This is a genomic window from Amycolatopsis sp. NPDC057786 (genome assembly GCF_042797905.1).
Lineage (GTDB): Bacteria > Actinomycetota > Actinomycetes > Mycobacteriales > Pseudonocardiaceae > Amycolatopsis.
This window is the reverse complement of record NZ_JBHVKW010000015.1, coordinates 1-57,671: the sequence shown is the minus strand read 5'-3', so window position 1 is coordinate 57,671 and position 57,671 is coordinate 1. Positions and strand designations below refer to the sequence as shown.

The window sequence follows — 57,671 nt, the reverse complement described above, 5'->3', positions numbered from 1 at the left end:
CGCGCGGTCGGTGAGCTGCGCGCCGGAAACGCCGTCCGGGAAGCCAAGGTAGTTCTCGATGCGGGAGCTGGTGCCCGCCTGCCCGCCGGTCGCCTTGCGCTCGACGATGACGGTGCGCAGCCCTTCCGACGCGCCGTACACGGCCGCCCCGAGGCCGGCGGGCCCGCCGCCGATCACGATCAGGTCGTAGAACTCCTGCGCCGGGCGCGTGGACAGGCCGACGGCATCGGCGAGCTCCGGCCCCGACGGCTGGCGCAGCACCGTGCCGTCCGGGGTGACCAGCACCGGGATGTCCTGCGGCGCCGCGTCCGCCGCCTCGAGGATCCGGCGGCCCTCGTCGTCGTCCACGGAGTACCAGCGGTACGGCACGGCGTTGCGCGCCAGGAAGTCGCGCAGGTGGAACGACGGCGAGGAGTACCGGTGGCCGATGAGCTTGATCTCGTCGACCGGCCGCTCCCCCACCGCGCGCCAGGTCTCCACCAGCGCGTCGACGACCGGGTAGAGCTTCTCCTCCGGCGGGTCCCACGGCTTGAGGAGGTAGTGGTCGACGTCGACGACGTTGATCGCCTGGATCGCGGCGTCGGTGTCGGCGTAGGCGGTCAGCAGCGCGCGACGGGCGTTCGGGAACAGGTCCATCGCCTTCTCGAGGAAGACGATGCCGTCCATCTGGGGCATCCGGTAGTCGGCGAGGATCGCGGCCACGGCGTCGCCGCGCAGCTTGATCTCGCGCAGCGCTTCGAGGGCGTCGGCACCGGAATCGGCCCGGATGATCCGGTAATCCTTTCCGTACCGTCTGCGCAGGTCGCGGGCGACCGAACGGGACACGGCGGGATCGTCGTCGACGGTCAACAGGATCGGCTGGCTCACCGGATCAGCCTATTACGTTGGGACCGTGCTGACCGAAGCCGAAGAAGTGATCCACGCCCGTGCCGCCATCGCGTGTGAGGCGGCAGCCGCGGCGGGTCTGCCGGGCCGTTTCGAGGCTTGGCGTGAAGACGGCCTGCTGGTGGTCCTGGCCACCGCGCCGGAGTTGCGGTTCCTGCGCACGATCACCGGCGTCACCGCGGCGAACCTGCCGCGAGCCGTCCGGCTGGCCGGGGCATCGTGCTGGAACGGCGACCCGCCGACGCTGGTGCTGCCGCCGGGCCTGCTCCCCGGCGCCGGTCTCGTGCCCGCCGGTGCCCGTCCGATCGCGACTCTTCCGGTCACTGAACTCGCCTCGCCGGACGCGGACGTCGACGACTCACCCGACCTCGGCGGTTTTCTCCGCGTCCTGCTCGACGGATACGAAAGCGACGACGTCGTGACGGCCTTCATGGCCGCCGAACACGCCGACCCGCGCATCAGGCGGTCGTTGCTGGTCGAGGACGGGGTGCCGATCTCCGCCGCGGCCCTGAGCGCGCACGGTCACGGCGTCGTCCTCGGCGGCTCCGCCACTCCTCGGGAGCATCGCGGCAAAGGCGCTCAGGCGCGGCTGCTCCTCCACAGCTTGACCGCGGCCGCCCGCGAAGGCCGTCAGTTCGCCGTCGCCACCGCGGTGGAAGGTTCGCCGAGCCTGTCGAACCTGCGCCGCGCCGGAGCGCGGGTCCATGTCCGGCAGGCTTTCAGGCCCGGGTGAGCTTCCGCAGGCGGAAGGCCAGCACCAGCAGCATCACGCCGTACAGCAGGGCGTAGATCCCGACCAGCAACGCGATCCCGTACGCGCCGGCGATCGGGTTGAACACGATCACGATGCCCGCGATCAGCGAGAGCGCGCCCGCCGCGATGAGGAACGCCTCCCCCTCGATCTGCTTGCGCAGCCGGATCGCGGCGACGATCTCGACGATGCCGGTGAAGATCGCCCAGAAACCGACCAGGAGGGCCAGCACGAGCACCGTGATCCCCGGCCAGATCAGGACCAGGACACCGGCGATGATCCCGAACGCGCCGAGCACTCCGTAGGCGGCGCGGTGAGCGGCGTCGCCCGGCCGGAAGGCCTGCATGATGCCGCCGATGCCGTCGAAGATGGCGTAGATGCCGTAGAGGATCGCGAGGGCCAGGACGGTCGTTCCCGGCCAGATCAACGCGAGAACGCCGAAGAGGATGGCGAAAACCCCGCGCACGGCGGCGAGCGGCCAGGCCAGGCGGGGTTCGACGACGGTGAGACCGGCGAGAGGCATGCCCCGAGTATCGGAGCGCCGGTGAGCTTGCGCGCGGCACGCCACCCGTAGGGGTGAAGGACTTGGTCCGCGGCTATCGGGGCTGCTCTGGCCCGCATCGGGGAGGCCAGTGGAGACGCAGCGTAGCTCGGCGTCATGATGACCGAGAGCGTGACGGCGGCCATACGCAGAGTCAGCGCGCCGCTATGCGCAAGGGGCAAAGATGCAGGTCAGTGCGGTTTGCGGCCGCCAGAAGCACATAGGGTGACCCCCGCGTGAACGGCCTGCGCGGGCGGTGTAATGTATGGACACACGAGATGCGGAGTACAAAGCCGCTCCGGGGCTATGGCGCAGCTGGTAGCGCACCTCACTGGCAGTGAGGGGGTCAGGGGTTCGAGTCCCCTTAGCTCCACAGTACGAAAACCCTCCCGAATCAGCGGAACTTTCCGCAGGTCAGGGAGGGTTTTCTCGTTCGACGGCGGATCTTCGGTGATCATCTGAAGATCCGCTGCGGATCGATTCAGGAACCCCCTGCTGGAGGATTTCTGGAGGATCGATCTTGCTGCTCCGCCTACTTGATAATCAGCAACAGGCGCCAGGGCGAGGGCACATGGGACTCGCGGTGAAGAGAGGCAGGAACCCTCTCAGCTGCCGCAGGTTCTCACCCCTGCTTTCCCACCACTCCGGCGCGGTGGGGGTCAACGAGCGTTCCCGTAGATCCGGCCGGCTGTGGCGCGTTCGGTCGACCAACAGCTGTGCGTGCTTTGCGCCAACGTCTCTCGAGGCAGCGGAGCAAGCGTCGTTCGACTTCAGGGGCGACGTGGCTGTAGGTCTCGACGATGCGGTTGTCGAGACGGTGCCCGAGCCGTCGGGCTTGGGCGATCTCGGGGATACCGTCGGCGATCATCCACGTCTTGTGGCTGTGCCGGAGTCCGTGGAACGTCAGCCCCGGCCGGACCGGCTCGATCGGCACAGCGGCGTCGGGACGTTGCAGGTTTCCGTCAACCGCGGGGCGGAAGACCCGCCGATCGAAGTCACTGCGGCGCAACCAGCAGCGACGCGGACTCGCGAACACGAACTCGCCATCATGACCGTCCAGGTGATCCCGCAACAGATCGATCAGGAACGGCGGCAGCGTGATGGTGCGCGCCGACGCGGGAGTCTTCGGCGGCCCGAGCCAGAGCCGATGGTTGCCTTCATGCAAGCAGCCGGTGTCCGGATCGATGCCGATGCACCCGTCGTCGAGGTGCGTATTGACGCGGCGCAGCCCCGTCAGTTCGCCCCAGCGCGCCCCGGTCCAGCCCGCGGTCACCACCAACAGCCCGTAACAGCGGCCGCCGAGCAACTCCGCGTTGTCGGAGATCCGGACAACTTGCTCGGGCGTGGCCCAGACCCGTTCCGCGGGAACAGGCGACCGCTCACGGCGCCGACCACGCCGCGCCCTCCTGCGCACAGGATTGACGGCGATGAGGCGCTCATCGACAGCGTCGTCAAGCATCATCGAGAACACCGTGACAACGCCGGCCACCGTCGACCGGGCGTAACGGCGCCGCAACTCCTTGACCCACAACGTCACCGCCAGGGCGGTGATATCGCCGACCGCGGTACTCCCCCACCGAGGTTCGATCTGGTTACGGATCCGGCTGCGATAGTTCTCCTCAGTACGAACCTCAACGTCGAGAGTTTCGGTCCACAAGGCCACCCAGGCGGACACGCTGGTCTTCGCCGCCTGCGGGTCCAACCAGATACCACGCCGTTGATCGGCCTCAATCTGATTGGCATAGTCATCGGCCAACCTCTTGGTGCCGAAACCAGAACGCGACCCGATCCTGCCGTCAGCCGTGGGATACCGGACACGCCACGAGCGCGGGCCGATCTTCTCTGTCCAAGCCATACTGACCTCCCGGACGCCAGCGTCGAAAGTGGACAGACCCGGTATGCGCCACCGCTTGACAGTCCGCAACTTGATCTCGGACCTACCAGCAAACCCGCGGCCGACTTGATACGCGGAGAAGGTGTCCGCCCGCTAGTTGATCGGGCTTCGGCGTTCCAGGAGCTTGGGCCAACTTGACTAGTTGGTGCGCCGACCGAGAAGGCCCACGGGTGAACCCGCACGTGAGCTATCGCGCACCCCGTATCGGCGGCTCGGCGACGGTCTGCCGAGTCCCCAGGCAGCCACCATCCACCGTTCTCCAAGCAGCAAGAGGTTCGCGGGCTTCAGATACCGGTGCAACCAGCCCACTTCATGCGCAGCTTCCAGCGCGGCGCAGACGGCCAGAATCAGCAAACCGAGACCGGCGTCGTCCGTCAGCAGCGAACGAACTGATTCGGCGTGCTCCTGTGCCAGAGCCATGACGAACCAGTCGTGCGCGAGCCCGTGGTCAAGCACCGGCATGATGTGCTCGTTCTCGGGTTGCAGCCGACCGAACTCGATCTCGCGCTGCATCCTGGCCACCGCTTCGACCATCCACGACGTCCACCTTTTGAAGGCGACTTCGACCCCAATCGTCTCGTGCACAGCGGGTAACACCACTGCTCGGGCACCTCGGCCGAGCGGCTTGGGTCCCAACCGATAAGCCCGCACGTCGTGCCGTCGAGAGTCTCCCAAGAGAGCATTCAAGCCCACGTCGCTGCCCGATGTCAGTGCACACCGCTAGCATTGGTACTCACCGTGCACATCCCGTCTCTGGGCTGGTGGCTGGTGACATTCGGGAGGGCCAGGTGGCGGGCCGGGGAGGGCGCTATGGAGCGTGAAGCTGTTACGCGTAAGCACAGGATCGATCCGAAACTACGAGCAGCTGGCTGGACGGTCATGCCTTACCAGCTAGCCTTCGCCTCCAGCCCGCCGCCCACTGGGGCAGTCGAGGAGTGGCCGACTGCGGCAGGCCCGGCTGACTATGCGCTGACAGACGACACGGCCATCCGCGCCGTCGTCGAGGCCAAGAAGGTCACAATAGGGCCACAGGGCGTGCTGACACAGGCCGAGCGCTACTCCCATGGCGTGGTGGACGGACCGCGGATTCGCGGTGAGTTCGGCGTGCCCTTCCTGTATTCGACGAACGGCGAGCAGATACATTTCCACGACGTACGCCGAGAGGAGAATCTCTCGCGGCTGGTGTCGGGCTTCCATACGCCGACGGCTCTGACGGAGATGCTCAGCCGCGACTTCGATGCTGAGCTCGCCGCCCTCGGGCGGGTTCCGGTTAACCAGCGACCGCGTCCTTACCAGGTAGAGGCTAATCAGGCCGTTGAGCAGGCAATTGCCGAAGACAAGCGCAAGATGCTCGTCACGATGGCGACGGGCACCGGCAAGACACTGACCATCATCAACCAGGCTTACCGCCTAATGAAGGCTGGCGTCGCGCGACGTGTCCTGTTCCTGGTCGACCGCCGAGCACTGGCGGCGCAGACCGTTCGGGAGTTCGCTTCGTTCGAGGCTGAGCCTGGCCTGAAGTTCGACAAGATCTACCCGGTGTACTCCCAGACCTTCCGGCGGGAGGACTTCGGCGATGATGGCGCGTTCGACGCCAACGTCATGCCGGCCTCGCTGCTGACCAGTCCTCGGCTTGGTGACGCCTTCGTGTATGTCACCACGATCCAGCGTATGTCGATGAACCTCTTCGGCGGCGAGCGCGCTCTCAAGATCGACGACGAGGAGATTGACGCCGAGGTTGAGCAGCTCGACATCCCCATCCATGCCTTCGACCTGATCATCGCTGACGAGTGCCACCGTGGTTACTCGGCCAAAGAGCGCGCTGTCTGGCGAGACACCCTCGACCACTTCGACGCCATCAAGGTCGGGCTCACGGCTACACCGGCGGCCCACACGATGGCGTACTTCGAGAACCTGGTGTTCCGCTACGAGTACGAGCGGGCAGTCCGCGAGGGTTACCTTGTCGATTACGACGTGGTCAAGATCAGCTCGGACGTCCGGATCAATGGCGTGTTCCTCCGTGAGGGCGAGCAGATCGACGAGATCGATCCCGAGACCGGTACGCGGCAGCTCGACCTGCTCGAAGATGAGCGGGCTTTCGACGCCACCGAGGTCGAGCGCAAGGTGACCGCGCCCGACTCGAACCGGAAGATCCTCGCTGAGCTGAAGCAGTACACGGAGCAGTTCGAGGCCGAGCACGGACGGTTCCCCAAGACGCTGATCTTCGCCGCCAACGATCTGCCGCACGTGTCGCATGCCGACCAGCTCGTTGGCATGGCGCGGGAGATCTTCGGCCGCGGTGAAGACTTCGTCACCAAGATCACCGGGAGAGTCGACCGCCCGCTCCAGCGCATACGTGAGTTCCGCAACCGGCCTAAGCCGCGGATTGCGCTGACCGTCGACCTGCTCACGACAGGTGTCGATATCCCTGACCTCGAGTTTCTGGTCTTCCTCCGACCGGTGAAGTCCCGAATTCTGTTCGAGCAGATGCTCGGCCGCGGTACCCGGCGTGGTGGCGACCAGGCAGCTGACAAGGACAGGTTCGTCGTCTTCGACTGCTTCGACGGCAGTCTGATGGCCTACTTCCGAAGTGCCACAGGCATCACGGCTGAGCCGGCCGAGAGCGACAACAAGACGACCGCGCAGATCATCGAGGAGATTTGGCAGAACAAGGACCGCGACTACAACGTGCGGCGCCTGGTCAAGCGGCTCCAGCGCATCGCCAAGTCGATGAGCGGCGAGGCGTACCAGCTCTTCTCAGCCTTCATCCCGGATGGCGACCTCAGCGACTGGGCAGCGAAGCTGCCAACCCTCCTCCGTACGGCCTTCATGGGCACGATGAAAATCCTGCGCAATCCGGGCTTCCAGGACCTGCTCGAGAACTACCCGCGTGGTAGCCGGTCGTTCGTCGTCGCCAGCAGCACCGTGGACGAGGTGAGCTCGGAGTGGTTGATCCGCGGTGCGACGGGCCGGGAGTACCAGCCGGATGACTACTTGGTCGCTTTTGGCGAGTTCGTCCGCAGCGAAGCGAGCACGCTGGACGCCATCTCCGTCCTGCTTACACGGCCGAAGGGGTGGAACCCGCGGGCTCTGACCGAGCTGAGGGAGGCGCTGAGCCGGGCACCCGAGCACTTCACCGAGACCAACCTGGAGAAGGCGTTTCGCGCCAAGTACGGCAAGGCGCTGGTCGATATCATCTCCATGGTCAAGCGTGCCGCTCTCGACACGGCGCCGCTGCTCACCGCACAGGAGCGGGTTAAGGCGGCCGTTGCGAAGGTGATCGCCGAGCGTGCACTCACCGATGAGCAGCGGCAGTGGATGGGGTACATCGAGCAGCACCTGATCGAGAACTTGTCGATCGAGCAAGAGGACTTCGATCTCATCCCGGTACTGTCGTCCCGGGGTGGGTGGCGACGCGCTAACCGTATCTTCGGTAACCATCTACCAGACATGATTAAGCAGCTGAACGAGGAGCTAGTCGCCGCATGACCGACGTCGTAGGAAAACTCTGGGGCTATGCCCACTCTCTGCGCCACGATGGCGTCGACTACGGCGACTACATCGAGCAGCTCACCTACCTCTTGTTCCTCAAGATGGCCGATGAGCAGGGCGTCGCACTACCCCACGAGACGGACTGGCCGTACCTGCGTAAGCAGTCAGGCACTGATCTCGTCGACGCCTACCAGGACGCCCTACGGACGCTCGGGAAGCAGCCGGGCATGCTCGGTGACATCTTTGCGGGTGCGCAGAACCGGCTGACGAAGCCGGCGACGCTGAGCCGACTGATCAAAGCGATCGACGAGACCGAGTGGACCAGCGTCGACGTCGACGTCAAGGCAGCGGCGTTCGAGGGACTTCTCGAAAAGTCAGCCTCCGAGGGCAAGAAGGGAGCGGGTCAGTACTTCACACCGCGACCTCTGATCCGCACAATGGTGCGGCTCATGCAGCCCGACCCGCGTGCACACCAGCAGTTCAGCATCTGCGACCCAGCCTGCGGCACGGGTGGTTTCCTCGTAGCAGCTTACGAATGGCTCAAGGACCGGACGGGTGGTGCGTTCGACCGCGGCACTGCCAGGCGGATCCGGACCTCGACGTATTACGGGCAGGAGCTTGTCGAGCGGCCCCGACGCCTCGCGCTCATGAACATGTACCTGCACCAGGTAGAGCCGCACATCAAGCTGGGTGACTCGATCTACGAGGCTCCAGACAGTCGGCGCTACGACGTCGTCCTAACCAATCCTCCCTTCGGCAACCGTGGCGCCAACGAAGTGCCGCTCCGGGAGGACTTCACGATCGAGACGGCCAACAAACAGCTCAACTTCCTCCAGCATGTTCTCACCATCCTGAAGCCTGGAGGCCGCGCGGCCGTCGTCGTGCCCGACAATGTGCTGTTTGCGGACAAGGCCGGTGAAATCTTCGAGATCCTCATGCAGGATGCCGACGTCCACACTGTCCTACGCTGCCCGCGAGGAACGTTTAATCCGTACACCCCTGGCACCAAGACTAACGTCATCTTCTTCACCAAGAGCCGTCCCACGAGCAAGGTGTGGGTGTATGACGCCCGAGCCAACGTACCCACTATCACCAAGAAGTCGCGCCCTCTCACTGACGCGCACTTCGCCGATTTTGAGCGGTGCTACGGCCTAGACCCCAACGGGCGAGCGCCGCGGGACGCAGCCGATTCGCCGGACGACCGTTGGCACGTCTTCGACATAGAGGATGTTAAAGCTCGCGACTACAAGATCGATGGCTTCAAGTGGCTGCGCGACGACGAACTCGACGACGCTGAGGATCTTGGAGATCCAGTGGAGTTACTGGCCGAGGCGGCGAGCGAACTGCAACTAGCCGTCGCTCGGCTCGCGGAGCTGCAGAAGCTGCTGGGCGGTGAGGTGGACGCATGATGAGCCAGGATCAACAGCCGCTGCCGGCTGACTGGGAGCTGACGAAGGTCGGTGCAGTCGTTGTCGATATCCAACCCGGCTTCGCCTCGGGTAAGCACAACAGCGATGGCGAGGGACTGCCCCATCTCCGGCCCATGAACGTATCGACGGCGGGCAAGATCGACCGCACGGTCACAAAGTTCGTCGAACCTAACCTCGCCGACCGCTCGGATAGACGCCTCCGACCAGGGGATGTCCTGTTCAACAATACAAACAGCATCGATCTTGTCGGGAAGACCGCTTACTTTGTCGATGACGATTCACCCGCATTCTCCAACCACATGACCCGCCTAAGGGTTGATCACGACAAGGTGGCGCCCGAATACCTAGCCCGATACCTTCATGCGTGCTGGTCCGCCGGGCAATTTGCTCAGCTCGCTAACAACCACGTGTCGCAGGCGAGTGTTGGGCGCAAGACGCTCAGCGGTCTGCAGCTACCATTGCCACCCCTTGAGCAGCAACGCCAGATCGTGGCGCTTTTTGATCAAGTCGATCAAGGTCAGGGTGAGGTCGCGGGCTACCTTGTCCGAGCTCAAGGACTCCTGGCAGGTTTTCGGCAAGCCGTACTGGCTGCGGCTTGTTCCGGACAGCTGACAGTGGAGTGGCGTAGGGGCAATCACCCAGAGTCATCCGCATCCGCCCTGCTGCGGAAGCGCGCTGCGGATCGAAGTCGTCTGGGACGAAAGTATAAGGAACCTGTCCTACAGTCTCCCGATGCGCTCCCGCCGATCCCGGATGAGTGGTGCTGGGCGGCACTCCCGGAGCTGGGTGAACTGGGACGCGGAAAATCGAAGCATCGACCGAGAAACCATCCTAGCCTGTTCGGCGGGGAATATCCGTTTATCCAGACCGGAGATGTGGCGCGTTCTGGTGGCCTGATCATTTCACATTCGCAGACCTACAATGACGTGGGCCTGGCGCAAAGTCGGCTTTGGCCGGCGCAAACCGTCTGCATAACGATCGCTGCCAACATCGCTGATACGGCACTGTTGACATATCCGGCCTGTTTTCCTGACAGCGTCGTCGGGCTGATCGCCGATGAAGCTATAGCCTTGCCGGAATACGTCGAGCTCTTCATGCGTACGGCAAGACGTGACCTGGCAGCGTTTGCTCCGGCCACCGCACAGGCGAACATCAATCTGGCCATTCTCTCTAAAGTGGCAGTCGCGCTGCCGCCGCTAGAGGAGCAGCGTGAGATCATTCGCCGCGCGAATGAGATGTTTAGAGGAGGCGAGGAAGTCTTGGCTAAGGTAAGTGCAGCTTCATCGCTTCTCGAACGTACGAGTAAAGCTGCTCTCGCTAAGGCCTTCCGGGGCGAGCTCGTGGAGACGGCGGAATTGGCCGAGCAATAAACTGGAGGAAGTTCGCTCTATCACCAACGGGCCCTCCGCTTGGAGTCCAACGCCATCATCTCGCACGCCCATGTGCATCTCGCGTCCGCACCCCGCGCTCTCGTAAACGATTCAGAACGGTCGTCGGATCCACGTCCATCCGCTGATCGATCCGGGCCAGCGACCAGCCAGCCGCGTACAGCCGTACGACTTCGTCGATCTACTCGGGGGTTAGTCCGCGGCGGCGCATCGTCACGCCCTGGCGCTTCAGGATGGCGCTGTCCGTTCGCCGGTTGATGCCGAACCGATCACCCAGATCGTAGACCGTCGCTCCAGCTTGGGAACCCTCGGCGAGCTGCTTCGTCTGCTCGGCGTCGAGCTGGCGAGCTCCGCCAGGCTTCGGCCGATCTGCTAGAGGCCCGGCTGGCTCGTCCAGACGCAAAAGCTTCCTGATCAGGGACTCCAGGGCACTGACCTGGGCCGCTGTGTTGTAGCAGCGTCCCCCAGGGGCCACAGCACGAGAATCCTCCCGAACCAGCGGAACTTCCGCAGTTCAGGGATGGTTTTCTCGTCTGACTGATGATCTTCGGCGATACACCTGAAGATCAGCGCGGTGGGGGTCAACCAACGTTCGCACAGATCCAGCCGGCCGCGTCGCATTCGCTTGACCAACAGCCGTGCGCGCTTTCCGCCTGCGGCGATCAAGACAGCGGAGTAAGCGTCGTTCAACCTCAGGGGCAACGTGGCTATAGGTCTCCCCGATGCGGTTGCCGAGACGATGCCCGCGCCGACGAGCTTGGGCGATCTCGGGGATACCGTCGGCGATCATCCACGTCTTGTGGCTGTGCCGTAGTCCGTGGAACGTCAGGCCCGGCGGGACCGGTTCGACAGAAGGCCTCGAGATCTACCGGAGCTTGGCCAGGAAACCCTGGTTGTACCTGGGTTTCGGGTCGCGCAGCAGCTTGGAACACCCTAACCGCTACGAGAACCTGTTCTGCAAGAACGTCCTCATCGACTGAGGTCACCCCAGCCGGTGAATCCAACGTTCGTGCCCGGCAGGAGCGCGATCAGCGGGCGACCCACACGGCGTCGGTGCCGTGTGGGTCGCCTGGCAAAAGCGCACTCGGTCATCGTGGGCAATCCGGTGAAACTCCTTCGACTGTGATAGGCAGGGCCTGTCCACCGGCACTCACAGGTCAGCTGTCCCGGCCGTTGACAGTACTCGGATGACAGGAAGTGCTATGTTGATCCTGGCTTAGTCTGCATTCCATGAACGACAAGTACGCGCGGACATACCGGCACGGCGACATGGTCTTCGTCAAATTACGGAGTTCTCGCCAGTGGATCCCGGGCCGCGTGATCGCCGGAGAGCCCGATCGGGCTCGAGTTGCCGTGAGCGTGCCGACCTCTGAAGCCGTCAACTGGGGCACCCGGTGGCTTCCGGTCAACACTCCGGTCTTCCGCGAAGTCAACCATGACAGCATCTACTTCGTCGCCGCCGAGCCGGCTTGGGATCCCACACGGTCGAGCCGTTCTTGACGCCGGACGAGTACCGCTTTCTCGGCGGCGATCCCAAGCGCCCTCATTCGGGCACGCGCCGTTCGAGTCAGGTGGGCGCTTATATGCCTGCCACTCACTACGTTCGCGAAGACCCTGTATGGGTCTGGGAAGACGGCTGGCACCGCGCGGTCGTGACCAGCGTGACGCGGTCGTGGGTCTCCGTAAAAATGATGACCTATCGAGACCGCAAAGGTAACCGCGGCAAGAGTTTCCGGCCGCCCTTCGTCTGGCCCGCCCTCAATGACTTCCCGGCGCCCGTGACGCATGTCTTCGCGGACCCGACCTTCAGTCTGGTCGAGACGAGGCCGGGGTTCTACGCCGCGATTCCCGGCCCGGCAACCTGAAGACCCAGCCGCGATCTGGCATGGGAGTCAGCTGCCGACCTCGCGGTTGGGCCGCTCGTTGAACGGCAGCCGCCTTCGTCGCGATCGACGTTTGTCCGCTCCTCGAGACGATCGGACGAGAGGAAGACCGAGCGATGGCGATAGTCACAATCGCCAAGCATGCGGACTCCAAGCTGAGACGAAGATTGCTTACGGAAGCTATCGAAATCGGCCACTAGACTAGGCCACCACCGGTGGCGGCGGTTGGATAATACGGAGGTCGCCTGGAACGTCGCACGCGTGCTCATCGGCCTGAACGGACACCTACCACCACCAGGCCCGCTCTCACACCAATTTTCCTGGAGCAGTTCTGGAGCACGACGTCGGTTACAACAGCGTTCAACAACGATGAACCGCGTTGCACGGAGCACAACTGCTCCAGCCGACCAGCAGGTTCCCTATAACCGCAGGTCAGCACCTTGATCGAACCTGACTGGCAGTGAGGGGGTCAGGGGTTCGAGTCCCCTTAGCTCCACAGGTTTCATGATCGCCCGACCGGCTCATCCCTGCAGGTCGGGCGATATTTTTAGGTGTACCGAAAATTCGTCCTATATGGACCGTTGTTAAGTTACCGTTCAGCAACTGGGGCAGAACTGGGGCACCCGCTGACCCCATTTGAAATACGGCCACCAAACCTGCCCAAGCGCGGCCACCATTCGGGTGAAACCGCCAAAATTCTTCTCGACAAGCCAGCTCCCGGCCACCCATCACCCCGGATGCGGCGCTCGCAGTACGCCAGCGCGCGGGACCGCATCGGCAGCTGGATTCACCACACCGACTGCGCACGTACCACCCGCCGCACAAACGTATGACACCTGTGCCGGACGTACCGCGCCCGACTGGCGGGGTACACCCGCGCCCGCAATCGCGCCACGGAACGCCGCTTGCGAAGTCGGCCACCCAGAATCCGCCACATCACGGCCCACAGGAATGACCCCGACCAATACCACCGCAAAGAGTTGCAGGTTCGCCTCCTGCCGAGGGCACACAAAACATGGGCAACACCGGCAGTCGGGCGATTGGCACTCGAAAACACCTACCAGGTGTAAGTAGCAACCGCTGGCCTACCTGAACGTGGTGCGCCGGATCGGTCTGCGGTGGGTGTCACCATCGAACACGCCGCCAGTGCGGCGCAATTGTGGCGCGTTTTCGTCCGGCACGCGGTCGGTACTGGCTCGGTGTAACACCCTGGCCTGAAAGTACGACTCTGTGTAACACCGATCATGGTGATCACACGTTCGGGCTGCGGCTCGGTGCAAGGAGTCGCACAGGTGAGGCTAATTTCGGTCGAGGCTCGGAACTTCCGTTCGCTGAGGAAGGTATGCGTGCCGGTCCGTGAGTTCCTGACCATCGTCATCGGGGAGAACAACGGCGGCAAATCGAACCTCCTCGATGCGATCAGGCTGGTCACCGATCCGCTCGACGGTAGGCGAGACCGCTACTGGGATGCCGACGATGTGGCGCGGATGCCGGGTGTCGACGAGGTCTCCTTGGCGGCCACTTATGAGGTGACCGCATTCGAGCAGCGGGGCACGTACAGCCAAGGACTGCTCGAGGACATGAAGTCTGTCCGTTACAAGGTCTCGTATAGCCCGCCGGTCGGCACGGAGATACGAGGCAAGGTTCATTGGGTCGCGGGTCATGGCCGCTCCACCGACCGAGATCCGGAGCCGGAGGCGCGTGGTCGTCTGAGGCACATCTACCTTCCGCCGCTGCGGGACGCGCAACGAGAGCTGAACTCAGGTTCGGGAAGTCGGCTGCGGGTGATCCTCAACTACCTCCTGGCGGAACTCGAGGTGGAAGAGCCCGAATTCGTCGGCGAGATGCGGGAGACACTGGAAGCGGTGAGAACCAGCCCCCGCGCCGGAAGGGTTCTTAAGGGAGTGGAGACCGCTGTCCGGACGCCGCTCGCGGACGTTTCGGCTGGTGCCAGCCCGCAGGACGCGGACGTGTCCTTCGCGGACCCGACGCTGCTTTCGATCGCCCGTTCGCTCCGGATTCGCATGGCCGACCAAGGCCTGGCACCGCGCGATATCGTCGGTTCGGGTTTGGGGTACGCGAACCTGCTGTACATCGCGACAGTCGTCGCGGAGTTGCGTGCCGCTCGGGATCATGATCTGACGGTGTTCTTGGTCGAAGAGCCGGAAGCTCACTTGCATCCACAGTTGCAGACGCTCTTGGTCGAATACCTGCGCGATGCCGCGGAAGCCTCGGCCATCGACCCCGTGTCGCCGGACCATGCCGGGCGTATCCAGGTCATCGTCACCACGCATTCGCCACTCATCACCTCGTCCGTCGCGGTCGAGGACCTCGTGGTGATAAAACGTAAGCGCCTGGGTGCAAGCGCTGTACAGGAATGCCTTGATACTCCGCAGGCTCCGACGTCGGACACCGGTGCGCCGCGCGCAGAACTTCTGAGTCTGTTCGAAACCAAGGCGATCCCGTTGGCCAAACTCGACCTGGACGGCGGGCACGCGAAGCTGAAGCGCTACCTCGATGCCACGCGCAGCGCGATGCTGTTCGGCCCACGCGTCGTACTCGTCGAAGGCATCGCCGAGTCGCTACTCCTCCCAGTGTTCGCCAGGCAAGTACTACGCCGCCCGCCGGCGACACCGATCTTCCCGACCGCCCGCAATACCGAAGCGGTTGAGGAAGACCAGGTAGCTCACGACCGCGCAAGCTGGGCGCGTTTCGTCGGGACCACGGTGGTCGCGATCGATGGCGTCGACTTCGAACCGTACGTGCGGGTGCTGCTGACGGAGTTCGACGAGGGACGTATCGCCGAGCGGGTCGCGGTGATCACCGACGAGGACCCGGCCGTTCTCGCGGACCGCCGGACACTTCTCGGCAACCTGGCGTCCGAACTCGGTGCCTCCGACAGACTGAAGGTCTTCATGGCGAAACCGACGCTCGAACCGGAGCTGCTCGCCGCTTCACCGAGCAACAGGGACGTGATCGAGAAAGCATTCAACCGTCAGCGTCCCCAGGCCGGCCCGAAGTTCTGGGCCGAGATCAAGAAGCTGACGGACGAAGCTCAAATCTGTGCGACCTTCCTCGACGAGTTCCAGAAGAAGAAACTCCGCAAAGGTGACTTCGCCCAGGCCGTCGCCGAGCTGAGCACTCAGCAGGCAGGGTTCACCGTGCCCTCCTACCTGAAGGAGGCGATCGTCTGGATCTCCGAGGCGCGGCAGTGACATCTCTGGAACAGCGACGTGCCGCGGCGCGCGAACAGCAGCGGCGGGCGACCTCGCTGCCCGCGCCTCTTTTCGTACAAGCCTGTCCCGGGGCAGGTAAAACTCGGGTGATCGTGGACAGGCACCTCGCCGCGGCCGGTGGCGGTCGCCGCGGCCAGGCCGTGGTGTCCTTCACCAACGTCGCGTGTGACGAAGTCACCCGGCGGTGCCGGGAGGCTGGACGGCCCCATCTCGCCGACTTCCCGAATTTCGTCGGCACCATCGACTCGTTCCTGTGGCGTTACCTCGTCCGGCCCTTCCTCAGCTCGGATCGGACCTGGAACCGCATCGACTCGTGGGAGCGCATCGGCGCAACGGTCGACGTATGGGACGGACGAAGGACGCACACCCTGCGGTTGAGCGATTTCCAGTGGACTCGCGACCCGGGGGCGGAGCAGTGCCGGGCACAATTCCAGTTCAGAACGAAGAACGCGGCGGCGTACAAGACTCTGGAAATCTGGGGATGCTCGACGCCGCGGCGGAACAAGCAGTCCGGCGACGTAACGCACTGGCCAAGCAGGGGCACATCACCGGGCACGAGGCACGTATCCGTGCACTACGTGGATTGCGCCAACAGCGGCGCGACGTGATCTCCATCTTGACGGACGCTTCGACGAGGTCGTCATCGACGAGGCCCAAGACTGTTCCGCCCTGGACCTGGCCATCCTGTCCGAACTGAGGGACGCCGGTATCCCACTGGTCTTCGTCTGCGACCCAGACCAGGCCATCTACGAATTCCGTGGTGCACTGCCCGACCGTGTCCGCTCGTTCGGACACTCGCTCGGAGCCCGCGTGGACCTGGTGGGCAACTGGCGCAGCAGCCCCGCCATCTGCGCGCTCGCCGCGACCCTTCGGCCGACCGCTTCGAGGTCAGCCGACGACCCGGTCGGCCCGAACCACGACGAGCGAGGGGGCATCCTCATCATCCGTGGCTCCGAAGCCCCAGGAGAGGAGATCCTCAGCGTGTTCAACGAGCACGCCGAAACCCAGGGAATCGCACTGGAACAGCGGCTCGTGCTCGCACACGCCGCGTCCAAATTGCCCGGCAGCGCGCGAAACACAGCGGTCACACCTCCGGACAACCACTCGGCCCGAGCGGAATGGGCCGCACGCGTCCTGGTATCGGACACCGCCACTCCTGCACAGCGCGAGACCGCCTGCGAGATCCTCGAACGCACGATGCTCCGCTACTGGTTCGCCGACGCCGAGATCGAAAACCGCACTGTGACCACGGCCTGCGAGCAGCTCGGCGTCGACCGTTCAAGGCTTCGACGCCAGGCCGGGAGGATGGCCGACACGCTGCCCGCCCCGAGGGAGGCTCAATCAGCTGACTGGTGCAAGGCCGCCAACGCCTATCTGAAAACCACACCACCCCTTCCTGGAATGTCCCGGCGTAGCCAGACCGGCAGCCTTCAATCCCGAACCCCGGCCACGAGAGCTATGAGGGGTGCAGGCGGCGCTGGCACTCCGATGGGTCCTCGTCCTCGTGCCAGCGTCGTGCACCAGGTCAAGGGCGAGGAAGCAGAAGCGGTGCTCGTCATCGTGCCCAGCGACAACCGTGCCGATGACCTCATCCGCGCATGGCAGTCCGGGGTACACCCCACCGAGACGGCCGAAAGTCTTCGTGTCCTCTATGTCGCGGCCACCCGAGCGCGACGCCTCCTAGCGATCGCACTCCCCAGCACCCATTGCAACGACATCGCCACCCATCTCAAAGACGCGAACGTACCCTGCGAGATCGTCAATGTGGAGACTTGTGTCCCCGTGGCCGCTGGCAACCTTCAAGGCGGCTAGGAGCGGTTCCTGAAGACGTCGCCGAGAATTCCTCCCCGACTGCGTAATTCGGCTGGTGACCAGCCTGGGCGGCGCGGTGGACGTCAGGTGGCATCTGGCCGCCAGCGCAGCCGCACGCAACGATCGGGACGAACAAGCCGCTCAGAAGACCGGCTCCGGCCGCGGTGGTCTTGGCCAGAGCCCCGTCATGGTAAAGGCAGCACGGGTGGCGGACGAGCGCGCCGCTGAACTGCCGCCGCCAGTGTTATTGAGGTTCGTCCCGGCCGAACGGCAGGCGGGGCCTCCCGATCAGATCGCAAGCTGGCGCTACTTGCCTCGTTTTGTCGGTCCCCCGGCGTAGCGTGCAGGGTCATCGCGAAGGGAGTCGCGCCGATGGTGGGTCACGCTGCCGCAGGAGGCTCTGCTCGAAGGTGCTGGAAGCGCCGTCCAGGATCGACGGCGGAACCCATATGAAGAAGATCGGCGTAGGTTCCCACATCGGCGATAGCGGCGTCGCGCTAATTCACCAGATGGGGTTCGTGTGGCACGAGCGCTGGAACCCGCGACCGCGTGTCACGGGAGGTGGCAGCTCCCGCCGCGCTTGTTCGACTAGGTCATCGTCGTCCGCGTCCTGATCACTGGATGAAGTGACCGAACCAGGAGGACGGGACTGTCCAGAAGCTCCAAGCCGAAGCGGACTCCGCCGGCACTCCCAGGCCAGCGAGGTACCCGTCGAGCAGGTCCGAGGACCGGTCAATCAGACCGCCGACCGTATCCGACGAGGCGTTCACCTCGACGACCAGACCTGGCAGCCTGGTGAAGTCGGGATCAGACACGCCGGTCGCGGCCTCCGACCACTTCACGCCGGCGTCTTGCAAGCTCCTGGCCGGCCAGTGTCAGAGCCGCCGTGGCCACTTTCGCCTTGGTGAGCGCCGTCCGCACCCCCGCGGCAATCTCCTTGACCGATCTCACGGCCCCTCCCCAGAGCATCGTCGAAGGGAGGCTACCCCGAAGATCGACTCGCGGTCTGGTTTTGGCAGGACAAAGACGTCTGTCGCAGTCGTCGGCTTCCTCGTTGGTATGGGCCAGGTTGCCAGCTGATGTTGCCGCGGCACGTGGGTGCCGAGATGCTCGCCGCGATCGCGCTGGGGACGACTCAGCCACCTAGTCGAACATGTGTTCCACTAAGGTGAAGGTCACCGGCCGGCTGGCTGGTGATGCCTTTGGGTTGAGAGGTGGAGGTGGATGGACTGAGTTGGTTGCTACGGGAGCGTGCCACGGGGCGCGAGTGGCGCGTCGAGACAAGCGATATGGCATGGGAAGCCGGAGGTTATGACCTCGGTCGTTTCGAGGTCCATGTGCTGAGCGAGCAGGTGATCGGTGCCCCGGACGGCTATCCTGGCTCCACATCGTCGACAAGCTCTGAGTTCGTTCCCGTGTTAGCCGCCGGCCGAATTAACGCTAATGGTGACTGCGGTGTGGGTAGGGGTGCTGCGGGCGGGTGGACAGCTCCACCATCCGCAGCTGTCGTTCGATGACCAGCAGAGGCGCTGGCTACCCGGCTGGTCGGCGTCGCTTGTCGCGGATGTAGATGACTGCTGGCTTGCCGTCGCCGGGGCTGCGGCGGTCCTGCTCGAACAGGGTGGTCGCGGTGATCAGGCCGCTGAGCTTGGGGTAGCCGTAGTTGCGTGGGTCGAAGTCCGGGCGTTGTTTGGTAATGATGCTGCCCACGGCGGCGAGGGCGGCCCAGCCGTCGTCGTCGGAGGCTGCCTCGACCGCGTTGCGCAACTGGTTCACCAGTGCCGTGTCGGCCTTCAGCTGTGCCCCTGCCATAGCGGCTTTCGGCTTGGGATCCGCTTCCACCGGCGCGGTGGGATTATGGAGGTGGATGAGGTTCTCGGTGTAGATGAACTTGTCGCAGGCCGCCACAAAGGGCTGGGGTGTTTTGCGCTCGCCGAAGCCGTACACGGTGAGGCCGGACTCGCGCAGGCGCGCGGCGAGTCTGGTGAAGTGACCAAGTAGGTAGCTCCGGCGGCACCGGAGCGGACATCATTCCCCAGGCCATGCGATCACGCCCGTAGCGTGACCGATACGCCCTACCTGCCTTCGCTTGCCGAGTCAGCACCACCCCAGCCGTCGGCGTGTGCTGACGTCGCACTCCGCGCTCGAGACGAGGCAGCGCGTGGTTCCGTCCTCCAGCCACTTCCGGACGCCGTTCAGCTGGCCGTCCACGATTTTCTCCGCGAACGGTCCGCACGTGACGCTGACAATGCCGTATCGAGTAGGAGCTCGAGCCACGTGCGCCTGGCGTACTTCGGGGATAGCCCGAATGAACTCGAGGAGTACATGTCCGCGGCGTATCTCATCGGCTTCGGGATGAAGATCAGTAACGAGGTCGACGAAGAGGGCGATCTCGGCTGGGCAATCCAACTATTCACCGAGGAAGACTTTGTACCGGCGAGCGCCGAACTCCGCGCCTGGGCGCTACCCCCAACATCGAAGTCCGAGCCACGTGGACAAGCGAAGAAGCGAACGGCGATCCAATCGGAACCGCCGTTGCAGTCGCCTGCGAGGCAGCCGAGCAGGGCAAATGGGTACGCCTCCACACCCTCGAACGCGGCAGCGGAGAGAGCATCGACGATGGGACAACCACCTCTGAAGTCGTCGTCGACATCTTCGAGGCACCGATTCCACCAGCCGACACCGATGGGTAACGTGTCCCTATGTTGTTGTCAAGCCGCAGCGGGGGTGGTAGCCGGTTCGGGGTGCCGGTAGTAGGTGTGATTGCGGAGCATGGCGAAGAAGACGTCCCCCGCATTAGTCGGCGCCTTTGTGCCGATAGTTGTCGATCTGTACCGGTTGGCCGAATGTCGGCGTGTTAATCATGCGCCCGCCAATGTAGGGGCCTACGTGGTGGATGTTGTTGGGTGCGCCGTAGAATACGAGGTCGCCCGGCAACAGTGGCCTGTCCGACTGGGACCACGGGACCGGCGTTGGCCCCTTCTTGGTTGGCGCCTGCGGGGTCACATTGGATGCGTTGGAGCCGCCAGAACTCGAAAGTAGCGAACCCTGTCTTCGGCATCGTCGATCTGCGCTTCGAAACCAGCCTCCAGCAAGATGGCGTGCATTGCCTGGAGGGTGATTTTACTCGCTGTGGTTACATAGCTGAATAATCCGCTTGTGTCCTGAGCGAGAACCTTCTGGTCGTAGGCCGGACTATTGGTCACTGGTGGTACCCAGTCCAAGGTCACCCCGAAGGGTTGAATACTATGAACCCATACATGCGCCCCCGGGGGAAGACCGAAGGGATCGCCGTTTGGTACAACCGATGCAGCGAAACCCATGCGGGTCAACTCGGTTCGTACCTGCTCGGCCAAGTTCTTCCAGGATTCGATTGCATCGTCTGGCGCACGATAGACTGGGTTGTCCTCAACCTTCGCTTGGTTAAGGTACTGGAATGGGCTAGTCACTTTTCCATCCTGGCGCTAGATGTATTAGTAGATGATGCCATCTTAGCATAGGGCCAGCATTGAACGGCGACGAGATGAAGTCGGCCGGTTTCGGTCGCGCGGACCTCGATGGCGGGCAATGTCGCGGCATGCCACAGAGGTCCGCGCGATACAAAATAGCCTATCTTAGGTGTTGATCCTCACGCGCCTCCGGCTGCCCTGATCTGCAGCAAACGTCGTAACATAAGGTACTCATTGGATGACTCGCCAAGATACTGCACTCCGTACTTGATCAACGTTCCCTCACTCAGCTCTCTTCCGAGAATTTCCGTGCATTCTTTACATGGGGAACGCTCCGTGAAGAGCTCGGTGATCTTCTTGATATCCAGCGATTCGTTATTCGGGTCAAGTTTACGCGCTTCCGCGATCTGCTTTTTAATATCGGCGATGATTCGCTCCTCGGAGTGCATGCCACTGCCGCTAAAAGCGCGAATATATTCATCCCCGAACTTGGGATCCAGCCAGCCCGGCAACTTGGCGACTGCGACATTGACTCCAGCGTTCATGCTGCCAACAGTCCGGCGGTACAGATACGCCAGGTCTCCGAGCTCGTCCCCCCATCGCCCGTACTGAATTTCTCTGAGACACAAGCCATTTGCCGCAGCTGCGACGTTCGCGCGTGCCTGGGCGAGTCCAGCGAGGCACGAACCGGCTTGCTGCCTGATGAACCTCAAGTCGATCTGTGCCAGGCCAGTCCGCACGGCGATTCCGCTGAGGAAAGCTGCGTCGCTGAGTGCGGCGACTCGGGAGGCAAGTAGTGCTTCGGCTGCGAATCCGGTGGCGAGGTCGGCGCCGATGGTGATGAGGAGTCCTGCACCGGCGGCTTCGGCGAGGAAGCCTGCTTCCAGGCCGGCTAGCCCGGCGATCATTGGTGCGGTGCAGACCTCCGCGCAGTACAGTCCGACGGCGACGAGGGCGACGGTGGCGACGATGACGCCGGCGGTGATCCAGAATTGCTCGGTGTCCGCCTCGTCTTGTGCATCGGCGATCGCCTTGTTGATCAGGTAGGTGAGCGCAGGGTTGTAGGTACCCTTCAAGCAGTTGTTGAACGCTTCTTCGCTGTGTCCTTTGAACTGGTTGCAGATCGCGACATTGCGTTCGGATTCGCCCTTGGGGTCAGCGACCATCCGGTTGGCCCGGTTGATGCAGTCGTCGTGGTCCGGACCGGCGGGTACGGCTTCACACGCCTTCTTGGCGTCGGCCTCGAACTTCGCCCGGGCGTCGGTGATCTCCTTGTTCGCCCTATCGATCGCCTTCTTGCGGGCATCGTTAGCGGCAGCGACGGCCGCGTTGGCGTCGGCGCCTGCGTCCTTTGCCGCTTGGTATGCCGCACGCGCGGCGCTCTCGGCGCTTCGTGCGTGGCGGAACGCGATGTTGGCTGACCCTCTTGCGGAGATCGCTGATCGGGTCGCGGTTACCGAGGATTGCGAGGCGCGGGTCGCGGCTTGTTGCGCGGCGGCTGCCGATTGAGCGGCTTGGCGAGCGGATTCCTCCGCTTGCTTGGCGGATTCTTGCGCGCGTCGCGCGTGTCCGGCTGCGTCGTCGGCGAAGCCTTTGGCTCGGTTCGCGTGGTCGGTGGCTTCCGCTGCGGCGTTTCGTGCTGTGGCCGCGACCGCCTGGGCAGTTTCGGCGTTTTGCGATGCGGTTGCCGCGACCGAGGTGATCTCTGCCACCATCCCGGCGACCGCGGCTTGGTGTGCAGCTGCCTCACGGTCGTGTCGGGCGGCGACGTACTGACCGCTCTCACGATAGACACGGATGAGATCGGGTGAGCCGTCCAGCGCGGCTTGGGACAGCATCCGCACTTCTGGGCCGGTCGCCGGATTGGCGATGAGCTGATTGAGTGCGATCCGATCGTCGCTCTCGCGGGCGATGTTCTGCCCGGTGTCGAGGAACTGCCGGTACGCCGCGATGTCCTGGCTGTCCAGTGCCTTCTGCGCGGCGGCGGCGACCGTGGCGTCGCCACGCTGACGAGCGGCGGCCAGGGCCTGGTTGACGATGATCCGGTACTCGGCGTCCTGACCAGCGTAGGTCGGTGACGTCAGGAACCGTTTGACGTCCTCGTCGGTACCTGCCAGAGCCCGCTCGCCTGCTTCTTTCTTGGCGGTAGAGCCGGCCGCGATCAGCTCACGGATCGTGTCTCGGTCATCAAGTGCCGCGGCCCGCGCGAGACCTGCCTTGATGTACTCCCGTACTTCCGGCTCAGTGCCGGCGAGAGCGCCCTCCGCGGCGGCTTTCGTCCAGGAACCCCCAACGGTCACCAGGCGCAGCGCAACCTTGCGCCCGTTGGTTACCACCAGGGCTGGGTCGGCATCCGGCGCGCTGGCCGCCTGCAGGAGCTGCTTGGTCTCAGCGTCACGCTGCTCTTCTTGAGCCGCGTTCCACTTTCGGGTCAATCCCAGGCGGTCATGCGTTGCGACCGCTTTTCGGGCGGACTCGGTGGCCTGTTCCGCGAGGAGGGTGATCCGTTCGTCGTCGGCCTTCCGGGCGGCATCGTAAAGCCGCTTAGCCTGCGCCGCGGCATCGATGGTTGTTTGCGCTGCCGCGCTGGCCGCGTTCGCGTGCTCGGTGGCGAGCCGGGCGGCGTTCTCGGCTTCACCAGCATGAGCAGCGGCATCTTCGGCGGCCGCTGCGGCGATACTTGCGTCGAATGCGGCCCGGGATGCCAGATCCCGCGCGACCAACGCCGCTGCGGCGGCCTCGACCGTGTAGGCCCGTGCGGATGCGGCTGCGCGGTTGGCTCGATCCGCCTGTCGACGGGATTCCGCTGCTGCGGCTTCGGCCTTGGACGCGTCGGCACCCGCGCTACGTGCCCAGCGGGCGGACTCCTTTGCCGCGTCGGCCGACTTGGTAGCGTTTTGCCCGGCTGAACCGGCCGCGTCGACGGCTTCCTTCGCTTTCCCCAGGGCTGTTTGGGCGAGGTCGAGTGCCTGAACGGCCTGCTGTGCGTTCCGTGAGGCGTCAGCGGCATCGATCGAGGCCTTGCTGGCATCCCCGGCCCGTCCCCGGTCCGTGCGGGCGGCCGCTGCGAAGTGCCACGCGGTCGACGAGGATCTTCCCGCCTTGACCGCCGCCGCTGCCGCTCGTGTGGCCGCGGTCGCCGCGATACGGGCCGCCGATGATGCCGCGTTGGCCGCCCCGATCGCGCTGACCGCCGCGCTCGCGGCGCGGTTGGCCGCATCTGCGGCTTGCCCGGCCGCGACAGCAGCGCCTGCGGCGTTGTCCTTGGCCGCTTCTGCCGCTTGCTGAGCGAGTTCGGTCGCCTGACGCGCCAGATCCGCTTCCGCCAGGGCCTTCTCGGCGGAATCTTTCGCAGCCTGCGTTTCTTCCGCTGCCTGCCGCCCCGCGACCTCGGCCGAGGCGACCAGCTCAGCGATACCGGCGGTTTCTTGATCGCGCGCTTCGGCTACTTCCCACTCACGCGCGATGAACAACCGGAGAGCATCAACGTTGTCACTGTCCAAGGCAGTCTGCGCCGCAGCTTTGACCGCCGGGCCGCCTGCCGCGAGGATCTGGTTGACCCGGATCCGCAGGTCATTCGCTTCGGCACGTACGGACGTAACACGCAGGAATTCGTTCAGCGCTTCGGCCGTACCGACGTCAAGCGCTTTCTGCGCCGCCTTCTTCACCTCCGGCCCACCGGCCGCGAGGATCTGGTTGACGCGAATCCGCAGGTCAGTGTCCGAGGCGGCCGACAATCCGGTGTCCAGGAACGCGCGTAACGCGGACGCGTCCGCATCCAACGCCTTCTGTGCCGCGCTCTTTACCGCCGGGCCGCCAGCCGCGAGGATCTGGTTGACCGCAATACGGTCATCCAGCCCGGAGAGTCGATCAAGATTGTCGTTGAGGAACGCCTCGACCTCGGCATCGGAGCCGAGCAGGGCCTTTTCTGCTTCCACCTTGACCTGACTGCCGCCGCTTTGCCAGAGAATCAATACCTTGGCTCGCGAAGTCAGGTTCTGCTGAACTGAGACTGTGGCTTTTGGTGTTGCCCCGTCGTCGGGAGCGCCAGCGGCCGGGGTGACACAGAGATGTACTAGAAGTGCCGCGATCAGCAATGCAATCAGACTGGCTCTTTGCCTTCGCCTGTATCTCATTGTCAAATATTCGACTTTCTATGAGTTGACAACGTTGACACTGTCACGAGTGAAGTGGCGGAGAGTCAATTTTGATTGCCATATTTCCCCCTTTTGTCAGCTTTCGGCGCAACTCGTCTCCACTTGCACGCCTGCGTGGCACACTACTGTCCACTCCCGTACGGCAAGATGTGTTGTGGATCACGTCAAAAATGAGTAATGGTCAAGCCTGGCCGCCGATACCCCATCGCGGCACTGTGTCCGCACGCACTCGATCGAATGGGGGTTGAACGCCGTGCTTCTCAGGCGGAAGCTTTTGCTCATTCTCGCCACGATATTTGCAATGACAGCAATCGGCGGCTGGGCTGCCGGTGCTGTCACTTTTCCGAGGCAAGCCGTGGCTGATGGCCCGAAATCGGTGGTAGAAGACTTCGCGTACCCCGGCGCCGATGGCATCCTCGCCCAGCATGGAGTCGTGCTGGTCTCAGGCGATGGTCACATCGTGTTCGCAGACTGCGCGACCCCTGCCAACGGAAACATCGGCTTGATCCGAGTTCGCACTACGGAATCCGTAGGACAGAACGGGCAAGTGTGCTTCAAGGTCCTCGGTGTTCCGGGACATCTGGAGTTGAAGATTCCCGCAGTGTTCGAAATCCGCGGTGACGGCCTGGTTGCCGGGGCGGGCCACAAGGCGAAGGCCGAGCTCACCACGGACGCTGGTCAGCGCACGGTCGTCGACGTGAATCCCAGCGGCAACACGCCGGTCGGTGTCGGCGCAAGCCCGGACAACCAGCCGACCACGCTACTCGAACTCGACGTGGTCGGCTGACCGCCGCCATGGTGCTCTGAGGGGAAAGTCTTGATGCAACGCTTGAGAGCGGCTGGCTTGTCAATGCTGTCCGCGACACTGGTTTTGGCTGGTCTGCTGACCGGCGCGACCGCAAACGCCGTTACCGGCGGTACTCCGGCGGCGGACGGGAACTACAGCTTCGCCACCAAGGTCAACATGGAGGGTGCGGCCTGCAGCGGGGCTTTGGTGGCATCCGAATGGATCATCACGTCGGCGTCCTGTTTCGCCGGCAATCCGCAGGGCGGGGTCCCAGCCAAGCCGACCACGGTCACTGTCGGCCGGACCAATCTCGCCGGTACCGCCGGTCGGGTCGCCAAGGTAACGAACCTCGTGGCTCACCCCAGCCGGGCCGTGATGCTCGCGAGACTCGACACGACGATCACCGACATCACGCCGGTACCGGTCGGTACTGCCGCCGCGACTGGCGAGAAGCTGCGGCTGGCGGGCTACGGTCGCACGGCGACCGAGTGGGTGCCCGACAAGTTGCACTCGGCGTTGTTCGCCGTCGGTACCCCGACCGCGGCAGAGTTCCCGCTCACCGGTGACAACGGCGCGGATGCCTGTAAGGGGGACGCCGGGGGAGCGGTGTTCCGCGAGGTGTCCGGTCGCGCGGAGCTGGCCGGTGTGGTGAGCACTTCCTGGCAGCACGGTTGTCTCGCCGTGACCGAGACGCAGCAGGGCACGACGGCCACGCGCACCGACGACCTCGCCGAGTGGATCCGCCAGCAGACCTTCGTCCCCACGGCCACGGCCGTCGACCACGCGATCACGGTCAAATGGGCCCCGGTATCGGGTCAGGGGCAGTTGACGTACCGGGTCTATGCGGGCGAGGACTCCACGGTTCCGGTGGCTGAAGCTCGCCGCATCGGCTCGACGACGGGGACCAGCTTCACGCACAAGTCGCTGTCCGCCAAGAAGACCTGGTACTACCGGGTCGTCACGACGTTGGCCGGTGGGGCGGAGTTGGTGTCCAGCGTTGTTTCGGCGACCACACCGGTTCCCACTGTGAGTGACTTTTCCGGTGACGGTAAGGACGACATCGCCACCTTCACCCGTGGTAGCACGGCGGCTGTTTTCGCGGCCGTGTCCGATGGTGCCAAGTTCGTGGGCAATTCGGTCAAATGGCACAACCGGTTCGCGTTGTACAACGAAGTGCCGCTGGCCGGTGACTTCGACGGGGACGGCAAAACGGACATCGCGACCTTCACCCGGGGAGCGCTCGGTGATGTGTATGTGGCGCTGTCCGATGGTGGCAAGTTCGTCGGTGACTCGCAGCAGTGGCACGGCGATTTCGCGTTCGGCGAGGAAATCCCCGCGGTCGGTGACTTCGACGGCGACGGCAAGGACGACATCGCGGTCTTCACCCGCGGGACGACGGCCTCTGTATACGTGGCCTTGTCGGACGGCAAGAAGTTCGTAGGCAACGGCGTGAAGTGGCACGGACGGTTCGCCGGTGGCGCCGAAGTTCCTGTGGTCGGTGACTTCGACGGTGACGGCAAGGACGACATTGCCACCTTCACCCGCGGCACGGCGGGCGACGTCTTCGTGGCGTTCTCCGACGGCAGTAAGTTCGTCGGTGACTCCCTGCAGTGGCACGGCGATTTCGCGTTCGGTGACGAGATTCCCGCATCAGGCGATTTCGACGGCGATGGTAAGGATGACATCGCGGTCTTCACCCGTGGGACGGCGGCGGATGTCTATGTGGCGCTGTCGAACGGTGTGAGGTTTGTCGGTAATTCCGTGAAGTGGCACGACAACTTCGCCTACGGGACCGAACTACCCGCGATCGGTGACTTCACCGGCGACGGCAAAGCCGACATCGTCACTTACACGCGCGGCACTAGAGGAGACGTGTATGTCGGGGCGTCCGACGGGACCAAGTTCGCGGGTGCTTCCGTTCTGTGGCACGGCGATTTCGCCTTCGGCGAAGAGGTGGCCGCACCAAGGGCGTTCGCACTCGGATTCTGATTAACCGGCCGGTGCCGGGCAGGGCGTCACCGCCCCGCCCGGCACCGGTCCTTTTCGGGGGACACGATAGAGTGAAGCAAGATCGTTTAAAGGGGTCTTGCCCAGTCAAGGACAGTGTTGTCGCGTCACAGAACTCTGGGTAGTTGTTCGTCTTTCGGTTACCTGGAGAATCAGTTGAGCACAGTCACCATTGAATCCGTGCCCGCGTCCGGCGGCGTCGGCGGAATCCGTGTTCGGAGCCGTGTCCGGACGTGGAACTGGATTGTGATCGGGGCCACGGTCGTCGGGTTTGTGGTGCTTGCCTGGCAGCGGCGCTGGATGAGTGATGACGGGCTGATCGTGCTGCGGACGGTCCGGCAGATCCTCGCGGGCAACGGGCCGGTCTTCAACATCGGGGAGCGGGTCGAGGCCAACACCAGCACGCTGTGGACGGCGGTGCTCGTGCTGGTCGGCTGGACCCCAGGCGTCAGCCTCGAGTGGATCTCCGTGATCGTCGGACTGGTGTTCTCGGCGGGCGGCCTGTTCCTGGCCCTCGACGGTGCCTGGCGACTGGCCGGGCCTGCCGCATCCACCTTCGTGTTCCCGGCGGGCGCGCTCGTCGTGTTGGCGCTGCCACCGTTTCGTGACTTCGCCACCTCTGGTCTGGAGACGGGGCTGATCAGCCTATGGCTCGGCGGAACGTGGTGGCTCCTGGTGCGGCGCGGGATGGAGCAGCCGTTCGGCCCGGTGTGGGTGACTGCCGTGGTCATCGGGCTGGGTCCGCTCGTGCGCCCGGACCTCGCTCTGTTCAGCCTCGTCGCCATGGTCGGGTTGCTGGTGCTCACCTGGCAGGGCTGGGGCCACATTGTGGTTCCGCTGGCAGCTGCGGCTGTGCTCCCGGTGCTGTATCAGGTGTTCCGGATGGGCTACTACGGCCTGATCACCCCGAACACGGCGCTGGTGAAGGAAGCCTCCGAGGCGTTGTGGGACAGCGGATGGGCATATTTCGGCGACTTCACCGATCCGTACCTGCTGTGGATTCCGGTCGCCGCGTGTCTGCTCGCCGGGGTGGCCCTGGTGTGGCGGAAGTCCGTGGATCGCCGAGTGGCGGTGCTGGTGGCTGTGCCGGTGGTGGGAGCCGTTCTGCTGGCGGCGTATGTCGTCCGGGTCGGCGGCGACTTCATGCACGGGAGGATGTTGCTTCCCGCGACGTTCTGCCTGCTGCTCCCGGTGATGGCGATCAGGGTGACCAAGCTGACGTTCGTGCCGGTCGTCGCGGTCGCAGTCTGGGCCGTGGTCGCGGGCGGCTGGCTACGAACCCCTTATGCCGGTCTCGAGGAGCCGATCGACGAGCGTGAGGTCATCGCCGACGAGCGAGCCGCCTACGTCGCGGCCAGCGGGACCGAGCACCCGATCCTGGCGAGCGACTTCCGGTTGTTCGCCGAGATGGCCGACGACGCGCGTAAGCAGCTGGCCGCGCAACAGACCCCGGCCGTTCACGTGTACGCGGAGTCGACGGGCTGGGTCGCGTACCCCTCCGCGAACGGCCGCGGCGTACTCACCTACTTCAACATCGGCGGCCCCGGCATGCTGCTACCGCTCGACGCGTGGGTGCACGACCCGATCGGACTCGTCAACCCCGTGGCGGCGCACAGCACCACCATCCCCGGACGGCGGATCGGGCACAGCAAGTTCGCCGGCTCCAACTGGGAAGTCGCCGGCCTCGGCGCGGACACGACGGAGGTCGCAGCGGCGCGAGGCCAGTTCAAACAGGACAATCTCGACGCGATCCAGAGGACACTGAGCTGTCCGCACACCAAGGAGATGCTCGACTCCGTCCGCGCGCCGCTGACCTTCGAGCGGTTCTGGGAGAACCTGATCCACTCGGTCGGCCGAAGCGGACTGCGCTACGACCGCAACCCCGCGAACGCACAAAACTGCGGATGACACGGCCTCACTGGGCTGCAGGTTGTGAACTGTCCACCCGAGTTCAATACCCATCGGCGAACGCACGCTCCTGCTGCCCAGCGTAGGAGCGTGCGCATCCGACGTATCCACATGGCTGATCGACCGCACTGGCACAGCACCACGAATTCACACGAATTTCCCTGGGGCAAACCTGGGGCACGGTGGCAGCCAGAACCGTAGCCAACAACGCCGAACGGCGGATAAGGGCAGCCAATCACATCTACCGACCTGCGATTTCCCAATAACCGCAGGTCAGAGGCCCACCAGGACCTCACTGGCAGTGAGGGGGTCAGGGGTTCGAGTCCCCTTAGCTCCACCCTAGGGGTCTTACTAGAACAAGTGCCTGAATGAAGGCCACGAAGTAGGACCGCGACGCCTGAAGGCGAGCAAGGACCACCCGCATTGCGGGTGGTCCTTTTGATTGTGCCCTCCGCGCTGGTTGCTGCGGTCCGCTGACCTTGGATGGCGTGGAGCTCGGCGAAGGGCTCACGGAGCTCACCCTCTGTGATCTTGTCGTCCTCGATGTAGAGGGTGTGGAAGATAGCTTGGTTGAGTAGGCGGCGCTGTTGGTCGTTGCAGCGTCGGTACAGCTGGTCGGGCTGTTCGAGGAGAGCAAGGCCGGCGTTGACGAGCTGGGCGCTGTCGGTGAGGTCGGCGTTGGCTGTGTGCAGGCGATCCTCCAGCCGGCGGCGCTCGCGGGCGATGTCGCGCAGCTTCTCCTTGACTTTGGTCTGCGGCAGCGTGCTGTCGGCTGCGAGGTCGATCAAGTTCTCCTCCTTGGTGTCGAGTTCCTTGAGTTGTGCGGTGATCTGCTTGCGTAGCAGGCGTGCGGACTTTTCCTGCTCGCCGAGCACGGCATCGATCTGGTCGCGCATGTCAGTGATGAACGGCTGGCTGAAGCGAATCGCGGAGTAGTGGCGCTCGACAGCGTCCTCGACGAGCGTGACGTTGACGTGGGGTGCTTGGCACAGCCCCTTTTGCCGGCCGCGGCAGAAGAAGTACAGGTACTCGGCGCCCTTCGAGTTGATGGTCCGTTGGATGATCATCCGCCGCTTGATGCCGTCGCATTGGCAGCGTCCACAGAAGAGCGATCCTTTGAGGTAGTGGTGGTGGACGCGACGGCGTTCTTGTGCCGTCATTCGCGATTCAAGGATCTCCTGAACTGTCTCGAAGAGGTCCTCGTCGATGAGCGGTTCGTGCCGCCCTTGGATTTCTTCGCCGTCGTACTCGACGTATCCGAGGTAGTAGCGATCACGCAGCATTTGCGAAATCTTGTTCTCGGACACCTTCTTGGCGGGGTGTCGCCGGGTGGCCCTGGTGCGTAGGCCGCGGTCGTAGAGCTCGTCAGCCAGCTCTTCTTGCGTGTAGTCGCCGCTGGCGAAGAGCTCAAAACCCAGCTGAACAAAGGGCGCCCGTTCGGGATCGACGATGATCGTGCGGATGACGCGGCCGTCGGAGTGGTCGATGTGGTTGAGGTAGCCGAGCTTCGCGCGTCCGAGCGTGCCGCCGTTGCGGGCTTTCTGGCCCATCTTGTAGGCGATGTCGGCACCGGACTGGCGGGATTGGTACTCGTTGAACGTGGCCAGGATGCCGTGCATCAGCTGGCCGACCGGGGTGTCGTCGATGGCCTCGGTGGCCGAGACCAGGGTGACGCCGCGCTTGCGCAGGTCTGCCATGACGATCGCGTCGTCGTAGCGGTTCCGCGCCATGCGCGAGAGTTGGTAGATGATGATGACGTCAACGTCGCCCTGGCTGCGCACCCGCGCGAGCATCTGTTGGAATGCTTCGCGTTTGGTCATCTCCATGGCTGAGCGTCCGGGCTCGACGTACTCGTCGATGACCGTGACGCCCAGGTCCCGCGCCTTGCGCAAGCACGCTTCCCGTTGGGCCGGAATGGAGATGCCTTCCGGGTTGTAGTCGGTCCGGACTTGCCCGGTCGAGGACACGCGCAGATAGATCACTGCGCGAGTGCCGTGGGCAAGGTCGTCCATTGGCGGCTGGATAGGGATGGTGACGTCCTGCTGCAGTTCATCGATGAAGTCGGCATAAGCGCTGGTCATGACACCTCCTTCTGAGGGCGGCCTGGACGGAGGACCGTGCAGCCGGCGAGTGGGTCCGGGCGGCTGGATCGCGCGCTCCCGGCGAGCGGCGAATTCGTGGCCGGGTTGCTGTTTCTCAACGGCTGCGGAACCGCGCGAGCATGCGTCGGAACAGCTGGCGTTTCGGCCGTCGCCAGAGTCGAGCGTTTGGGTCGACGTACTCGTCGATGAGCGAGAAACCCAGTTCCCGCGCCTTGCGCAGACATGCCTCACGCTGGGCCGTGACGCTGTGGTCGGTCTCGGCCCGTCCGGGCGAGGCCACGCGCGTGTAGATCACCGCGCGGGTGGTGGGCGCAGGGGCATCCGACGGCTGGAGTTCGTTGTCCGAGTTGGCGTAGGCGGTGGTCATGACACCTCGTTATGAGTCGGTCTGGATGGGGATGTTTTGGTCGGCGCAGTGGGCTCCGGCGGGATTTGCAGTTAGCCGGCGAGCGGCGATTCGTCGGCGGATTGCTGGTCGTGGCGACGCCGGTCGCGACGATCTGCGAGTGCGCCGGTCTGCTCGATCTCCGCGACGGCACTCAACACGCGTACGTGGAAGAGGCCGTGCGCGGTCTCCGTGTCGAGGGCGGGATCAGTGGCCGAGACGACCCGCACGCCTCGGGACGTTAACTCGTCGAGCACGAAGGCGAGGTGCTGTGTCTTGCGGGAAAGGCTGTACAGGTGGTTGACGACGAGCACGTCGATGACTCCGGATCGGGCTGCCGCCAATACCCGTTGCAGCCCAGGACGCTTCAGCGTGCCGCCTGATGCGTAGTCGCTGCTGCGGAGAGCGATGTGCCAACCGGGTTGGGACGCGACGTAGGTCTGCAGGTGGTCGCTTTCGCGGAGGGTGGGCCACCGCTGGTAGAGGCCGACGCGTACCGGCCGTCGAGCCCGTGGGTGTGCGGCTCGGCGGCTGCGGGGATCGCAAGTGGCAGGCGGCATTGTGGTGAACCTTCCTTTCGAGTCATTGGCGAGCGGCTTCGATCCGCTGGGTTCGTTGCGCAAGCGCGAACGCGCGACGTCATGCCGCGTCGCGGCAGTGATCGGGGTGGCTGGCGTCCGCGGTGCCTGGCTCGGCGGGCAGCGTTTGCTCGCTGGCTTCGGTCTGCGCCAGGTCTGCCGCGAGGCTGGCGACCACCCGCGCGAGCTTGCGCATGTCGGGGGGATCGCGGCGAACGCCGCGCACCACCACGTTGCGCACAGCTCTGCTCGCGCCAACGCGCCGTCGGGGTTGCCTGCTCGGCGCGCTGACGGGGCTTCCCTGCTGCTCTTGGTCGGCCGGAGCAGGAACGTCGGCGCAGTTGTTGTCGGCCTGATCGGGGTTGCGAGGTTGAGCGCACATGAGCGCCCCCTTCGTGCCCGTGAGGCCCGCGGCTGGCGGAGGTTCACGGGGCTGCTGGTCGGCGACAGGAACCGTCGACACAGCGGGCACTCCCAGCTGCCGACACCTGCGGTCGCCGATCCGCGCGAAGCGGGTTTCGCGGCGATGCGGGCACGCACCATGACGTGCGTTAAATGAGCTGGGACCGCCAAAGCTGTCACGACCAACGGGCCTCTGCTCCCCGCATGCGTCCGTGTGGGGCCGGCGCTCGTGGCCGTGCTGGACTCTTGCCGTTCGGTAGGACTGTGTGCCTTGCCGAACTGGTGCTGGGTCACCTCGTCAGCTCGGGGTGGGCGGTCGACGCGAGTCCAGAAGAGCGCTACCGGCGCTGACCGCGAACCGCGGCGCGTCGGCATGGCGATGAACGTGATGGGTGCCGAAGCACCTCCTCTCTGTTGAACCGGGGACAGATGCGCCATTCAATTAAGGTAACACCTGAATAGATCTAGTACAGCCTGTGTATCTCAAGTTCTATCTGTTCGTGGGTGTGTGTCTGCTAAACACGCCGAACGTGCGGCGGCCAGCTTCGGTCGCCGTCGGGGACACTGAGAGTCGGTTGGCGACGGCGCGAAGCGCCTCGGAGCGACGAACACGGGACGGCAGCGGGTGCAGATCGAGTGGCGGCTGCGGAAGGTCATGGCCTCCCGCGACGTCTGGACCGCGACCCAGTTGCGCGAAATCCTCATCCAGCGCGCCGGGTTCGAACTGTCTCTCCAGTCGGTTGACGTGCTGATCAAGAAGCAGCCGGTCCAGGTGAAAGTGGCGACCTTGCAGGCGCTGTGCACGACGCTGCGGTGCACGCCCAACGAGCTGTTCGGAATCGACACTCCACGCGATGTCTCGCTCGTCGAACCGGACACCACGGAGTCCCGCGGCGAGCAGTGAGCCCGCGGCGGCGAACGCGGCGACGGCCATCACGCGGCCCTCCCCAATACCTGCGGGGACACGGTGTCCGCAGACAGCCCTGCCGAACCCAGCGTGGTTCGGATCTGCCGATACCAGCTGAGCGCGAAGCGCAGACAGTTCGACTCGGTGCGATGGCTCGGACCGCATCCGGATACGTATCGACCGCGCATGCTCCAGGACATCGAGTCCGAACTGGCGAGAGCTTCGGCGTACCGGTTGAGGCCGGTGATCTTGATGCCGAAACCGTGGAGGTTCAACTCGCGCGTGGCGAAGGCGCGCATGATGCGCTCCACGTCGGCGCTGCTCTGGCGCCGGCACACCGTGCCGATCCCGACGAGCGGCTCGGCGGCCAGATCGATCCCGGCCTGCTCGTAGAAGTCGGCGCAGCGTTCGTAGTCCGACAGAGTCCAGCCTTGCAGCGTCGGCACCCAAGGGAGCTCAGGCGCGAGTTCCCGCAGGCGGACGAGGTTGCGCACGGTCCGCCGTTGATGCTCGCGGATCGTCAAGCCGGTGCGTTTCAGGATGCGCTGTTCGCACATCCAGTCCTGCGGCGCCGCCCAGGCGAGGTTGCCGATCTCGTCGGCGTAGCGCCGGACCGTCTGGACGTAATCCTTCTCGTCGATCTGCCAGCGTCCGTGAAGCTGCAGCTCTGTGAAGCCGCCGGAGTCGAGCGCCCATTCCGTGATGGCGCGGGGCAGGGTGCGGCGGTGGCCGAGCCGCCGGTGCGACACCAGCAGCGGGATGTCGGGCACGCGGGTCAGCCAGATGGGTTGGTGGACGCCGAGGTAGAACCTCACGCTGGCATCGCCCTCCGGCGAGCGCGGACACCAGCAAGCACAGCGACCGCCAGGGCCGTGGTGGTGGTCTTCCCGACGAGTTGGCCGGTGAGGTAGGTCAGCGAGCCGAAGGCCAGCGGCAGGAACAGCAGGCTGTCGACGAGCAGTCCAACCGTGTTCGACGCACTCACGGCGGCGAGGTGACTCCAGTCGCGCAGCGGGGTGTAGATGGCGAGGTCGACAAGTTCGGAGACGGCGAAGGCCGCCGCGCTGGCGAGCGCGATGCGCGGCTCGGCGACCAGTCCGGACAACGCCGCGCCGAGGGCGATCGCGAGCAGCGTTGTCCGGGTGCCGACAGCGTCCTGCAAGAGGTCCCGGACGGTGAATGCGAGCCCGGCGAAGAACGCGCCTGCGGGAACGTGCAGGCCCGCGATAGCGACCGCTGGCCAGAGTGAGGTGGCCCAGTTCGCGCCGGCGATCGTCGCCGCGTACCCGGCGAACAGGACCACGGCGGCGACGGTCCACCGGCGGATGTTCATGCCGCGCTCGGCGGGGAGTCGGCCGGGTCTGTCGCACTGGGCGGGAGTTCAGTGGGGCCGGGCTGGGCGCGGTGGAAGGTGCGCTCGTCGACGAGTGGCTCGTGCACCTTTGGCGCCGAGGTGACCCACTGCTCGATGGGTGCCGGGCGGCCGGCGATGGTGCGGGCCCAGACCTGGCGGCCGGTGTACTTGACGTTGGTGACGATCCGCCGGACGGCCTTGGGGGTCCACCGCCCGTTGGGCACCGGGGCTGCGTACTGGCTCGGGTCGCTGTTGAGTCGTGCGGCGATGACGGCGAACGTCAGGCCGTGGTCGGCCCGCCAGATGAAGATCTGCTTGACGGCGGCGGCGGTCTGCCAGTCTGGGACGAGGACCGCCCGCAGTTTGCTGTGTCCGCTGGGGTCGGTGACCCGGATGCGCAGGGCGCGGTAGCCGTAGGGCGGGGGCCCGATCTGGTAGCCGGCGCGGACGAGTTCGACCATCGCCTGGCGGGCGCGTCGGGTGGTCTCGGCGTGGTGCGCGGCGGGCGCGGCCCACTGGATGTGGTTGCCGCGGGCGTCGACCAATTCGCTGTTACTGGTCGGGTCGTCCGCACCTGCTTCGGTGTCGACGGCGGAGGTATCCGACTGCCTTGTCCACAGGTTTGTCCACAGGTGGGACCACCAGGGTGGACGCGTCTCGGGCACAGGTGTGCCGGTGCACTGGTGGCGGGCGGCGGCGCGAAGTGCAGCGCGCTTGCCGCGGAACTCGGGATGCCAGCCGCATTCACGGCAGTACAGGCGCGTCGTCATGCTGCTCGTCCCCAGCCGGGGTAGGTGACGCGGTTGACGGCGGGCCGGATCACCTCGTCCTCGGTCGGCCACGGGATGCCGACTGCCGCGGCGGCGGCGAGTTCGGCGTCGTGGGCGAGCTGGAAGACAAGCACTTCGTGGTGCGCGGAGAGCGCGGTCGGCGCGCCGGCAGCGAGTGCTCGGGCGGCAGCGCGGCGTTCGGCAAGCGAAGCGCGGGTGACCAGCCGGCTGCCGCGCAGTCCGGCGGTCAGTGCGATGCACCGCTCGACCGGTGCCAGCCCGGCCGAAGTTCCGGCGGCGAGCACCGGTGTGGCCAGGTCGACCAGCGAGCCGTCCGGACACCGGAGGGGCCGCGCGACGACGGCGACGTGTCCGCCGGATCGCAGCAGCGGCTCGCAGTAGAGCAGTGTTGTGGCAAGGTCGGCGAGGGCGGACTCGACCGGGTCGCGGCCCGGACCGGTCGCGCGGTCAGGCGCGGTGCGCAAGCTGGTCAGGATGAGTCCGACTCGTCCGATCAACCCTGCGGCCCGGATGGTCGCGAGCACCTTGGGGCGGGCGTCGAGGACCGAGCCGTCGCGCCACGCGCCTGTGGTCTTGGCGGCGGTGACGTTGGCGCGAGCGAGCGTCCACCACTGGGTGCGGGCGGTCAGTCCGAGCGCGCGACGGTCGGCGCGCAGCGCCTCGGTCAGCACGGTGCCGGCCCCGCAATCCGGGTCGAGAACGAGGTCGCCGGGACGGGTGTAGGTGGCGATCGCATGGGCGGCGACGGCGGGTGGAATCCGCTCGGTGTCGGTCTCGGTGCCGGGCACACAGCCGGTGTCGCGCAGCTGCGCGAGAGTGTCGCGCTGCCCGGTCGGCCAGACCGATAGGGACGGCATTGAGGGCTCCTCCCCCGGTGGCAGGGGGAGTGGCCAGGGCGACGTGGGACGGTCAGCCATTGGAGGTCTCCTCCCCGTCGGCGGTGTCGGTCGGGGCCGGCTGGCGGGTGAACACGAAGAGGTCGTCGTGCACCTGGATGTGCCGAGCGGGCGTCGCGAGCGGTCGTGCCGGAGCCTGGGAACGGGAGTGCGTGGCCGGGGTCGCGACGGCGAGTGCGCCGTCGCGGACGGGCACGCGCAGCAGGGCGATGCGATCGATATAGCGCAGTCCGGCATGGTGCGCGGCGCGCACGAGCGAGCTTGCGGGGTCGGTGAGCCGACCACGGGCTCGCTCACCGTGTGTGATGACGGCAAGGGTGCCGGTCGGGGTGAGCAGACCGGCCCAGTCGGCCGGACGGACCCCGTCGAGGGTGCGCGGTTCGGCCGTGGTGATGACGAGGTCGTAGCGGTCCGGACCGACGCCGGTCGCGGTCGAGTGCGGTCCGGGACGACGGTGTGCCCACGGCTCGGCGGGCTGGTCGGTGGTCGGACTGGCGGTGCGGGGTCGGGGTCCGGACTCGGCCTCGGCCGACGCGTCGCCGGAGTGTTCGCCGGCCAGGTTGGGGTGCGCGACGGCCGTCTGAGTCCGGATGCTGCGGCCGAGTCGTACCACGGTCCAGCCCGCTTCGTGTAGTCCGGCGTACGGGCCGGGCCGGGACTGGTTACGGCCCGCCGTTGGTGACCACGATGCGGGCGGCGCGAGGTAGGGCGCGGGGGCAAGCAGGAGCATTCGCTGGCCGGGCTGGGTGTAGGTGGTGACGATCTTGATGACCGCAGTCAGCAACCAGTTGGCGAGCAGCCCGGTGCCCTCACGGAGTTCGTCTTGAGCGCACGGCCAGACGGTGCTCGGCTGGGCGGGACGAGGATGGTGCAGCGTGAGGCGCAGGGTGCGTAGGCGTGGTGTTCGCCGCCTCTGCGGTAGCGGGATCGGGACGGTCGGGGGGTCGGTCGGGCCGTGCTCCTGGGAGCCGTCTCCTGGGGAGCCGTTGCCGTGTGTCGGGGTCATCGCGGGTCTCCTCCGACGAGGTGGGGCTGTGCGTTCTGACGCCCCTTAACTCTGTATTTCGACCCCGTTTTGGACACGCCTCGCCAAACTTATTTGAGATGGCAAAGGTGCATGTTAATGGCGACTTGGCGTGATTCGAACAGTTCTGCCAAAGCCTCGACGCTGAGCCGCTCGTTCCGTCGACCCAGGTCGGCGCCCACCGTCTTCTGGGCCACTCTGTGGTCAGATTTTTCAAGATTTTTCGGCGGTGCCAGGTTGAGCTTGAGTGCCGACTGTATCCGGGCGCAGTTCGGCTACTAGCGTCGTACTAGTGACCAACTATAACTGCAGTTCGTCGGCTACTAGCGTCGATCGGGTTACGCGGGCCACGAGGGCGCTTTGTTGATCTTGCTTCATGGTGTTCGTGGGATGAAATAGTAGTTCGCTAGTAGCCTCGGCGCGGTTCGCTAGTTGGCGCCTAGTAATGATGTGGTATTTCCGTGGTATCGGTCGTGGCTTCCTGACGTCGTTGTTGTTCACATCGACGCCGTGGGAGTCACGACATGGCAGCACAATCCGTTTTCCGTCGCGCTGGCGACGAGGCCGTCCCGAACTCATTGGATATCGCGCGGGACACGTTTACCTGGCTAGTGACCGGGCCGCACCCGATATCGCTGAACGGCCGGCTCTTTCCCGGTCTGCCGGACCGGCACATTGCGCTGGACGAGGTCCGCGACCGACTGCTGGCGCGCCGGTGCCCGCAGGCGACGCGGGACGCGGTGTGGGCGCATCTGGTGCTGCGCTCCCGTACTGAAGGAGCGACCTGGACGATCGCCGCGGTCGGGGTCGCACTGCCCGCGCTGACTTCTGTCGCGGCGACCTTGACCAACCGGTTCGCCAACGATCCGGCCGACGTGCACGCCGAGGTTCTGCGCGGCTTCCTGACCGCGTTGTCGACCATCGATCTGCGTCCGCCGCGAATCATGCTGCGGCTGCGGTGGGCCGCCTACCGGTCCGGCTACTACGCGCTCGCCGAGGCGCTGGCGGGTCCGACTCCGGTCGCGCCAGGGTTCCGATCCACCCCGCCGCACGCGCCGTGGGGTCACCCGGATCTGGTCCTTGCCCGCGCGGTCGCGGACGGAGTCCTGACTCAGACCGAGGCCGCGCTGATTGGTGCGACTCGGTTGGAAGAGGTGCCCGTCGCGGACTGGGCTGCGCGGCACCAGACCGGCGAGTGGGCGGTCTACAAGGCGCGCAAACGCGCCGAGCTCCGGCTCGCCGCGTACCTGCGCGAGGGCGTCGCCGAGACCGATCCGACCGACCCGTTGACCGACCAGGTAGCCACCGCAGTGGCCCTGGCGCGACCGGTCGCACCGGCCCGCGACTTGCCGCGGTCGTCACTGTCCGTGTCGGTTAGTGAGGTCGAGTCGGGGCAGAAAATTCAGGGTCGCGTGTCCAAAACGGATGCGAAATCCGGAGTTCAGGGCTGCGGGACATCCCCGCGCTCAGCCCGACCTTCGGAGGTGCCCCAATGCGCCTGATCGATCGATTCTTCCCCGCCGCGAGCGGACCGCGCAGCGCCCGCCTCGATGGCACTCCGCAGCCGCCGGCCGAGGCCCCAGCGTCGAGCACGCCGGCCGAGATCACCGGCAGCGAGCCGACCAGTGCTCCGGTCACTAGGCCGGAGGCCTGGGTTCCGGTCCGTCCCCGCCGCTGGTCGCACGTGGCGTTGATTGTCGAGCTGGCGGTCCTCGCGCTGCTGGCGTCGGCGTCGGCGGCGCACGCCGACACGATGGTCGTCGCTCTGGCAGATTCGGTGACCACGGTCCTGAACAACGTCCGCAACTGGATCATGGGCATCTTGGCCGGCTTGGCCACGGTGTTCCTGTCCATCGGCGGTGTCCGATACGTGATGGGCGGTGGCGACCCCGGCGAGGTCGAGAAGGCCAAGACCGCCTTCAAGTCCGCCGGGTGGGGCTACGGCCTGGCAGCGCTCGCGCCGCTGGTCGTGGAGATCCTCAAAGGGATCGTGGGGGCCTGACCGATGGCCGGCACCCCGCCCACGGTTCGCCCGTACCGCCGGTCCGGCGGACCGGTCGCGACCGCTGCCGCCGGACGAATCGACGGGGACCGAGCGATGCTCTCCCCGGTCTCCGACGCCAGCGCCGACCGGCCGCCGGCTGGTCGGCACTGGCGCTGGTACGCGGGCTGGATGCTGGCGCTGAGCGTCGTCGTGCTCCTGGTCGGGGTCCTCGCGGTCAGCGCCTCGGCGCAGCCGACCACACCGAACCCGGATCCTTGCTTGGGGCCTGAGCCGCGGCCGATCCCCTGTGCCCCGCCTCCCACACCGACACAGCCCACACTCCCAATGCCGAGCGCGCCCAGCCCATCGACGGCGCCGCCAAGCACGCCGTGCACGGGTGAGGACTGCATCCCGCAGCCGACCACGCCGCCACCGACAAGTGGCCCGCAGCAGCCCGGCAGCGGCAACGGTGTCAGCGACTCGGACTGCGGGATCACCGACATCGGTGCCTGCATCACCGAGGCCATCAACTCGGCGTTCCGCAGCATCGTCGAAGCTGCGCTCTCGCCGATCCTGGAACTGATCGGGCACACCGCGCTGTCCACACCGACGATCAGCGACCTACCCGGCATCGGCGAACTCTGGAACAACTCGTGGGAGCTCGTGGTCGCTGCCTACGGCCTGCTCATCCTCCTCGGCGGCATCGTCGTGATGGGCCACGAGAGCGTCCAGGCGCGCTACTCGATCAAGGAGATCGGGCCCCGGATCCCGATCGCGTTCATGGCCTCGGCATTGAGCTTGTTTTTCGCCGACAAGCTCATCCGACTGGCCAACGGCCTGACCCTGGGCATCCTCGGCGACGGGGTCAACGCGCCCTCGCTGGGCAACACCCTCAAGGACGCCGTCGCCGGCATCCAGACCGGCGGACTGTTCATCATCCTGGTCGGCCTGGTGCTCGTCGTGGTGGGCCTGGGCCTGCTGGTCGTCTACGTGGTCCGGATCGTCATCACCCTCGTCTTGATCATCTCGGGCCCCTTGTTCCTGATGTTCCACGCCCTGCCGCACACCGACCCGCTGGCCCGCTGGTGGTGGAAGGCGATCACCGCGACGCTGGCGATCCAGGTCGCTCAAGCGCTGGTGCTGATCACCGCAGTGCGCACGTTCCTGTCCGGCGGCGTGCATCTGTTCGGCTCGACGCTGTCCGCGCTCGGCACGCTGGTCGCCGCGATCGCCTTGTTCTTCATCCTGTTCAAGATCCCGTTCTGGTTGTTATCGGCCGCCAAAGTCAGCTCTGGCCGGTCGTTCCTCGGAGGGCTGGCGAAGGCCTACATCGCGGCGAAGACCTTCGGCATGGTCGCCGGGAAGACCGGCGCACTGGGCAAGGTCGGCGGCGCGGTCGGGGCGAAGAGCGGCGGCGGAGGTGGTGGGGGTCGCGGTGGCGGGTCGGCAAATTCGCCGTGGCCTGCTCAGGCGCGCCTTGCGCCCACCCCGGAGATGGTCAACAAGCGGCTCAAGGCGGCCCAGGACGCCGAGCGCGTCCGCGCGGCCCGCCGGTCGCGGCTGCCCTCGCAGACGCCGCAGTTCCTGCAGCCCTCACCCCAAGACACCACCCACGACCCCGCCGTCACCCCGGCAAACCAGGGACCAGCCATGCCTCCTGAGTTCAGTTCCGCACCCAGGCCCGCCACGCCGATCTCACCGCCGCGGCGAGGGCAGCGGCCGGGATCGGCGCCCCAGTTCCAAGCAGCCGGTGGGCCGCGTCGACGCGGCGCCACCCCGCCGCCGGCCCGCCCGATCCGCACCGCGTCTGTGCCCCCGCAGTTGCAGTTCCGACCCGCCACGCCGCCGGCACCGCAGCCGTCGTCGCCACCCACGTCGGCGTCCGCGCCTGCCGCGCCGGTGTTCCGGCAGGCACAGCCCGAGCCGCGCATCGGCGACGCCTACCGGCGCACCCAGTCCGTTCCGCCGGCGCTGTTCCGCACGCCGAAACCCGCTCCAAGAGGTGAAGGGAAATGAGTCAGCCCGTCCGGATTCCTGCCGACGTCGATCGCGAGGACCGGGTGATCGGTCCGCTGACGGCGCGGCAGCTGCTCATCCTCGCCATCACTGGGATTGTGCTGTACGGGACGTACACGATCACCCGCGAGTTCGTGCCGCTGGTGGCGTTCCTCATCGTCGCCATCCCGATCGGGGTGACCGCCGCGTTCCTCGCGCTCGGCCAGCGCGACGGCATCACCCTCGACCGGTTGGTGCTGGCGGCGCTGCGGCAGCGGATGAGCCCGCAGCACCGAGTGGCCGCGCCGGAAGGCATCCGCCCGGCCCCCGAGTGGCTGGGCAGACAGGTCACGAATACCAGCAGCAAGAGCCGCGCCCAGGGGAAGGACGGCGGGGACGCCGCGGCGTCGACGGTCTCGCCGGCCGCGCTGCGGCTGCCCGCCGAAGCGGTCACCGATACCGGCGTCATCGACCTCTGCAAGGACGGGGTCGCCGTCGTCGCGGTCTGCTCGACGATCAACTTCGGGCTGCGCACCCCGGGCGAGCAGGAGTCCCTCGTCGCCTCCTTCGGGCGGTATCTGCACTCGCTGACCGCACCCGTGCAGGTGCTCATCCGCGCGGAACGACTGGACCTGTCCGGGCAGATCGCCGAGCTCCGCGAACAGGCCGGCGGCCTGCCGCACCCGGCGCTGGAACAGGCGGCGCGCGAGCACGCCGAGTACCTCGACCAACTCGGCCGCGCCACCGACCTGCTGCGCCGCCAAGTGCTGCTGATCCTGCGCGAACCGCTGCTCACCACGGGCCCGACCGACGGACTCGGCAGCGCCTCGCCACTGGCCGCGTTGACCGCGAAACGCAGGGCCGCCAAGCAGGCCGCCCTGGTCGACGACGCCACCCGGCGGGCCGCCGAAGCCCGGCTGGTCCGCCGGCTCAGCGAGGCGGTCGAGCTGCTGTCCCCCTCGGGGATCGTGGTCACCCCGCTGGACGCCGGACAGGCCACCGCGGTGCTCGCCGCGGCCTGCAACCCCGACAGCGTGATCCCGCCGAACTCCGGTCTCGCCGCCTCGGACGAGGTCATCACCACCGCCCCGGACGACGGCTGGGACGCAGGCGCGTTCGGCCGCGCCGCGTTCCCCACCGACGACGAGTTCGGCGAGGCCGAGGACGCCTGGGATGACGGCTTCGACGACACCGCCGAGGACCCCGACGACTACGTCAACTCCGCGGGGAGGTACCGCTGATGAAGACCAAGGACAAGCGCCGCGGCCGGAAGGCCCAGAGCGTGCAGCCGCCGCTCGGGCGGGCCAGCGCGTTCACTCCGGACGCCATCTCCGTCCGTCCTCGTGCGCTGGAAGTCGGTGGCGAATGGGTCGCGAGCTTCGCCGTCGTCGGCTACCCGCGCGAAGTGCACAACGGGTGGCTTCAGCCGCTGCTGACTTACCCCGGACGGGTCGACGTCTCGCTGCACATCGAGCCGATCGACCCGGTCACCGCGGCCAACCGTCTCAAGAAGCAGCTGTCGAAGCTCGAAAGCGGTCGCCGGCACACCAGTGAGAAGGGCCGGCTGGTCGACCCGCACGTCGAAGCCGCCACCGAGGATGCCTACGACTTGTCCGCACGGGTCGCCCGTGGCGAGGGCAAGCTTTACCGGCTCGGGCTGTACCTGACCGTGCACGCTCCCACCGAGGAGGCCCTCAGCGACGAGGTCGCCGCGATCCGGTCGTTGGCGGCGTCGCTGCTGCTGGACTGCAAACCGACCACGTACCGCAGCATGCAGGGCTGGATCACCAGCCTGCCCATGGGTCTGGACCTCGTCGGCATGCGCCGCACGTTCGACACCAGCGCGCTGTCTGCGGCGTTCCCGTTCACCTCACCGGACCTGCCACCGCCCGACCCGACCTCGGTCGGCGCACCGAGCGGCGTGCTCTACGGCTTCAACGTCGGAAGCCAGGGGTTGGTCCACCATGACCGGTTCGCCCTGGACAACCACAACTCGGTGATCCTCGGCCGCTCCGGCGCGGGCAAGAGCTACCTGGTGAAGCTGGAGTTGTTGCGGTCGTTGTATCGCGGGATCGAGATCCACGTCATCGACCCGGAGGACGAGTACGCCCGGCTGGCCGCCGCGGTCGGCGGAACGTATGTGCACCTCGGTGCCGAGCAGGTCCGGTTGAACCCGATGGACTTGCCGATCCACACCCGCCCGGACGGGCGCCGCACTGCACCGCGCAACGCGCTGATCCGCCGGTCGTTGTTCCTGCACACGGTGATCTCGGTGCTGCTGGGCAGTGAGCTCGAAGCGACCGAACGTGCGGCACTGGACCGGGCTATCACCGCGACCTACCAGCGCGTGGGGATCACCTCGGATCCGCGGACCTGGACCCGCCCGGCGCCGCTGCTGGCCGACCTCGCCGAGGTCCTCGCCGGGACCGGTGACCCCGCCGGGGTGGAACTCGCGGCGCGGCTGCACCCGTATGTCACCGGCGCGTTCTCGGGGCTGTTCTCCGGCCCGACGTCGACCCGTCCGGAGGGACACCTGGTGGTGTTCTCGCTGCGGGATCTCGCCGACGAGCTCAAGCCGATCGGCACGTTGCTGACGCTCGACGCGGTGTGGCGGCAGGTCTCTAACCCGGCCATCCGCAAGCCCAGGCTGGTCGTGGTCGACGAGGCGTGGCTGTTGATGAAGGAGCCCGCGGGCGCGGAGTTCTTGTTCCGGATGGCTAAGGCGTCCCGGAAACAGTGGGCCGGTCTCACGGTGGCCACCCAGGACACCGCGGACGTCCTGGGCTCGGATCTGGGTAAGGCAGTGGTGGCCAACGCCGCGACGCAGATCCTGCTGCGGCAAGCCTCCCAGGCGATCGACGAGATCACCCGCACCTTCGACCTGTCTATGGGTGAGCGCCAGTTCCTGCTCTCCGCGGACCGTGGCCAGGGCCTCCTGTCGACCGGGACGCAGCGCGTGGCATTCCAGTCCATCGCCTCACCGGTCGAGCATCAATTGGTCACGACTGACCCCGCCGAAATCGCCGGGTATTCCGACACCTCGTCGGGAATCGAGAACTCCTTCGTCGAACTCGGCGCGGACGACACCGCGGGAATCGCGGACTCGTTCGACGATGGCAACGCGTCGCAGATCGAACTCGACGCCGCCTAATCGCAGGAATCAATCCGTATACACCGAATCGCACCCAGGGGATACCCATGTCTACGTCATTGCCCATTTCCGCCACCGTTAACCGGCCCACGCGGCTGCTCACGCAAAACAGCGAGATGCGCCAGATTGGCGTGTGGAACTGGTCGCTGCCGGCCTGGGCCGGCCGCTTGGCTGACGGTCGCACTTACAACACCTGTCCGTCGGCCGGAATCTGCGCGCAGGCGTGCTACGCCCGGCACGGCACCTACACCTGGCCGGTCGTCCGCGCCAAGCACCAGGCGAACCTGATGTACGTCCTGGACGACCTGGCCGGCTGGCAGGCCGCCATGGTCGCGGAACTCGGCGCGGCCAAGTTCCGGGGCGCCTGGATCAGAATTCACGACAGCGGCGATTTCTTCTCCGACGCCTACCTTCAGGCATGGCTGGATATTTGCCGGACTCGACCCGACACGAATTTCTACGCCTACACCAAAGAGGTGTCCCGATTCCGGACGCTCGTCGAGCCTGGCCCGCCGCCGAATTTTCTGTGGGTCTACTCGTATGGCGGGACACAGGATGCCGCGTTGAATCCCGCCGTCGACCGGATCGCAGATGTGTTTCCCGACGAGCCTGCGATCGCCGAGGCGGGCTGGGCCTCGCAGGAAGCCAGCGACCTGCTCGCGGTCCTGGGCCCGCGGCTGGTCGGGGTGCCGGCCAACCGCATTCCCGCCTACCTCAAGCGGCTGGCCGGGCGCCGGTTCTCCGCGTGGCAAGCCGAGGTCGACGCCGACCGCGCCGCCCGCCGAGGCCGCCGGCACCTGCGGCTCGTCGTCGACAACACCCGCCCCGACCACAGCCAGCAGCCCACGGCCGAGCCGGCTGACCAGCCGTGGGCGGCTTGACCGCAGCTCGCATCCGTCCCGTCGACCGCTTTGCGTGGGGAGGTCCCCGATGTCCTGGCCAATCACCGCCACACCCCTGTCCGCCCTCATCCCACCGCATATTGAGCAGACCGCGGACGTGCTCGCCTCACCGGTCGGCGACTACCTGCGTGACCCGCTCGGCGCGTTCCAGAACGTGCTGGCGCACCTGCGCGACCTCGCCCTGACCTGGGGCCCGATCGTCGGGCCGGTGCTCGCGGTCGCTGTCACCGCCGCGGTCGTCGCGCGCCGTCGGTGGCGCCGCCGCTACCACCAGCGCCTGATGATCGATGCTCGCCTGATCACCGTGCTCGCGCCGCCGACGGTCGACCCGTCCGGGGCGATCACGGTGTGGTCCAACCTCGTCGGATTGCTGCGGCCGGGGTGGCGGCGTCGCTTCGGCGGGCAGCCGCACCTGAGCTTCGAGCTGACATTCACCGACGACGGCGTGCAGATCCGGCTGTGGGTGCCTGGCCTGGTGCCGCCCGGCATGGTCGAGCGCGCGATCGAGGCCGCCTGGCCCGGCGCGCACACCCGCACCACCCCCGCCAAGCCCCCGATCCCGACCACGACGGCAGCGGGTCGGCGGGTCGAGGCGGTCGGTGGCGAGCTGCGGCTGGCGCGCTCGGAAGCACTGCCGATCCGCACCGAGCACCCGGCCGACCCGATTCGCGCGATGCTCGGCGCACCGGTCGGGCTCGGCCCGCACGAGCGGGCATGCGTGCAGATCCTCGCCCGCCCGGTCGCCGGCCACCGAGTGACCAAAGCCCGCCGCGCCGCCCGGCGGGTGCACGCGGGCGGGTCGGTTCATCTGGTCGGCCGGCTGCTCGACGTCATCACGCCGGGCAAGACCCCGAAGTCGTCGACCAGCACGCGGACGCCGGGCCTGGATCGGCAGACCAGCCTGGAGTACGCCGCCCAGGACCGTGCTGTGGTCGAGAAGCTGCGGGCGAACCAATTCGAGACCCGTATTTGCTACGCCGTGGCCACCACCGTGCCCGAGGACGCCACGTCGGGCGAGGTTCAGGCGGTGCGGGAGGTGCTGCGGGGTCGCGGGCACGCGATCGCCTCGGCGTTCGCCGCCTACTCCGAGCACAACTACTACCGCCGGGTTCGGATCCGTCGAGATCCGGTCGCCGTGCTGGCCGAACGCCGCCTGGGCAAGGGCGACCTGCTCTCGATCCTCGAGCTGGCCGCAATCGCGCACCTGCCGATCGACGAGTCCACCCCCGGCCTGCAGCGGGCCGGCGCGAAGGCCGTGCCGCCCCCGCCGGGTATCGCCACGGCCGGGGAGCAGATCAAGCCCCTGGGGCTGTCGGACTCCGGGCACTCCCGCCCGGTCGGCCTGCACGTCGCCGACGCCCGCCACCACCTGCACATCCTCGGCGCCACCGGTAGCGGCAAGTCGGAGCTGATGGCCCGGATGATCCTGGCCGACGCCGAGGCCGGCCGAGGTGTCGTCGTGGTCGATCCGAAGGGCGACCTCGTGTCGGACATCCTGATGCGCCTGCCCGAGGAGCTCGGCGAGAAGGTCGTGCTGTTCGACGCCGACTCCCGCGCCCGCCCGCCGGTGCTCAACCCGTTGGAGGGAGCGGATAAGGCCCGCGCGGTCGACAACCTGGTCTCGATCTTCTCCCGGATCTACGCCTCGTCGTGGGGGCCGCGCACCGACGACATCCTGCGCGCCGGGCTGCTCACCCTGACCGCGATGCCCGGTACCCCGACGCTGGTCGACCTGCCCAAGCTGTTGACCGTGCCGGCGTTCCGGCAACGGGCCTGCGACCAGATCGATGACGAGGTCCTCAAGGGCTTCTGGTCCTGGTACGACGACCTGTCCGAAGCCAGCCGCGCACAAGTGATCGCGCCGCTGATGAACAAAATCCGCGGCTTCCTGCTGCGCCCGTTCGTCCGCGCCGCCATCGCCGGTGGAACGTCCACTATGGACATGGATGAGGTGCTCAACACCGGTGGGATCTGCCTGGTGCGCATCGCTCGCGACGCGCTAGGGATGGAAACCGCGCGGCTGGTCGGTTCCATCGTCGTGGCCCGCACCTGGCAGGCCGCGACTCGCCGAGCTCGCGTCCCGCAGCGCCAACGCCGCGACTGCGGGCTGTACGTGGACGAGTGCCACAACTTCCTGAACCTGGCCTATCCATTGGAGGACATGCTCGCCGAGGCCCGCGGCTACCGACTCTCCATGGCGTTGGCACACCAGTACCTCGGACAGCTACCGAAGGAGCTCGAAGAGGGCGTCAGCACCAACGCGCGCAGCAAGATCTTCTTCAACGCCTCGCCCGAGGACGCCAAGCGGCTGGCCCGGCACACCATGCCGCGGCTGAGCGATCACGACCTGTCCAATCTCGGCGTGTACCACGTCGCCGCTCGGCTAGTCCTGGGCGGCGAGGAAGCGCCGCCGTTCACCGCGGTTACCGAGAAGCTCCCGCCCGCGATTCCCGGACGCGCCAAGGCAATCCGCAAAGCAGCCAGGGTCAATACCCGCCCGCCCGTCACCAACGCCGACAACGCAACGGGCCGCCCCGGTCAGCCCACTGTAGACCCCCGCCGCGCGGTCTGACCTGTCGGGCCTTGTTCTCCCGCAACGCATGTGGGCTCACCTATCGCGCCCGTTCCGCTCCGGTGATCCCGCATGCGTTGCCTTCACCTTCCCCCATTCCGGCCCAACGACTGGGAGGTGCCGACCCATGATTTCGAATCCCACGCCTCAGAGGGCATTGCGCGGGCACATGCCCCAACGCCCCACGCCACGGGCGGCCACCACCGGGGAGCACCACGCCCAGCTCGCCGGACGGCTCACCCTCCGGGACCGCTGGCTTGCTCGGATGCTGCACGAGCACAAGGTCTTCACCACCCAGCAGATCGTCGAACTCTGCTACCCGACCATGCGCGCGGCCAACCACCGCCTGCTCAACCTGTTCAAGTGGCGCGTCGTCGACCGCTTTCAGCCGTTCGTCAGCTCCGGCACCGCACCGATGCACTACGTGCTCGACATCGCCGGCTCGGTCGCCCTCGCCTACGAGGATGGTCTCGACCCCAAGCAACTGGGCTACCGCCACGAAGACGCCATCGGCATCGCCCACTCCCTGCGCCTCGCACACACCGTGGGCGTCAACGGCGTTTTCACCAGCCTCGTTGCACTCAGCCGACGGCCAGGTGCCCGCGGCCGCCTGACCGCGTGGTGGTCCGAGCTTCGCTGCGGCCGGCTCTTCGGCGACATGGTCCGCCCCGACGCCTACGGCCGTTGGCGCGAAGACGGCCACCAGATCGAGTTCTTCCTCGAATTCGACTTCGGCACCGAGGACCTCGGCAAGCTCGCCCGCAAGCTCCACGGTTACGAAAAGCTCGCCATCGCAACAGGAATCACCACACCCGTCCTGGTGTGGCTGCCCACCAACCGCCGCGAGACCAACGTGCTCACGGCGCTCGCCGACGCCCTGTCCCAGTTGGACCGGCCAGCGCTCGTGCCCGTAGCCACCAGCGCCGCAGATGTCGCTGGCGTGGCTGGCGAGGACAACCCCGCCGTCGCGCGGTGGTTGCCGATCTCCGGTCCGGCGTCGCGACGGCCGGGTCGACTGCGGCTCGTCGAGCTCGCGCGGTTCTGGCCCCACGTCGCACCGCCCACCGCTGTCCAGTCCTCGACATCGGCTCAAGCGCAGCAGGCGCCCGCGGACCTGGCCGCGCCGGACCCGCACCCACCACCCCTACCCACCAGCCACTTCCGGAAGGTGACTCCATGAAGATCGCCGTTGCCGCTGTCGCGGCCATCATCGCTATCCCCATCCTCATCGGGGGTGTCGGCAAAGCCATCGTCAGTGCGCTGTTCGGTACCGGTGGCACCGAGCCGAGCCAGGCCGCGGTCGCCGAGATCCCCAACGACTACCTGTCGCTCTACCGAGCCGCAGCCTCCGTGTGCCCAGGGCTGGACTGGACGATCCTCGCCGCGATCGGCGACGCCGAATCCAAGCACGGCCGCGGATCCGGCGACGGCATCACGGAAGGCGAGAACTACATGGGGGCCGGCGGCCCCATGCAGTTCCTCAAGCCCACCTTCGACGGTGTGATTGCACGCCACACGATCCCGCCCGGTGGCTCGAACCCGCCCTCCCGCTACAACCCGCACGACGCCATCTACGCCGCCGCGTTTTACCTGTGCGATTCCGGCGCACAGAAAGACATCCGCAAGGCGCTCTTCGCCTACAACCATGACGAGGAGTACGTCAACGGCGTTCTGGCTCAGGCAAAACGGTACGGCACCGCCACCGTCGGAACCGGCGACTGCAACAAGATCCAGGCACCCAACCCCGCCGCGATCATGGCAATCAACTTCGCCTGCGGCCAACTCGGCCTGCCCTACGTATGGGGTGGCAACGGACCAGCCGGCGGCCATGCCGGCTTCGACTGCTCTGGCCTCACCAAAGCTGCCTACAACGCCGCCGGCATCAACCTGCCTCGTACCGCGCAGACTCAGTACAACGCGGGTCCACTGGTGCCCGCCGGCCAACCGCTGCTTCCCGGCGACCTGGTCTTCTACGGCACAACCGGCAACGTCCACCACGTCGGCCTGTACATCGGTGCAGGGAAGATGGTGCACGCCCCGACGTTCGGCGAGCCGGTCCAGGTCAGCAACTACCGCTGGAACGGGGATGACTATCTGGCGGCCTCGCGGCCCACGGTCGATTCGCGCTTGTAGCAGAAGAATCGGTGCTCGTCAGCAGCGGACGACTTTCTTTGCAGCACGGGTTAGAGCAACGTACAGGACGCGATCGTCAAAACGTTCCTGTTTCAGCCCTGCCGTCAGCCTGGCCACCTCGACATCAGCGAGTCGCAGGCCGACAACTGGCCATTCACGTCCCTTTGCTTGGTGCACTGTCATTCCGGCGACCACATGTGGCTGGTTCATGCGGCGTGCCAAGGCGAGTAGCCGGTCTAGTTGGACAGCCTCCCCGGCTTCTGGCATGCGACGGAGTTGGCGAGGGCTTCCAAGTAGGCGAAGTACCGCCCTGAGTGCTGTGATCGCTGCCGTAGCCGCTTGCGTGGTTGCCGGTCGGAGTGTTTCAAGTACTGCTCCAAGGAGGGCTCCTTCAGCGCGGACTATGTCTGGCTCAAGACCGAGCAGCGCTGCTGCTTCGTCGGCGTAGATTGCAGCGTGTCCGAAGTGTCCCTGCACGAGCCGGTCCAGCAGAAGCGCGATCGCGGCATCAGTTTGGTTGTCCAATCGGCCGAATGACAAAGGCAGGATGCAGTCGGGGCCTGTCCAGAGGTTGTCCCACCTGTGCGCGAGAACTACGTTGCATTCGGTGGCGTCGTTGGTCACGTCGAGAGCGATCGGTCGGTGTGCTCGCGCCAACTCGGCGATGCCGATCATCGCCGGTGTCTCGAAGCGGAAAGACGCCGAGACGGGGAAAGATTCGAACCCCTCGTGTTCCACAAGTTGGGGAACGAGCTCTGGACGGGCACCACGGAAGTCGTACAGCGCCTGCCAAGGATCACCGATCACAGTGGTACTGATTCTGGCGGACGCCGCGAGACGAACGAGTTCGAGATCGAGCTCGTTTGCATCGAACACCTCGTCGACGATGATCGCTTTCGTGGTAGCGGTAAGGTACTTGGCTACCTCCATGCGCAGTTCGGCGCGTCGAAGAACAGCGGCGATGATCTGACGCACTTCGGTGTGCGTACATCGTCCAGCCGCCAGGTGCTCCTCGAAGTGTCTCTTGGCGCCGATGTTGTAGTCGGGCCTCGTGATCTTGACGCCATGCGATCCGACCGTGGTCCCGTGCAGCACGGCGATCCGCCGGTAGTCCATCTCTTTCGACATCCAGCGGGCCCCGGTCTGCCCTCTCCACGTGTCCAGAACGGTTAGTTCCGTATGGTCGCCCATCCAGGAGATGACCTGCCGTCGCAGGAGAAACGCCAGGATTTCGCAGTGCAGTGTGTCGAGCGTGAGGGCTTGGTGGGGCCAGGAGAGCGCTCCGCTACCCCAGCGGCGACGGATTCGAGCAGCGAGTTCACCGCGCGCCGATCTGGTGAAGCTGAGCGCCAGGATCCTGCGAAGATCGGTGGGAGTGTCGTACCGGATCACGCCAAATCGCTCTGCGGCAACGGTGGTTTTCCCTGATCCTGGTGCTGCCACGATGAACGCGCGGTTCGCCGTGGTCGTCGCGGCGGCGCGCTGTTCAGAGGTCAGCGGCGATCGGGTCGGCATCGTCGTCCTTTGCGGCGGCGTAGAGGAAATCGAACATCTTTGCCACGTGTTCAGGCACCGTGACATGTTCGCCGTCTTCGCTGCGGCGCATGAGTTCGTCTGCGAAGGCGAGCGCGAACTCGGCCTTGCGCTTCTTGCCTGTGGTGGCGAAAAGGGTGTCGATGGCGTCGGGAGTGAAGGGTTCAGGTGGCGTGACGCTGATCTGTGTCAGGGCTTCGCGCACGGCTTCCTCGTTGCCGGGGGTGAAGGCTGGTTCGAGCGTCGGCTGGTTGTAGAAGCCCTGCACGTTCTGGGGATCGCTTTTGCTGAGCCATTGGGGTTGGGTGAAGGTCTCGGGAGGCCGCTTATCGGTGTCGGTGAATATGGCGATGCGGCTGGCAATCTCGTGCCCAGGTGCCGCCAGAAGGTCGACTGGCCAGCGGCCTGGCTTGCAGCCCATCACGGTGATCGTGAGCGCCTCGATGAACCGGCGCTTGAGGTCGTCGGGTCCGGCCCAGAAGCGGCCGAACTGCCGTAGTACCGCCCCCTCGGTGACGCCTTCGGTGATGATCATGCGCTCCGCGAAGAGCGCGGACGACCGGGTCGTGTCAAGGTGCAGCCGTGCCATCCGCAAGGTTCGCTTCTTGTCGTGAATGGGCATGGTGGCCATGACGCGCGAGGCGCGTCGTCCGTCCTGCAGCCGCCGCAGCACGACCAGTTCATCCGGCTTGCACGCCGAGATGATGTCGCCTGCGTGACTGCTGATGATCGTCTGAAGCTCCGGCCGTGCGGAGGTGATTTGCCGCAGGTACCGGGTCAGGCCGTGTTGCAGTTGCGGGTGCAGGTGCGCCTCGGGCTCCTCGATAACGACCGTGACGTGAAACCGATCAGGGAAGAACGCGTCTTCTCGCGATTCCGCCTCAGCTTCGCGTTGGGCGTCCCGTTCTGCTTCAGTGAGTTCATCTGCTCCTTCCTGAGCGCCCGCATCGGCTCCGTCCTCGTCAGCTCCCGCGTCCCCTCCCTCTGGAGCCTCGGCGGACTTGGTCATGTCCGGAATGGCGGCGAGGGTGACGGCGATGTGCAGCAGGTTGACATATCCCAGGCCAGATACTTCGAGTCGCTGGGCGAAAGCTCGGTCGTCGATAGCGCCCAGGAGCAACTCCAGCACCCTGGCGAGGTACGCGTCGTCGACAACCTGCCCCCCGACGAATGCGAACTGGTGGCTGACTCCGGACGACAGCGCGGTGAGGTGACCGCGGACGCGCTGCTCGACGGCCTCGATGAGGCCGGTCTTAGTGAGGGCATCGAGCAGTCTCCTCGCGCGGGAGCGGAGGTCAGCCAAGTTTCGATGGCCGCTGCGGGCTTGTTGCTCCGCGCGGAACAACTCGATCAGGACCTGCGCCTCCCGGCGGGCCAACTCGTCGAGCGGGTTGCGGTACGCCGGCAGGTAGATGAGCCGCAGCGCGTCGAACTCTTCAGGTTCCGAACCAACGGTCTTCGCGCGGACGCGGCCAAGGTTCCGTTCGAGCTGACGGGTCCAAGTCGGTGCCGGCATCGCGAGGTTCTGCAACATCTGCCCGACCGGGCCCTCGTCCGCCTCGGCGCTGAATGCGTACGAGATGTCGATCTGGCGGGGCGGGGCGGTGGCGAGGGTGGCGACAGTGGGTCGAGAGATCTGCGGGAAGCTGTGCGGGTGCGCCAGGTACAACGCGTCCGCCACCGTGCTCTTGCCAGCGTTATTCGCCCCGACCAACAGCGAGAAGCGTCCGGGAAACTCGCAGACGATCTCCTCGTCGCCGGCAGCTCGGAACCCGCGCACAGCCACCCGCTGTAGATACACCCATCCTCCATGCGTTGGGGCCGGCGCCTGAGCGTGGTCGCCAGCGGTTCGGCGATAGCGCGGACGTCAGCCGGCCGTGGTGTCTTGTTCGGTTTCCTTGCCTTCGAGCAGCTTGTACAGGTTGGTCCGGTCCATGCCCAGGGCGCGGGCGACCTGCGCTTTCGGGACCTTGTCCTCGATGGCCGCGGTCATGCGATCGAACCGCACGTCACGGGCCTTCTTGAGCTCGTCGAGTGTCGTGACCCGCTGGGCCTGAAGCGCTGCTTCTTGATCACGGACGCTCTGGAGCCGATCCTGGAGTTCCTTGACCTCGGCAGCACTTTCCCGAAGCAGCTCGAAGTGCTGTTCCTTGTCCACTTCCTGCCTCCTTCCAGGTCGCTCGTGGTGCAGATCGTGTCGACCCGCACTCCATGTTGTATCACGCTGTAGAGGACAACACTCCAGTTCGACATCTGGTGGGTTTCGCGCCGGACCTGGCTGTTCGCACTGCGTCCGGCGCGGGACCCACCAGATTGTGCCAATGCGCCCCTCTTGCCCTGCGGTTTCAATCGCCGAGCCAAGCGTGACGGCCGACCTCGGCGAGTTCCGTTCGGCGCTGCTGCCAGTCCGGCATCCAGAGGTACATCCGCCGTTGTCATGCGCGGCCGTGGGCGCGCGTCCGTTTGGCTGGGTGGCGTGCGCCTGTTCGTGGACGAGCACGTACTCGATGAGCCGCATCGGCAGGCCGAACACGGCCCAGTGCAGCGTCGTCGTTTGCTTCGGCGGCCCCTCGTAGATGCCCTAACGGGCGCCGTCCGAGGTCGCGCACGGCGTAGCTCAGGCCGGCGATGTGGCCGTCCAGTTCGTAGTGGCGCCCTTCGCGGCGCAACCAAGCGAGCCCGACCTGCTGGTACAGCCCGATCACTGCCCGGCGGACCAGCTCTGGCCGCTGCCTCCGCGCGGACAAGACGCCGTCGGACGTGGTCAGAGGCAGCTGTGCGGTGCCCGCGGGCGAGGCGTCGACGAGCTGGAGCCGGTAACGCTGGCCGAGCAGGTCGAACTCCTCGCCGTCGACGAGCTCCTTTACCGCGTGATCCGGGGCCAACCGCGTGGCTCTCTCGACCTTCTCGGCGGATCCATCGACGATGGCTGCCGACAAACCGCGCAACCTGCTCCGGGGTGGCCGTCGGTGGGATCAGCACGGCGCCGCCTCCGGATTGACCTGAATGCCGGTCTTGCGCCGTCGTGGACGGATGGCCACCTCGACCTGCCACTCGGGCGGCAGGTCGAGGGCGGTCAGTGCGGTCAGGAAGGCGTCCGGGCCGGTCATCGCACTCCCTCCTGGTAGTTGATGTGCTCGACCGAACTGGCCACGGTGGCGGCGCCGGTGCGCAGCAACTCGTTCACGCCCTTCGACGTCACGAAGTGGATCGAGCCCGGCACGCCGTAGACCCGGCGGCCGAGTTCTCCAGCGGCACGGGCCACGGCGAGGGCACCGCTGCGCTGTCCTGCCTCGACGATGACGGTCGCCGCGGCGAGAGCAGCCAACAGCCGGCACCGCGCGTGGAACCGGATGCGGGTCGGTCGTGTGCCGATCGGGTACTCGCTGACCAGCAACCCGCCCTGCTCGATCACCGCCTGGTAGAGCCGGGCGTGCTGGTGCGGATGGGTCCGGTCAACCCCGTTGGCGAGCACGACGACCGTCCTGCCGTCTGCGGCCAGTGCGCCGCGGTGCGCTGCTTCGTCAACGCCGAGGCTGCCGCCGCTGAGGACGGTCACCCCGGCACGGGCGAGTTTGTAACTGACGTCCCCCGCGACTGTGTTTCCGCACTCCGTCGACGCGCGGGCGCCCGTGATGGTGACGGCGAGGCTGGTGAGCTCGGCCAACGAACCGCTGCCGCGCACCCAAAGCGCGAGCGGAACGCCGAGGCCGGCTAGGCCGATCCGCCTTCCGAGCGGCCAGTCGCCGTCTTCGGGCTTGAGCAGGCGGGCCGTGCAGTTGTCGAGTGCCCGCAGGTCGTCGTCGATCCGAGCGTCAGGCCGGGTGACCTCGCTGAGCACGGCGGCGGGGGCGGTGCCGCGCCGAATCTGCGCGACGGCGTCGACCGGCCCGTGGACGGCGACGTAGTGGTGAAGGGCGGGCGCGGGTGGTTCGGCCGCGCGCAGAAGGAACAGCCGGGCGTGCAGTTCGTCGTGTGAAGGCATGGTTCAACTCCTCGATGGGCAGGGCTTGCTCGGGTCGGTGGACTCCACAGCTGCGGTTGGCGCTGGTCCGGCTAGGGCTCGGTGCGGTCGTGCAGCGGGATGGGCAGTCAGTGCCCGATCAGCTCGCGCCAGCGCCCATCACCCGTGTGGAGGTGAGCGCCGGAGGCCATGAACCACTTGCCGGGCGGAGCGTCTGCCGGGCGCACGACGTAGCGGCCGTACTGGAACAACAGGTAGACGCTCGGCGCGTCGTCGGAGGGTTCGGAGATCGGGGCGAAGGCTGGCAGCGTCCGGTCTTCCCCAACACCGAGGATGGTGACGTGGCGGACGCGGTAGGACAGGCCCTTGTTGGGGCAGTGGATCGGGCCGGTCAGGACCTCCGCGCGCAGTCCTTTCTGGATCACCGGGACCTCGATGACGCCGTCGCCGACTTCGGGGATCTGGTCGAGTTCCGCGATGCCCCAGGGTGTCTCGGTGTAGGCAGCTAGAAGCCGGTAGGCCGGGACATAGTCGGTGCCATGGCGTACGGTCGCTTTGGCCTCGGCGGGCAGCCGGGTCAGCACCGTCTCGCGTAAGCGACGTGTCCAATCGTGCGCCTCGCTTGGTGCCCGACGATCGTGCCGCTGGCCTGGTACTCGTAGCATTCCAGCAGGCACAGCACGGCGATCGGATGCAGCGTGCGGTCGGTCACCGTTGCGACGTAGTCTGGCGGCTCGCCGTCCTCCTGCTCGACGTCGCGATGGGGTCGGTGCTACTGAAGTGGCTCTGGTCCGCCGCCTCTTGCACGAGAACAGCGTCGCCGTGCAAGATCGCTTCGGGCCTGGCCTGCTTCTGCTTCTGTTCGGGCAGCCATTGTCCAAACTAGCCCGACTGAGACGTGACCAGATCGTCCATGAGGATGGCGAAACTCGGATCGTGCTGGGCGCCGAGCCAGTGGACTTGCCCAGTCCGCTGGACGGTCTCGTGTGCCAATTCGCCGACGACCGGCGCGGGCACGCCGTCCTCGGCCACACCGACCAACCATCCGTTGGCTGTTTCCCGGAGGCGCTCCGGGACGGCCGATCAGCGCCGCCCGCCTCATGACCAGACTTCACCCACTGGGTATCCGGGGCCCGGCTCCGCACGCAGCACTGTCCTCATGGACCTCGCCAGCCAGCTGCCACCAGTCGTGCTCAGCAAGCTGCTCGGCATCCACATCAACACCGCCACATACTGGGCCCACCAGGCCAATAGGTCTGGCGCCGCCTACGCCGCCGACCTAGTACTGCAACGGCAGTTGGTCGTCGTGTGGTAGATCATCGTTGTGGTGGTCGATGTGGTGATGGGGCAGCTGGATCGGGTTCATGATCGGATCGCG

Annotated in this window: 48 protein-coding genes, 1 tRNA gene and 1 pseudogene (1 of these 50 running past the window's edge); 24 read left to right on the top strand and 26 right to left on the bottom strand. The window is 66.1% G+C overall.

From position 1 onward, the window contains the following. Positions 1 to 867, bottom strand: the 5' portion of a protein-coding gene (locus ACFVM3_RS11985) for an FAD-dependent oxidoreductase (RefSeq protein ID WP_378437971.1). The gene continues 789 nt to the left of window position 1, outside the view; 867 of the gene's 1,656 nt are visible here — the first part of the coding sequence; the start codon lies at positions 865 to 867; the stop codon falls past the left edge of the window. A 25-nt stretch (positions 868 to 892) separates the two neighbouring features. On the opposite strand from ACFVM3_RS11985, the gene ACFVM3_RS11980 reads away from it, so the two are divergent. Next, positions 893 to 1,618, top strand: coding sequence for a hypothetical protein (locus ACFVM3_RS11980; protein WP_378437969.1), 726 nt, complete (start codon positions 893 to 895; stop codon positions 1,616 to 1,618). Here the strand turns inward: ACFVM3_RS11980 and ACFVM3_RS11975 are convergent. Further along, on the bottom strand, positions 1,605 to 2,159 hold the full coding sequence (locus ACFVM3_RS11975; protein WP_378437968.1) for an HdeD family acid-resistance protein: 555 nt from the start codon (positions 2,157 to 2,159) through the stop codon (positions 1,605 to 1,607). The genes ACFVM3_RS11980 and ACFVM3_RS11975 overlap by 14 nt on opposite strands. Positions 2,160 to 2,477: 318 nt before the next feature. Here ACFVM3_RS11975 and ACFVM3_RS11970 point away from each other — a divergent pair. Beyond that, a tRNA-Ala gene (locus ACFVM3_RS11970) sits at positions 2,478 to 2,550 on the top strand. A gap of 249 nt (positions 2,551 to 2,799) precedes the next feature. Here ACFVM3_RS11970 and ACFVM3_RS11965 read toward each other — a convergent pair. Together ACFVM3_RS11965 and ACFVM3_RS11960 are read right to left on the bottom strand one after the other, a co-directional pair. Beyond that, positions 2,800 to 4,032, bottom strand: coding sequence for a tyrosine-type recombinase/integrase (locus ACFVM3_RS11965; protein ID WP_378437966.1), 1,233 nt, complete (start codon positions 4,030 to 4,032; stop codon positions 2,800 to 2,802). A gap of 177 nt (positions 4,033 to 4,209) precedes the next feature. Then, a complete protein-coding gene (locus ACFVM3_RS11960) occupies positions 4,210 to 4,722 on the bottom strand; it encodes a hypothetical protein (RefSeq protein ID WP_378438048.1) in 513 nt (170 codons plus the stop codon). A 159-nt stretch (positions 4,723 to 4,881) separates the two neighbouring features. Between ACFVM3_RS11960 and ACFVM3_RS11955 the strand changes: the two genes are divergently transcribed. The 9 genes and pseudogenes from ACFVM3_RS11955 (at position 4,882) to ACFVM3_RS11915 (ending at position 17,312) form a co-directional block, all read left to right on the top strand. Continuing rightward, complete coding sequence (locus ACFVM3_RS11955; RefSeq protein ID WP_378437964.1) at positions 4,882 to 7,560, top strand: type I restriction-modification enzyme R subunit C-terminal domain-containing protein; 2,679 nt, start codon at positions 4,882 to 4,884, stop codon at positions 7,558 to 7,560. Beyond that, the gene (locus ACFVM3_RS11950) at positions 7,557 to 8,972 is read left to right on the top strand and encodes an N-6 DNA methylase (RefSeq protein ID WP_378437962.1); all 1,416 of its coding nucleotides are present in this window, start codon (positions 7,557 to 7,559) and stop codon (positions 8,970 to 8,972) included. The genes ACFVM3_RS11955 and ACFVM3_RS11950 overlap by 4 nt, the downstream gene beginning before the upstream one ends. Further along, a complete protein-coding gene (locus ACFVM3_RS11945) occupies positions 8,969 to 10,363 on the top strand; it encodes a restriction endonuclease subunit S (protein ID WP_378437960.1) in 1,395 nt (464 codons plus the stop codon). Before ACFVM3_RS11950 ends, ACFVM3_RS11945 begins: the two co-directional genes overlap by 4 nt. A gap of 1,248 nt (positions 10,364 to 11,611) precedes the next feature. After that, positions 11,612 to 11,881: a hypothetical protein gene (locus ACFVM3_RS11940; protein WP_378437958.1), complete on the top strand. Its 270-nt coding sequence runs from the start codon at positions 11,612 to 11,614 to the stop codon at positions 11,879 to 11,881. Next, positions 11,878 to 12,246 carry a hypothetical protein gene (locus tag ACFVM3_RS11935; RefSeq protein ID WP_378437956.1) on the top strand — a complete coding sequence of 123 codons (369 nt, stop codon included), beginning with the start codon at positions 11,878 to 11,880 and terminating at the stop codon, positions 12,244 to 12,246. The genes ACFVM3_RS11940 and ACFVM3_RS11935 overlap by 4 nt, the downstream gene beginning before the upstream one ends. Positions 12,247 to 13,508: 1,262 nt before the next feature. Continuing rightward, on the top strand, positions 13,509 to 15,479 hold the full coding sequence (locus ACFVM3_RS11930) for an ATP-dependent endonuclease (RefSeq protein ID WP_378437954.1): 1,971 nt from the start codon (positions 13,509 to 13,511) through the stop codon (positions 15,477 to 15,479). After that, positions 15,476 to 16,108, top strand: a complete 633-nt coding sequence (locus ACFVM3_RS11925) for a UvrD-helicase domain-containing protein (protein ID WP_378437953.1) — start codon at positions 15,476 to 15,478, stop codon at positions 16,106 to 16,108. Before ACFVM3_RS11930 ends, ACFVM3_RS11925 begins: the two co-directional genes overlap by 4 nt. Next, positions 16,083 to 16,277 (top strand): annotated as a pseudogene (locus ACFVM3_RS11920) (UvrD-helicase domain-containing protein); the annotation flags it as partial. The gene ACFVM3_RS11925 and the pseudogene ACFVM3_RS11920, both read left to right, overlap by 26 nt. A gap of 33 nt (positions 16,278 to 16,310) precedes the next feature. Beyond that, positions 16,311 to 17,312, top strand: coding sequence for a hypothetical protein (locus ACFVM3_RS11915; protein ID WP_378437951.1), 1,002 nt, complete (start codon positions 16,311 to 16,313; stop codon positions 17,310 to 17,312). Between the two features lie 1,533 nt (positions 17,313 to 18,845). Here the strand turns inward: ACFVM3_RS11915 and ACFVM3_RS11910 are convergent. The 4 genes from ACFVM3_RS11910 to ACFVM3_RS11895 all read right to left on the bottom strand — a co-directional run bounded on the left by ACFVM3_RS11910 (position 18,846) and on the right by ACFVM3_RS11895 (position 24,858). Next, the gene (locus tag ACFVM3_RS11910; protein ID WP_378437949.1) at positions 18,846 to 19,259 is read right to left on the bottom strand and encodes an OST-HTH/LOTUS domain-containing protein; all 414 of its coding nucleotides are present in this window, start codon (positions 19,257 to 19,259) and stop codon (positions 18,846 to 18,848) included. 849 nt (positions 19,260 to 20,108) lie between these two features. Continuing rightward, the gene (locus ACFVM3_RS11905; RefSeq protein WP_378437947.1) at positions 20,109 to 20,318 is read right to left on the bottom strand and encodes an NlpC/P60 family protein; all 210 of its coding nucleotides are present in this window, start codon (positions 20,316 to 20,318) and stop codon (positions 20,109 to 20,111) included. Next, positions 20,315 to 20,761 (bottom strand): hypothetical protein, encoded by a 447-nt coding sequence (locus ACFVM3_RS11900; protein ID WP_378437945.1) that lies wholly within the window; start codon positions 20,759 to 20,761, stop codon positions 20,315 to 20,317. Before ACFVM3_RS11900 ends, ACFVM3_RS11905 begins: the two co-directional genes overlap by 4 nt. Positions 20,762 to 20,940: 179 nt before the next feature. Continuing rightward, a complete protein-coding gene (locus ACFVM3_RS11895) occupies positions 20,941 to 24,858 on the bottom strand; it encodes a hypothetical protein (RefSeq protein WP_378437943.1) in 3,918 nt (1,305 codons plus the stop codon). Positions 24,859 to 25,219: 361 nt separating this feature from the next. Here ACFVM3_RS11895 and ACFVM3_RS11890 point away from each other — a divergent pair, with 361 nt between their 5' ends. The 3 genes from ACFVM3_RS11890 to ACFVM3_RS11880 all read left to right on the top strand — a co-directional run bounded on the left by ACFVM3_RS11890 (position 25,220) and on the right by ACFVM3_RS11880 (position 29,620). Further along, on the top strand, positions 25,220 to 25,705 hold the full coding sequence (locus ACFVM3_RS11890) for a hypothetical protein (RefSeq protein WP_378437941.1): 486 nt from the start codon (positions 25,220 to 25,222) through the stop codon (positions 25,703 to 25,705). Between the two features lie 63 nt (positions 25,706 to 25,768). After that, positions 25,769 to 27,694: an FG-GAP-like repeat-containing protein gene (locus tag ACFVM3_RS11885; RefSeq protein ID WP_378438046.1), complete on the top strand. Its 1,926-nt coding sequence runs from the start codon at positions 25,769 to 25,771 to the stop codon at positions 27,692 to 27,694. 318 nt (positions 27,695 to 28,012) lie between these two features. Then, the gene (locus ACFVM3_RS11880) at positions 28,013 to 29,620 is read left to right on the top strand and encodes an arabinofuranosyltransferase (protein WP_378437939.1); all 1,608 of its coding nucleotides are present in this window, start codon (positions 28,013 to 28,015) and stop codon (positions 29,618 to 29,620) included. On the opposite strand, the gene ACFVM3_RS11875 is transcribed toward ACFVM3_RS11880, so the two are convergent. The 4 genes from ACFVM3_RS11875 to ACFVM3_RS11860 all read right to left on the bottom strand — a co-directional run bounded on the left by ACFVM3_RS11875 (position 29,581) and on the right by ACFVM3_RS11860 (position 32,926). Next, positions 29,581 to 31,701: a recombinase family protein gene (locus ACFVM3_RS11875; protein WP_378437937.1), complete on the bottom strand. Its 2,121-nt coding sequence runs from the start codon at positions 31,699 to 31,701 to the stop codon at positions 29,581 to 29,583. The genes ACFVM3_RS11880 and ACFVM3_RS11875 overlap by 40 nt on opposite strands. A 115-nt stretch (positions 31,702 to 31,816) precedes the next feature. Next, positions 31,817 to 32,089 (bottom strand): recombinase family protein, encoded by a 273-nt coding sequence (locus ACFVM3_RS11870; RefSeq protein WP_043830785.1) that lies wholly within the window; start codon positions 32,087 to 32,089, stop codon positions 31,817 to 31,819. Between the two features lie 71 nt (positions 32,090 to 32,160). Continuing rightward, a complete protein-coding gene (locus tag ACFVM3_RS11865; protein WP_076153521.1) occupies positions 32,161 to 32,667 on the bottom strand; it encodes a recombinase family protein in 507 nt (168 codons plus the stop codon). 79 nt (positions 32,668 to 32,746) lie between these two features. Beyond that, complete coding sequence (locus ACFVM3_RS11860) at positions 32,747 to 32,926, bottom strand: hypothetical protein (RefSeq protein ID WP_043830790.1); 180 nt, start codon at positions 32,924 to 32,926, stop codon at positions 32,747 to 32,749. Between the two features lie 786 nt (positions 32,927 to 33,712). Here ACFVM3_RS11860 and ACFVM3_RS11855 point away from each other — a divergent pair. Further along, a complete protein-coding gene (locus ACFVM3_RS11855) occupies positions 33,713 to 33,991 on the top strand; it encodes a helix-turn-helix transcriptional regulator (protein WP_043830792.1) in 279 nt (92 codons plus the stop codon). A gap of 29 nt (positions 33,992 to 34,020) precedes the next feature. Here the strand turns inward: ACFVM3_RS11855 and ACFVM3_RS11850 are convergent, their stop codons facing one another. The 5 genes from ACFVM3_RS11850 to ACFVM3_RS11830 are packed head-to-tail and all read right to left on the bottom strand — an operon-like array spanning position 34,021 to position 38,041. Beyond that, on the bottom strand, positions 34,021 to 34,809 hold the full coding sequence (locus tag ACFVM3_RS11850) for a hypothetical protein (RefSeq protein ID WP_043830795.1): 789 nt from the start codon (positions 34,807 to 34,809) through the stop codon (positions 34,021 to 34,023). After that, entirely contained in the window at positions 34,806 to 35,327 is a 522-nt protein-coding gene (locus ACFVM3_RS11845; protein WP_043830797.1) for a VUT family protein, read from the bottom strand. The genes ACFVM3_RS11850 and ACFVM3_RS11845 overlap by 4 nt, the downstream gene beginning before the upstream one ends. Further along, entirely contained in the window at positions 35,324 to 36,118 is a 795-nt protein-coding gene (locus tag ACFVM3_RS11840; protein ID WP_081684792.1) for a recombinase family protein, read from the bottom strand. The genes ACFVM3_RS11845 and ACFVM3_RS11840 overlap by 4 nt, the downstream gene beginning before the upstream one ends. Continuing rightward, complete coding sequence (locus ACFVM3_RS11835; protein ID WP_051171987.1) at positions 36,115 to 36,996, bottom strand: DNA methyltransferase; 882 nt, start codon at positions 36,994 to 36,996, stop codon at positions 36,115 to 36,117. Before ACFVM3_RS11835 ends, ACFVM3_RS11840 begins: the two co-directional genes overlap by 4 nt. 52 nt (positions 36,997 to 37,048) lie before the next feature. After that, complete coding sequence (locus ACFVM3_RS11830; protein WP_072029967.1) at positions 37,049 to 38,041, bottom strand: hypothetical protein; 993 nt, start codon at positions 38,039 to 38,041, stop codon at positions 37,049 to 37,051. A gap of 542 nt (positions 38,042 to 38,583) precedes the next feature. On the opposite strand from ACFVM3_RS11830, the gene ACFVM3_RS11825 reads away from it, so the two are divergent. The 9 genes from ACFVM3_RS11825 (at position 38,584) to ACFVM3_RS11785 (ending at position 50,796) form a co-directional block, all read left to right on the top strand. Next, positions 38,584 to 39,561, top strand: coding sequence for a hypothetical protein (locus ACFVM3_RS11825; RefSeq protein ID WP_043830802.1), 978 nt, complete (start codon positions 38,584 to 38,586; stop codon positions 39,559 to 39,561). Between the two features lie 251 nt (positions 39,562 to 39,812). Continuing rightward, the gene (locus ACFVM3_RS11820) at positions 39,813 to 40,061 is read left to right on the top strand and encodes a pilin (protein WP_225950548.1); all 249 of its coding nucleotides are present in this window, start codon (positions 39,813 to 39,815) and stop codon (positions 40,059 to 40,061) included. Between the two features lie 3 nt (positions 40,062 to 40,064). After that, positions 40,065 to 42,059, top strand: a complete 1,995-nt coding sequence (locus ACFVM3_RS11815) for a hypothetical protein (protein WP_043830804.1) — start codon at positions 40,065 to 40,067, stop codon at positions 42,057 to 42,059. Next, positions 42,056 to 43,279, top strand: a complete 1,224-nt coding sequence (locus ACFVM3_RS11810; protein ID WP_043830806.1) for a PrgI family protein — start codon at positions 42,056 to 42,058, stop codon at positions 43,277 to 43,279. Before ACFVM3_RS11815 ends, ACFVM3_RS11810 begins: the two co-directional genes overlap by 4 nt. Then, positions 43,279 to 45,189, top strand: a complete 1,911-nt coding sequence (locus ACFVM3_RS11805) for a VirB4 family type IV secretion system protein (protein WP_043830809.1) — start codon at positions 43,279 to 43,281, stop codon at positions 45,187 to 45,189. Before ACFVM3_RS11810 ends, ACFVM3_RS11805 begins: the two co-directional genes overlap by 1 nt. A gap of 47 nt (positions 45,190 to 45,236) precedes the next feature. Then, the gene (locus ACFVM3_RS11800; protein WP_043830811.1) at positions 45,237 to 46,070 is read left to right on the top strand and encodes a hypothetical protein; all 834 of its coding nucleotides are present in this window, start codon (positions 45,237 to 45,239) and stop codon (positions 46,068 to 46,070) included. A gap of 49 nt (positions 46,071 to 46,119) precedes the next feature. After that, positions 46,120 to 48,663, top strand: a complete 2,544-nt coding sequence (locus ACFVM3_RS11795) for a helicase HerA domain-containing protein (RefSeq protein WP_112285675.1) — start codon at positions 46,120 to 46,122, stop codon at positions 48,661 to 48,663. 169 nt (positions 48,664 to 48,832) lie between these two features. Beyond that, positions 48,833 to 49,843 carry a replication-relaxation family protein gene (locus ACFVM3_RS11790; RefSeq protein ID WP_323807863.1) on the top strand — a complete coding sequence of 337 codons (1,011 nt, stop codon included), beginning with the start codon at positions 48,833 to 48,835 and terminating at the stop codon, positions 49,841 to 49,843. Next, on the top strand, positions 49,840 to 50,796 hold the full coding sequence (locus ACFVM3_RS11785) for a bifunctional lysozyme/C40 family peptidase (protein ID WP_043830815.1): 957 nt from the start codon (positions 49,840 to 49,842) through the stop codon (positions 50,794 to 50,796). Before ACFVM3_RS11790 ends, ACFVM3_RS11785 begins: the two co-directional genes overlap by 4 nt. Before the next feature lie 18 nt (positions 50,797 to 50,814). Here ACFVM3_RS11785 and ACFVM3_RS11780 read toward each other — a convergent pair whose 3' ends face one another. The 9 genes from ACFVM3_RS11780 to ACFVM3_RS11740 form a co-directional block, all read right to left on the bottom strand. Beyond that, positions 50,815 to 52,311, bottom strand: coding sequence for a UvrD-helicase domain-containing protein (locus ACFVM3_RS11780; RefSeq protein ID WP_076153523.1), 1,497 nt, complete (start codon positions 52,309 to 52,311; stop codon positions 50,815 to 50,817). Further along, a complete protein-coding gene (locus tag ACFVM3_RS11775; protein ID WP_076153525.1) occupies positions 52,283 to 54,130 on the bottom strand; it encodes an ATP-dependent endonuclease in 1,848 nt (615 codons plus the stop codon). The genes ACFVM3_RS11780 and ACFVM3_RS11775 overlap by 29 nt, the downstream gene beginning before the upstream one ends. A 66-nt stretch (positions 54,131 to 54,196) precedes the next feature. Continuing rightward, the gene (locus ACFVM3_RS11770; protein ID WP_043830820.1) at positions 54,197 to 54,487 is read right to left on the bottom strand and encodes a hypothetical protein; all 291 of its coding nucleotides are present in this window, start codon (positions 54,485 to 54,487) and stop codon (positions 54,197 to 54,199) included. A 277-nt stretch (positions 54,488 to 54,764) separates the two neighbouring features. Then, a complete protein-coding gene (locus ACFVM3_RS11765) occupies positions 54,765 to 55,268 on the bottom strand; it encodes a hypothetical protein (protein ID WP_072029960.1) in 504 nt (167 codons plus the stop codon). A gap of 36 nt (positions 55,269 to 55,304) precedes the next feature. Continuing rightward, positions 55,305 to 55,439 (bottom strand): hypothetical protein, encoded by a 135-nt coding sequence (locus tag ACFVM3_RS11760; protein WP_264082894.1) that lies wholly within the window; start codon positions 55,437 to 55,439, stop codon positions 55,305 to 55,307. Then, positions 55,436 to 56,314: a DNA-processing protein DprA gene (locus ACFVM3_RS11755; protein WP_051171989.1), complete on the bottom strand. Its 879-nt coding sequence runs from the start codon at positions 56,312 to 56,314 to the stop codon at positions 55,436 to 55,438. The genes ACFVM3_RS11760 and ACFVM3_RS11755 overlap by 4 nt, the downstream gene beginning before the upstream one ends. Positions 56,315 to 56,421: 107 nt before the next feature. Beyond that, the gene (locus ACFVM3_RS11750; protein ID WP_043830822.1) at positions 56,422 to 56,877 is read right to left on the bottom strand and encodes a hypothetical protein; all 456 of its coding nucleotides are present in this window, start codon (positions 56,875 to 56,877) and stop codon (positions 56,422 to 56,424) included. Then, entirely contained in the window at positions 56,871 to 57,005 is a 135-nt protein-coding gene (locus tag ACFVM3_RS11745) for a hypothetical protein (protein WP_267284186.1), read from the bottom strand. The genes ACFVM3_RS11750 and ACFVM3_RS11745 overlap by 7 nt, the downstream gene beginning before the upstream one ends. A 170-nt stretch (positions 57,006 to 57,175) precedes the next feature. Beyond that, the gene (locus ACFVM3_RS11740) at positions 57,176 to 57,325 is read right to left on the bottom strand and encodes a hypothetical protein (protein WP_157376277.1); all 150 of its coding nucleotides are present in this window, start codon (positions 57,323 to 57,325) and stop codon (positions 57,176 to 57,178) included. Between the last annotated feature and the right edge of the window lie 346 nt (positions 57,326 to 57,671).

Bases quoted from the DNA above. Each gene is read 5' to 3' on its own strand.
- ACFVM3_RS11975 (WP_378437968.1), bottom strand. From the start codon at position 2,159: ATGCCTCTCGCCGGTCTCACCGTCGTCGAACCCCGCCTGGCCTGGCCG.
- ACFVM3_RS11965 (WP_378437966.1), bottom strand. From the start codon at position 4,032: ATGGCTTGGACAGAGAAGATCGGCCCGCGCTCGTGGCGTGTCCGGTAT.
- ACFVM3_RS11955 (WP_378437964.1), top strand. From the start codon at position 4,882: ATGGAGCGTGAAGCTGTTACGCGTAAGCACAGGATCGATCCGAAACTA.
- ACFVM3_RS11950 (WP_378437962.1), top strand. From the start codon at position 7,557: ATGACCGACGTCGTAGGAAAACTCTGGGGCTATGCCCACTCTCTGCGC.
- ACFVM3_RS11945 (WP_378437960.1), top strand. From the start codon at position 8,969: ATGATGAGCCAGGATCAACAGCCGCTGCCGGCTGACTGGGAGCTGACG.
- ACFVM3_RS11940 (WP_378437958.1), top strand. From the start codon at position 11,612: ATGAACGACAAGTACGCGCGGACATACCGGCACGGCGACATGGTCTTC.
- ACFVM3_RS11930 (WP_378437954.1), top strand. From the start codon at position 13,509: ATGGTGATCACACGTTCGGGCTGCGGCTCGGTGCAAGGAGTCGCACAG.
- ACFVM3_RS11890 (WP_378437941.1), top strand. From the start codon at position 25,220: ATGACAGCAATCGGCGGCTGGGCTGCCGGTGCTGTCACTTTTCCGAGG.
- ACFVM3_RS11885 (WP_378438046.1), top strand. From the start codon at position 25,769: ATGCTGTCCGCGACACTGGTTTTGGCTGGTCTGCTGACCGGCGCGACC.
- ACFVM3_RS11880 (WP_378437939.1), top strand. From the start codon at position 28,013: ATGAGTGATGACGGGCTGATCGTGCTGCGGACGGTCCGGCAGATCCTC.
- ACFVM3_RS11875 (WP_378437937.1), bottom strand. From the start codon at position 31,701: ATGACCAGCGCTTATGCCGACTTCATCGATGAACTGCAGCAGGACGTC.
- ACFVM3_RS11870 (WP_043830785.1), bottom strand. From the start codon at position 32,089: ATGACCACCGCCTACGCCAACTCGGACAACGAACTCCAGCCGTCGGAT.
- ACFVM3_RS11865 (WP_076153521.1), bottom strand. From the start codon at position 32,667: ATGCCGCCTGCCACTTGCGATCCCCGCAGCCGCCGAGCCGCACACCCA.
- ACFVM3_RS11845 (WP_043830797.1), bottom strand. From the start codon at position 35,327: ATGAACATCCGCCGGTGGACCGTCGCCGCCGTGGTCCTGTTCGCCGGG.
- ACFVM3_RS11840 (WP_081684792.1), bottom strand. From the start codon at position 36,118: ATGACGACGCGCCTGTACTGCCGTGAATGCGGCTGGCATCCCGAGTTC.
- ACFVM3_RS11835 (WP_051171987.1), bottom strand. From the start codon at position 36,996: ATGCCGTCCCTATCGGTCTGGCCGACCGGGCAGCGCGACACTCTCGCG.
- ACFVM3_RS11830 (WP_072029967.1), bottom strand. From the start codon at position 38,041: ATGACCCCGACACACGGCAACGGCTCCCCAGGAGACGGCTCCCAGGAG.
- ACFVM3_RS11825 (WP_043830802.1), top strand. From the start codon at position 38,584: ATGGCAGCACAATCCGTTTTCCGTCGCGCTGGCGACGAGGCCGTCCCG.
- ACFVM3_RS11820 (WP_225950548.1), top strand. From the start codon at position 39,813: ATGGTCGTCGCTCTGGCAGATTCGGTGACCACGGTCCTGAACAACGTC.
- ACFVM3_RS11815 (WP_043830804.1), top strand. From the start codon at position 40,065: ATGGCCGGCACCCCGCCCACGGTTCGCCCGTACCGCCGGTCCGGCGGA.
- ACFVM3_RS11810 (WP_043830806.1), top strand. From the start codon at position 42,056: ATGAGTCAGCCCGTCCGGATTCCTGCCGACGTCGATCGCGAGGACCGG.
- ACFVM3_RS11805 (WP_043830809.1), top strand. From the start codon at position 43,279: ATGAAGACCAAGGACAAGCGCCGCGGCCGGAAGGCCCAGAGCGTGCAG.
- ACFVM3_RS11800 (WP_043830811.1), top strand. From the start codon at position 45,237: ATGTCTACGTCATTGCCCATTTCCGCCACCGTTAACCGGCCCACGCGG.
- ACFVM3_RS11795 (WP_112285675.1), top strand. From the start codon at position 46,120: ATGTCCTGGCCAATCACCGCCACACCCCTGTCCGCCCTCATCCCACCG.
- ACFVM3_RS11790 (WP_323807863.1), top strand. From the start codon at position 48,833: ATGCCCCAACGCCCCACGCCACGGGCGGCCACCACCGGGGAGCACCAC.
- ACFVM3_RS11785 (WP_043830815.1), top strand. From the start codon at position 49,840: ATGAAGATCGCCGTTGCCGCTGTCGCGGCCATCATCGCTATCCCCATC.
- ACFVM3_RS11780 (WP_076153523.1), bottom strand. From the start codon at position 52,311: ATGCCGACCCGATCGCCGCTGACCTCTGAACAGCGCGCCGCCGCGACG.
- ACFVM3_RS11760 (WP_264082894.1), bottom strand. From the start codon at position 55,439: ATGACCGGCCCGGACGCCTTCCTGACCGCACTGACCGCCCTCGACCTG.
- ACFVM3_RS11755 (WP_051171989.1), bottom strand. From the start codon at position 56,314: ATGCCTTCACACGACGAACTGCACGCCCGGCTGTTCCTTCTGCGCGCG.